The 57,671-nt window shown below is 71.2% G+C and carries 44 protein-coding genes (2 of these 44 running past the window's edge); 21 read left to right on the forward strand and 23 right to left on the reverse strand.

The window, feature by feature from the left end; all coding sequences use genetic code 11:
- The 3 genes from ABZ848_RS17715 to fdhA form a co-directional block, all read left to right on the forward strand.
- On the forward strand, positions 1-468 hold the 3' portion of the coding sequence (locus ABZ848_RS17715) for a glycerophosphodiester phosphodiesterase family protein (RefSeq protein WP_360832365.1). It extends 411 nt beyond the left edge of the window; the window shows 468 of its 879 coding nt (coding positions 412-879); its start codon lies beyond the left edge, outside the window; it ends in the stop codon at positions 466-468.
- A 45-nt stretch (positions 469-513) separates the two neighbouring features.
- A complete protein-coding gene (locus ABZ848_RS17720; protein WP_360832368.1) occupies positions 514-1,068 on the forward strand; it encodes a methylated-DNA--[protein]-cysteine S-methyltransferase in 555 nt (184 codons plus the stop codon).
- Between the two features lie 129 nt (positions 1,069-1,197).
- Complete coding sequence (gene fdhA / locus ABZ848_RS17725; RefSeq protein ID WP_360832370.1) at positions 1,198-2,424, forward strand: formaldehyde dehydrogenase, glutathione-independent; 1,227 nt, start codon at positions 1,198-1,200, stop codon at positions 2,422-2,424.
- Between the two features lie 77 nt (positions 2,425-2,501).
- On the opposite strand, the gene ABZ848_RS17730 is transcribed toward fdhA, so the two are convergent.
- Complete coding sequence (locus ABZ848_RS17730; RefSeq protein WP_360832373.1) at positions 2,502-2,930, reverse strand: VOC family protein; 429 nt, start codon at positions 2,928-2,930, stop codon at positions 2,502-2,504.
- Between the two features lie 99 nt (positions 2,931-3,029).
- On the opposite strand from ABZ848_RS17730, the gene ABZ848_RS17735 reads away from it, so the two are divergent.
- Positions 3,030-3,938: a pseudouridine-5'-phosphate glycosidase gene (locus tag ABZ848_RS17735; protein WP_360832376.1), complete on the forward strand. Its 909-nt coding sequence runs from the start codon at positions 3,030-3,032 to the stop codon at positions 3,936-3,938.
- Positions 3,939-4,246: 308 nt separating this feature from the next.
- Positions 4,247-5,137 (forward strand): sugar kinase, encoded by an 891-nt coding sequence (locus tag ABZ848_RS17740; protein WP_360832874.1) that lies wholly within the window; start codon positions 4,247-4,249, stop codon positions 5,135-5,137.
- A gap of 215 nt (positions 5,138-5,352) precedes the next feature.
- Here ABZ848_RS17740 and ABZ848_RS17745 read toward each other — a convergent pair whose 3' ends face one another.
- Positions 5,353-6,147, reverse strand: coding sequence for a methyltransferase (locus tag ABZ848_RS17745; RefSeq protein WP_360832379.1), 795 nt, complete (start codon positions 6,145-6,147; stop codon positions 5,353-5,355).
- A gap of 242 nt (positions 6,148-6,389) precedes the next feature.
- Between ABZ848_RS17745 and ABZ848_RS17750 the strand changes: the two genes are divergently transcribed.
- Positions 6,390-7,517 (forward strand): magnesium and cobalt transport protein CorA, encoded by a 1,128-nt coding sequence (locus ABZ848_RS17750; RefSeq protein WP_360832382.1) that lies wholly within the window; start codon positions 6,390-6,392, stop codon positions 7,515-7,517.
- 18 nt (positions 7,518-7,535) lie between these two features.
- On the opposite strand, the gene ABZ848_RS17755 is transcribed toward ABZ848_RS17750, so the two are convergent.
- The 4 genes from ABZ848_RS17755 to ABZ848_RS17770 form a co-directional block, all read right to left on the reverse strand.
- Complete coding sequence (locus ABZ848_RS17755; RefSeq protein ID WP_360832385.1) at positions 7,536-7,964, reverse strand: CBS domain-containing protein; 429 nt, start codon at positions 7,962-7,964, stop codon at positions 7,536-7,538.
- 156 nt (positions 7,965-8,120) lie between these two features.
- The gene (locus tag ABZ848_RS17760; protein WP_360832387.1) at positions 8,121-8,534 is read right to left on the reverse strand and encodes a PPOX class F420-dependent oxidoreductase; all 414 of its coding nucleotides are present in this window, start codon (positions 8,532-8,534) and stop codon (positions 8,121-8,123) included.
- Positions 8,535-8,624: 90 nt separating this feature from the next.
- Positions 8,625-9,266, reverse strand: coding sequence for a uridine kinase (locus ABZ848_RS17765; RefSeq protein WP_360832390.1), 642 nt, complete (start codon positions 9,264-9,266; stop codon positions 8,625-8,627).
- 121 nt (positions 9,267-9,387) lie between these two features.
- Positions 9,388-9,798 (reverse strand): helix-turn-helix domain-containing protein, encoded by a 411-nt coding sequence (locus tag ABZ848_RS17770; RefSeq protein ID WP_360832393.1) that lies wholly within the window; start codon positions 9,796-9,798, stop codon positions 9,388-9,390.
- A gap of 99 nt (positions 9,799-9,897) precedes the next feature.
- Between ABZ848_RS17770 and ABZ848_RS17775 the strand changes: the two genes are divergently transcribed.
- From ABZ848_RS17775 to ABZ848_RS17790, 4 genes are all read left to right on the forward strand, one after another.
- Positions 9,898-10,602 (forward strand): NAD(P)H-binding protein, encoded by a 705-nt coding sequence (locus ABZ848_RS17775; protein ID WP_360832396.1) that lies wholly within the window; start codon positions 9,898-9,900, stop codon positions 10,600-10,602.
- A gap of 84 nt (positions 10,603-10,686) precedes the next feature.
- Entirely contained in the window at positions 10,687-11,388 is a 702-nt protein-coding gene (locus ABZ848_RS17780; RefSeq protein ID WP_360832399.1) for a DUF2293 domain-containing protein, read from the forward strand.
- A gap of 281 nt (positions 11,389-11,669) precedes the next feature.
- Positions 11,670-12,149, forward strand: coding sequence for an anthrone oxygenase family protein (locus ABZ848_RS17785; RefSeq protein WP_360832402.1), 480 nt, complete (start codon positions 11,670-11,672; stop codon positions 12,147-12,149).
- Between the two features lie 256 nt (positions 12,150-12,405).
- Positions 12,406-13,893 carry a glutamate synthase subunit beta gene (locus ABZ848_RS17790; RefSeq protein WP_360832405.1) on the forward strand — a complete coding sequence of 496 codons (1,488 nt, stop codon included), beginning with the start codon at positions 12,406-12,408 and terminating at the stop codon, positions 13,891-13,893.
- A 55-nt stretch (positions 13,894-13,948) separates the two neighbouring features.
- Here the strand turns inward: ABZ848_RS17790 and ABZ848_RS17795 are convergent, their stop codons facing one another.
- Positions 13,949-14,443, reverse strand: a complete 495-nt coding sequence (locus tag ABZ848_RS17795; RefSeq protein WP_360832408.1) for a carboxymuconolactone decarboxylase family protein — start codon at positions 14,441-14,443, stop codon at positions 13,949-13,951.
- A 47-nt stretch (positions 14,444-14,490) separates the two neighbouring features.
- On the opposite strand from ABZ848_RS17795, the gene ABZ848_RS17800 reads away from it, so the two are divergent.
- The 4 genes from ABZ848_RS17800 (at position 14,491) to ABZ848_RS17815 (ending at position 20,929) form a co-directional block, all read left to right on the forward strand.
- A complete protein-coding gene (locus tag ABZ848_RS17800; protein WP_360832411.1) occupies positions 14,491-16,158 on the forward strand; it encodes an aminotransferase class I/II-fold pyridoxal phosphate-dependent enzyme in 1,668 nt (555 codons plus the stop codon).
- Between the two features lie 285 nt (positions 16,159-16,443).
- Positions 16,444-19,023 carry a PEP/pyruvate-binding domain-containing protein gene (locus ABZ848_RS17805; RefSeq protein WP_360832413.1) on the forward strand — a complete coding sequence of 860 codons (2,580 nt, stop codon included), beginning with the start codon at positions 16,444-16,446 and terminating at the stop codon, positions 19,021-19,023.
- Positions 19,020-19,988 carry a hypothetical protein gene (locus tag ABZ848_RS17810; RefSeq protein ID WP_360832416.1) on the forward strand — a complete coding sequence of 323 codons (969 nt, stop codon included), beginning with the start codon at positions 19,020-19,022 and terminating at the stop codon, positions 19,986-19,988. Before ABZ848_RS17805 ends, ABZ848_RS17810 begins: the two co-directional genes overlap by 4 nt.
- Before the next feature lie 302 nt (positions 19,989-20,290).
- Positions 20,291-20,929 (forward strand): dual specificity protein phosphatase family protein, encoded by a 639-nt coding sequence (locus tag ABZ848_RS17815; RefSeq protein ID WP_360832419.1) that lies wholly within the window; start codon positions 20,291-20,293, stop codon positions 20,927-20,929.
- Between the two features lie 124 nt (positions 20,930-21,053).
- Here the strand turns inward: ABZ848_RS17815 and ABZ848_RS17820 are convergent, their stop codons facing one another.
- Together ABZ848_RS17820 and ABZ848_RS17825 are read right to left on the reverse strand one after the other, a co-directional pair.
- Positions 21,054-21,308, reverse strand: coding sequence for a DUF397 domain-containing protein (locus ABZ848_RS17820; RefSeq protein WP_360832421.1), 255 nt, complete (start codon positions 21,306-21,308; stop codon positions 21,054-21,056).
- Positions 21,309-22,169, reverse strand: a complete 861-nt coding sequence (locus ABZ848_RS17825) for a helix-turn-helix transcriptional regulator (RefSeq protein WP_360832423.1) — start codon at positions 22,167-22,169, stop codon at positions 21,309-21,311. It lies immediately after the preceding gene.
- A 268-nt stretch (positions 22,170-22,437) separates the two neighbouring features.
- Between ABZ848_RS17825 and ABZ848_RS17830 the strand changes: the two genes are divergently transcribed.
- From ABZ848_RS17830 to ABZ848_RS17840, 3 genes are all read left to right on the forward strand, one after another.
- The gene (locus ABZ848_RS17830) at positions 22,438-23,118 is read left to right on the forward strand and encodes an ATP-binding protein (protein WP_360832425.1); all 681 of its coding nucleotides are present in this window, start codon (positions 22,438-22,440) and stop codon (positions 23,116-23,118) included.
- Positions 23,109-23,549, forward strand: coding sequence for a hypothetical protein (locus ABZ848_RS17835; RefSeq protein ID WP_360832428.1), 441 nt, complete (start codon positions 23,109-23,111; stop codon positions 23,547-23,549). The genes ABZ848_RS17830 and ABZ848_RS17835 overlap by 10 nt, the downstream gene beginning before the upstream one ends.
- 1,300 nt (positions 23,550-24,849) lie before the next feature.
- Positions 24,850-26,712: an ABC transporter ATP-binding protein gene (locus tag ABZ848_RS17840; RefSeq protein WP_360832877.1), complete on the forward strand. Its 1,863-nt coding sequence runs from the start codon at positions 24,850-24,852 to the stop codon at positions 26,710-26,712.
- Between the two features lie 24 nt (positions 26,713-26,736).
- On the opposite strand, the gene ABZ848_RS17845 is transcribed toward ABZ848_RS17840, so the two are convergent.
- From ABZ848_RS17845 to ABZ848_RS17870, 6 genes are all read right to left on the reverse strand, one after another.
- Entirely contained in the window at positions 26,737-26,919 is a 183-nt protein-coding gene (locus tag ABZ848_RS17845; RefSeq protein WP_360832880.1) for a hypothetical protein, read from the reverse strand.
- A 158-nt stretch (positions 26,920-27,077) separates the two neighbouring features.
- Positions 27,078-27,767 carry a DUF899 domain-containing protein gene (locus ABZ848_RS17850; RefSeq protein WP_360832431.1) on the reverse strand — a complete coding sequence of 230 codons (690 nt, stop codon included), beginning with the start codon at positions 27,765-27,767 and terminating at the stop codon, positions 27,078-27,080.
- A 65-nt stretch (positions 27,768-27,832) separates the two neighbouring features.
- On the reverse strand, positions 27,833-29,020 hold the full coding sequence (locus ABZ848_RS17855) for a cytochrome P450 (protein ID WP_360832434.1): 1,188 nt from the start codon (positions 29,018-29,020) through the stop codon (positions 27,833-27,835).
- 18 nt (positions 29,021-29,038) lie between these two features.
- Positions 29,039-29,257, reverse strand: coding sequence for a hypothetical protein (locus ABZ848_RS17860; RefSeq protein ID WP_360832437.1), 219 nt, complete (start codon positions 29,255-29,257; stop codon positions 29,039-29,041).
- A 119-nt stretch (positions 29,258-29,376) separates the two neighbouring features.
- On the reverse strand, positions 29,377-30,729 hold the full coding sequence (locus ABZ848_RS17865; RefSeq protein WP_360832440.1) for an amidohydrolase: 1,353 nt from the start codon (positions 30,727-30,729) through the stop codon (positions 29,377-29,379).
- Complete coding sequence (locus ABZ848_RS17870; RefSeq protein WP_360832442.1) at positions 30,726-31,541, reverse strand: class I SAM-dependent methyltransferase; 816 nt, start codon at positions 31,539-31,541, stop codon at positions 30,726-30,728. Before ABZ848_RS17870 ends, ABZ848_RS17865 begins: the two co-directional genes overlap by 4 nt.
- Positions 31,542-31,707: 166 nt before the next feature.
- Between ABZ848_RS17870 and ABZ848_RS17875 the strand changes: the two genes are divergently transcribed.
- Positions 31,708-32,904: a histidine kinase gene (locus ABZ848_RS17875; RefSeq protein WP_360832445.1), complete on the forward strand. Its 1,197-nt coding sequence runs from the start codon at positions 31,708-31,710 to the stop codon at positions 32,902-32,904.
- Positions 32,901-33,683, forward strand: coding sequence for a response regulator transcription factor (locus ABZ848_RS17880; protein ID WP_360832448.1), 783 nt, complete (start codon positions 32,901-32,903; stop codon positions 33,681-33,683). The genes ABZ848_RS17875 and ABZ848_RS17880 overlap by 4 nt, the downstream gene beginning before the upstream one ends.
- Before the next feature lie 26 nt (positions 33,684-33,709).
- On the opposite strand, the gene ABZ848_RS17885 is transcribed toward ABZ848_RS17880, so the two are convergent.
- The 6 genes from ABZ848_RS17885 to ABZ848_RS17910 form a co-directional block, all read right to left on the reverse strand.
- The gene (locus tag ABZ848_RS17885; protein WP_360832882.1) at positions 33,710-35,602 is read right to left on the reverse strand and encodes an FUSC family protein; all 1,893 of its coding nucleotides are present in this window, start codon (positions 35,600-35,602) and stop codon (positions 33,710-33,712) included.
- Positions 35,603-36,849: 1,247 nt separating this feature from the next.
- Positions 36,850-39,081 carry a UvrD-helicase domain-containing protein gene (locus ABZ848_RS17890; protein WP_360832451.1) on the reverse strand — a complete coding sequence of 744 codons (2,232 nt, stop codon included), beginning with the start codon at positions 39,079-39,081 and terminating at the stop codon, positions 36,850-36,852.
- The gene (locus ABZ848_RS17895; protein WP_360832454.1) at positions 39,078-45,788 is read right to left on the reverse strand and encodes a DEAD/DEAH box helicase; all 6,711 of its coding nucleotides are present in this window, start codon (positions 45,786-45,788) and stop codon (positions 39,078-39,080) included. Before ABZ848_RS17895 ends, ABZ848_RS17890 begins: the two co-directional genes overlap by 4 nt.
- An 86-nt stretch (positions 45,789-45,874) precedes the next feature.
- The gene (locus ABZ848_RS17900; protein ID WP_360832457.1) at positions 45,875-46,789 is read right to left on the reverse strand and encodes a hypothetical protein; all 915 of its coding nucleotides are present in this window, start codon (positions 46,787-46,789) and stop codon (positions 45,875-45,877) included.
- 32 nt (positions 46,790-46,821) lie between these two features.
- Positions 46,822-47,982 (reverse strand): DUF3696 domain-containing protein, encoded by a 1,161-nt coding sequence (locus tag ABZ848_RS17905; protein WP_360832459.1) that lies wholly within the window; start codon positions 47,980-47,982, stop codon positions 46,822-46,824.
- Entirely contained in the window at positions 47,975-49,168 is a 1,194-nt protein-coding gene (locus ABZ848_RS17910) for a DUF262 domain-containing protein (RefSeq protein WP_360832462.1), read from the reverse strand. The genes ABZ848_RS17905 and ABZ848_RS17910 overlap by 8 nt, the downstream gene beginning before the upstream one ends.
- Before the next feature lie 212 nt (positions 49,169-49,380).
- On the opposite strand from ABZ848_RS17910, the gene ABZ848_RS17915 reads away from it, so the two are divergent.
- The gene (locus ABZ848_RS17915) at positions 49,381-50,235 is read left to right on the forward strand and encodes a helix-turn-helix transcriptional regulator (protein ID WP_360832465.1); all 855 of its coding nucleotides are present in this window, start codon (positions 49,381-49,383) and stop codon (positions 50,233-50,235) included.
- A complete protein-coding gene (locus tag ABZ848_RS17920) occupies positions 50,232-50,423 on the forward strand; it encodes a DUF397 domain-containing protein (RefSeq protein ID WP_360832468.1) in 192 nt (63 codons plus the stop codon). Before ABZ848_RS17915 ends, ABZ848_RS17920 begins: the two co-directional genes overlap by 4 nt.
- Before the next feature lie 55 nt (positions 50,424-50,478).
- Here ABZ848_RS17920 and ABZ848_RS17925 read toward each other — a convergent pair whose 3' ends face one another.
- Both ABZ848_RS17925 and ABZ848_RS17930 read right to left on the reverse strand, forming a co-directional pair.
- Entirely contained in the window at positions 50,479-55,851 is a 5,373-nt protein-coding gene (locus ABZ848_RS17925; protein WP_360832471.1) for a DNA methyltransferase, read from the reverse strand.
- A 1-nt stretch (position 55,852) separates the two neighbouring features.
- Positions 55,853-57,671, reverse strand: partial view of an SNF2-related protein gene (locus tag ABZ848_RS17930; protein ID WP_360832474.1) — the 3' portion only. It continues 1,136 nt past the right edge of the window; only the last 1,819 of its 2,955 coding nucleotides appear in the window; its start codon lies beyond the right edge, outside the window — the gene reads right to left on this strand; it ends in the stop codon at positions 55,853-55,855.

Consider the following 57,671-nt stretch of genomic DNA (forward strand, 5'->3'; position numbering starts at 1 on the left):
ATGCGCCGGGTGGAGCACAACCATCAGAAGCTGCTCCTGGAGATCAAGAACCCCGAGCTGTACCCCGGCATCGAGCGGCAGACCCTGAAACTCCTCGCCAACGAGGGCTGGCTCGACCGGCAGCACGTGACCGGCCGCCTGATCGTGCAGAGCTTCAGCGCGGACAGTCTCAAGATCGTCCACGACCTGGAGCCCGCCGTCACGACGGGCTTCCTGGGCAGGCCACGCGTGTCGGACCTGCCCGCGTACGCGAGCTTCACCGACGGGATCAACCCCTCCTACAGCTCGATCTCCACGGGCTACGTGTCCGCCGTGCACGCGTTCAGCGGCCCGCACGACAGGCCGCTGGAGGTCTTCGCCTGGACCGTCAACGACGCGCCGACGGCCCGGCGGGTCGCCCGCTACGGCGTGGACGGCATCATCACCAACAAGCCGGACGTGGTGCGGGCGGCACTGCAGGCACCCTGAGTCCGAGGAGCGGCCGTTGTCAGTGGCGGGTCGTACGGTGGGCGCATGGACAGCCATGGGCAGTACGAGCAGCAGGTCGTGTGGGCTGTGGTCGACAGCGGCATCGGGCCGCTGCTGCTGGCCGCGACCCGCGACGGCCTGGTCAACGTCGTGTTCCACGCCACGGACGCGGTGCGGGACAGGGCGCTCAAGGGGCTTGCCTCCCGCTTGGGCGCCGAGCCCGTCGAGGCACCGGACTCGCCGCTGCTCGCCGAGGCGATACGACAGGTCGACGAGTACTTCGCGGGCAGTCGGCGCGACTTCGAGCTGCCGCTGGACTGGTCGCTGATCTCCGGCTTCAACCGGCAGGTGCTGCGCGAGCTGGCCGCCGGTGTGCCGTACGGCGCCGTGGTGGGCTACGGCGACCTGGCCGGGCGGGTGGGCCAGCCGGGCGCGGCCCAGGCGGTGGGGGCGGCGATGGGGTCCAATCCGCTGCCGGTCGTGGTGCCCTGCCACCGGGTGGTCGAGAGCGACGGGGGCATCGGCGGGTTCGGAGGCGGACTGGAGACGAAGCGGAAGCTGCTCGCCCTGGAGGGGGTGCTGCCCGAGCCGCTGTTCTGACGATCCGTCGGCCGGCTCCCACCCACCCGTACGCGGAGGGTGGCCGGAAGGCCGGGGCGGTAGCAGACTCCGCCATGCGCACAGCCACTGGCATCCGAGGGCTCGGAGCCGAAGGGACGGCGAATTCGCATGAGCGGAAACAGGGCAGTCGCGTATCTCAAGCCGGGCGCGGTGGAGGTCCGGACCATCGATCACCCGACGCTTGAACTGCAGGACGGGCCAGGGGTGGCACCGGCGAACGTCGGCCGCAAGTGCCGGCACGGTGTGATCCTCAAGGTGCTCGCCAGCAACATCTGTGGCAGCGACCAGCACATGGTGCGCGGGCGGACGACCGCGCCCGAGGGGCTGGTCCTCGGACACGAGATCACCGGGGAGGTCGTCGAACGGGGGCCGGACGTCGAGTTCATCGAGGTCGGCGACATCGTCTCCGTACCGTTCAACATCGCCTGCGGGCGGTGCCGCAACTGCAAGGAGCGCAAGACCGGCATCTGTCTGAACGTCAACCAGGCCCGCCCCGGGGCGGCGTACGGCTATGTCGACATGGGCGGCTGGGTCGGCGGCCAGGCCGAGTACGCCATGGTCCCGTACGCGGACTTCAACCTGCTGAAGTTCCCGGACCGGGACGAGGCGCGCGAGAAGCTGCTCGACCTGACCATGCTGTCGGACATCTTCCCGACCGGCTTCCACGGTGTGGTGAGCTCGGGCGCGGGCGTCGGTTCGACGGTGTACGTCGCCGGGGCGGGCCCGGTCGGTCTGGCGGCGGCCGCTTCGGCGCAGTTGCTGGGGGCCGCCGTGGTCATCGTCGGCGACCTCAACCCCGAACGCCTCGCACAGGCGCGGAGCTTCGGCTGCGAGACCGTCGACGTCTCGCAGGGCGACATCGAGGAGCAGATCGCGCAGATCACCGGGGAGCCGGAGGTGGACGCGGCGGTCGATGCCGTCGGCTTCGAGGCCCGGGCGCACGGCCCCGACGCCCCGGAGGCGCCCGCGACCGTCCTGAACTCGCTGATGGGCATCACGCGCGCGGGCGGCGCACTGGGCATTCCCGGGCTCTACGTCACGGACGACCCGGGCGGAGTCGACGAGGACGCGAAGTCCGGGACGCTGAAGGTGCGGCTCGGTCTCGGCTGGGCCAAGAGCCACCACTTCACGACCGGACAGTGCCCGGTGATGAAGTACCACCGGCCCTTGATGCAGGCGATCCGGCACGGGCGCGTGCACATCGCCAAGGCGGTGAACGCGACCGTCATCGGCATCGAGGACGCGCCCCGCGGCTACGCCGAGTTCGACCAGGGCGCCAGCCGCAAGTACGTGCTCAATCCGCATGGGGCGCTGGACGGCGTACGGCCCGTCTGAGCCCCTGAGGCAGGGGTGAGCCCCTGAGCAGGGGGTGGACACGCGTTCACGCGCGCGTGGCCGCCCCCTGCGCCCTGCTAGTCGTAGTGCCGGGCCTCGAAGACGTTCCCGTCCGGGTCGCGGAAGTAGAAGCTGCGGGTGGCGTTCCCGCGGGCGCCGAAGGAGTCGTAGGAGAACTCGGAGACGGGGACGGTGCGCTCCTGCAGGCGGCTGTGGAGGGTGTCGAAGTCGGCGCCGGGCAGGGCCAGGCAGATGTGGTTGACGGGGTGGCCGGCGCTCTCCGCGGCGCCGGGGAGCATCTTCATGTGCTCCGCGATGGAGTGGGGCATCAGGTCGAGGATGGTCTCGTCGTTGAGCCGTACGGAGGGGAACGGAGCCTCACCCGAGGTGAACTCGTGGACCCGGACGGGCCGCAGGCCGATCACCTTCTCGTAGAAGTCTGCCGAGGCGACCGGGTCGTGCACCCACAGGACTACGTGGTCGAGACGTGTCGTGTTGTCCGTCATGTTCCTCAGGCTGGTGTCGGCCGCCACAGGCCGCAAGTGTTTGACCGGGCGCGGTGCTCGCCAGACATGAGGGAAGAACGGACGACAGGAGGCAGGCGCGTGGTGCTGGTGGTGTCGGAGGAAGTACGCGAGGCGATCGACGCGCGTCGACCCGTGGTGGCCCTGGAGTCCACGATCATCGCGCACGGGCTGCCGCGACCGCGGAACCTGCAGGTGGCGCTGGAGCTGGAGGACGTCGTACGGCGGGAGGGCGCCGTTCCCGCGACGATCGCGGTGCTGGACGGGCGACCCCATGTCGGGCTGGACAAGGAGCAGTTGGAGCGGGTCGCGAACGAGGACGGCATCCGCAAGCTGGGCCACCGCGACCTGCCGCTCGCGGTGGCGTCCGAGGCCAGTGGGGCCACCACGGTGTCGGCGACGGCGCTGCTGGCGGCGCTCGCGGGCGTGCGGGTGTTCGCCACGGGCGGGCTCGGCGGGGTGCACCGGGAGTGGACCGTCACGCAGGACGAGTCGGCCGACCTCGGGCTGCTGGCGCGGACGCGGATCACCGTGGTGTGCGCGGGTGTGAAGTCGATCCTGGACGTTCCGGCGACCTTGCAGCGACTGGAGACGCTGGGCGTCGCCGTGGCCGGGTACGGCACGGACCGCTTCCCCGGCTTCTATCTGTCGGACTCGGGGCATCCCGTGGACTGGACGCTGGAGAGTCCCGCGCAGGTGGCCGACGTGATGCGGGCGCAGGACGCGCTCGACGGGCCCGCGTCGTCGCTGATCGTCGCCAATCCTGTGCCCGAGGACGAGCAGCTGGATCCTGAGCTGCACGCGCGCGTACTCGCGGACGCGCTGCACGCGTGCGAGGCGGAGGGCGTGACCGGGCAGGCCGTCACGCCGTTCCTGCTGGACTACCTGGTACGGCACACCGACGGGGCCTCGCTGGCGGCGAATCTGGCGGCGGTGCGCGGCAATGTACGGCTGGCGGCGAGGATCGCGGCGGCGTGGGCGGGGGCGTGATCGCGGGGGCGGGTGGCGAGGACGGGGGAACGGGTTCCGCGAGCCGCGCGGGAGCGGTGGCGGGGTCGCCGGGCGGGGCTTCGGGTGGCGAGGGCCAGGCGGCGGGCCGGCGGGGCGAGGGGAGCGGCAGCGAGCGCGGGAGAGCGGGTGCGGGCCGGCGGGGCGAAGGGTTCGGCGGCGAGCCCGCGAGAGCGGGTGCGGGTCGGCGGGGCGAGGGATACGGCGGCGAGTCCGGGAGAGAGGGTTCGGCGGGCGATGCGTCGCGCGGCGGTGGGGCGGCGGGTTCGCGCGGTTCACGGTCGGGGGCGCTGCTTGTCGTCGGGGATGTGGTCACCGATGTCGTCGCCCGGCATCGGGGGGCGCTTGCCGTGGGGACGGACACGGCTGCCGTCATTCGGAGGGTGCCGGGTGGGGCGGGGGCCAATGTGGCCTGCTGGGCGGCTCATTGGGGGTGGCCGGAGGTGCGGCTGCTCGGGCGGGTGGGAGTCGATGCGGCGGACTGGCACGAGCGGGAGCTGGCGGAGTGCGGAGTGCGGCCGCGGCTCGTCGTCGATCCGGAGGCGCCGACCGGGACCGTGATCTGTCTCGTCGCCACGGAGGACTCGGCCGAGCGGACGTTTCTGACCGACAGCGGGGCGTCGATGCGGCTGGATCCCGGGGACTGGTCGGAGTCGATGCTGGACGGTGTGGCCCGGCTGCATCTGTCGGGCTACCTGCTGTTCTCCGAGTCGAGCCGGGCGCTGGTGGCGGTGGCGCTGGAGTCGGCACGCGCGCGTGGCGTGCCGGTGAGTCTGGATCCCGCGTCGGCCGGTTTCTTGGCGGAACTGGGCGTCGACCAGTTCCTCAAGCTCATCGAAGGCGTGGACCTCCTGCTTCCCAGCCGGGACGAGGCGTGCCTCCTCACGGGGCTGCCCGACGCGGCGGACGCGGCGGCGAAACTGAGCCGGCACATCCCGCTGGTGGTCACGAAGCAGGGCGCGGACGGAGCGCTGGTGGCCCGCGCCGGCACAGTGCACGCGCGCGTGCCGGCCGCACCGGCGACCCCGACGGACACGACGGGCGCCGGAGACGCCTTCACGGGCGCGTTCCTGGCCACCTTGCTCACAGGCGCGGCCCCGGAGGAGGCGGCACGGGACGGCTGCCGGGCGGGGGCGATGGCCGTGGAGCGGGTCGGAGGGCGACCGCCGGGGCGGGGGTGAGGAGCGAGGCCGAGGGGCGGGAGCGGGGGCGGGGTGAGGAGCTGAGGCGGGGACGAGGAACTCCGGCGAGGCTGAGTAGCGGGGGCAGAGACGAGGAGCTCCGGCGGCGGTGAGTAGCGAAGGTGAGGATGCGGAGCTGAGGCGAGGATGAGGAGCGGGGTGGAGTTGTCCGTGCCCGCTCCCCCGCCGTCCTGCGCCTTCCCCCCCCACGCGTCCTACGCCTTCCTCCCCCACGCCGAAATCATCGGCGCCGTCGCCAGGTCCATGCCTCCGGCCTCGACGTTCGCCAGGTGGCGGTCGATGTCCTCCGTCGTGGCGATGCCCGCGTCGAGGAGTTGAGGACGGATCTGGCGGATGGTCGCGGATTCGAGGGCCGCGCAGGACTGGGAGGTGAGGGGGAAGTACGCGTCGGCCTCCACTCGGCGCAGGCCGTGTTCGCGGAGCAGGCGCGGGAGTTGACGGCCGTACGAGAGGTCCGCGCCGCGGTCGGCGAGGAGTTGGCGGAAGCCCTGGCGGAGGCGGTTGGCGAGGCGCTGTTCCGGGCCGTGTTCGTCGGGGCAGGCCAGCGGCTGGAGGGCCGGGTCGGCGTCCTCGAGCAGGAGGCGGCCGCCGGGGCGCAGGGCCTTGATCATGGAGCGCAAGGCCCGCTCGCGGTCGGGGACATGGACCAGGACGAGCCGGGCGTGCACGAGGTCGAAGCCCTCCCCCGGCGGCTCCTCGGCGGCCACGTCGTGGACGCGGACGTCCACCGGCGGCCGGGCGGCGGCCGCGAGCCGCGAGGTGTCGATGTCGGTGGCGACGACCTTTCCGGTCGGGCCGACCTTCTTGGCCAGCCAGGACACCACCGACGTACCGCCCGCGCCGACCTCCCAGCAGCGCCAGCCGGGGCCGATGCCGAATCCTTCGAGGTGCCGGAAGGTCGTGGGGTCGAAGAGGGTGGCGAAGGCGTCGAAGCGCTCGCCCGCCTCGGACTGCCGGTTGTCGAGGAGATACCCGTCGGATCGCGTCATGCCGCGATCATCCCAGTTGCCCGGCTTGTCGGGAGCGGTCGACGCGGCGCTACGGCGAGATGTCCGGCGTCCGCCGAGGCGCCGCCGTTCGTCCACAGGCGGGAACCAACCGGAACCTTCTGTTCCCACAGGCTCACCTGCCGCTTACGCAGACCTGGCAAACTGGCTCGCCAGAGCGCAGGACACGGCACATCCGCCGGGCCTTGCGTCGAGCCCGAGGAGATCCACGCAAGGAGATCCAGATGTCCATGGCAGGGAATCTGCGGAAGGTCACGAGCCTCGGCAGGGTCGGAGGCCTTCGCAAGGTGGCACGGCTGGCCCGGCGGCGCCCCCGCGTCGACCTGAGCCACCCGGCCAGGTCCCCGCTGGGCTCCTCGGTGGTCAACTGCGTGACCTACCGGGAGGGAGTGCGGGTGCCCGGCGGCAGCGACCTGGTCGACACGGTGGAGAAGGTGCGCAAGAGCAGGGACGGTTTCGTGTGGCTCGGTCTGCACGAGCCGACGGACCAGGAGTTCGCGGGCATCGCCGAGCTCTTCGACCTGCATCCGCTGGCGGTCGAGGACGCCGTCGAGGCCCATCAGCGCCCGAAGCTGGAGCGGTACGGCGACACGCTGTTCGCCGTGTTCAAGACGGTCTGCTACGTCGAGCACGAGCAGTTGACCGCGACCAGCGAGGTGGTGAACACCGGCGAGATCATGGTGTTCGTCGGCGAGGAGTTCGTGATCACGGTACGGCACGGGATGCACGGCTCGCTGGGCCCGCTGCGCGAGGAGCTGGAATCCGACTCCCGGCAGCTGGCGAAGGGGCCGGCGGCGGTGCTGCACGCGATCGCGGACCATGTGGTGGACGACTATCTGCACGTCACCGACCAGGTCCAGGCGGACATCGACCAGGTGGAGACGGACGTGTTCGCGGAGAACGGCGCGCGGGCCGACCCCGGCCGGATCTACCAGATGAAGCGTGAACTCCTGGAGCTGAAGCGGGCCGTGGCACCCCTGGCCGGCCCGCTCGACGACCTGGCCACCAGGCCGAGCCGGGTGGTCGGCCCGGAGATACAGGCGTACTTCAGGGACGTCCTCGACCACCTCATGCGGGCGAAGGAGCAGATCGCCTCGTTCGACGAACTGCTCAACTCGATCCTGCAGGCCCACCTCGCGCAGGTCACCGTGGCCCAGAACGAGGACATGCGCAAGATCACGGCCTGGGCCGCGGTGATCGCCGTGCCGACGATGGTCTGCGGTGTGTACGGCATGAACTTCGATCACATGCCGGAGCTGCACTGGAGGTTCGGGTACCCCCTGGTCATAGGCGTGATATCCGTGGCCTGCCTGGTGCTGTACAGGGGCTTCAGGCGCAACGGCTGGCTGTGACGGGCGCCGCCCGCGAGGTCAGGACTTCGTGCTCCTGGCGTAGACGCTGTGGGCGAAGTCGGCGATCTGGTCCTCCGTCAGGTGCTGGGCCAGGTCGGCCTCGCTGATCATGCCGACCAGCCGCTTGTTCTCGATGACGGGGAGCCGGCGGATCTGGTGGTCCTGCATCTCCCGGAGCACGTCGCTCACGTCGGCGTCCGCCTCGATCCAGCGCGGGGTGCCCTGGGCCATCTCGCCGGCGGTGACCTTGGCCGGGTCGTGGCCCATGGCCACGCAGCCGACGACGATGTCCCGGTCGGTGAGGATGCCGCAGAGCCGCTCGTTCTGGTCGCTGATGGGCAGGGCTCCGACGTTCAGCTCGCGCATCAGCTGGGCCGCGCGGTCCAGGGTCTCGTGGGCGGGGATCCACTGGGCGCCCCGGTGCATGATGTCTGAGGCGGTGGTCATGGAGTACCTCCCGGTGCCGGACGGCCGGTGCGGCGCGGGGAGGCACCGCTGGTCCCGGAGTCCCGGCGCCCTACATTCTCGCCTCGCGGCAGGGCGGGCGCACGCGGAACTCCGCGGTAACCGCAGCCCGGAGGACAGGGCCGGACGACCCCCGGTTCAGGCCGAGAAGCCAAGGATCTTCCGCGGTACGACGCGGATGATCACGCGGACCTCGTCGTCCTTCTCGCCGGGCGGGTCGATGCCGAGGTACTTGTGCGAGAGCTCGTGCGGGAGGCGCTTGTCGTCGTCGGGGAGGATCTCGGCGGTGCCGCGGATCTCGACCGAGGTGTAGGGGTTGGTGAGGTCGAAGACCGTGAGGCTGATGCGGGGGTCGCGGCGGAGGTTGCGCACCTTCTGTCGGCCGTCGGTGGAGGAGAAGAGGACGGTGTCGCCCTCGCGTTTGATCCAGACGACGGAGTTCTGCGGGGCGCCGTCGGGGCCGAGGGTGGCGACGCTGGCGAAGTTCTTGCCGTCGAGGAGGGCGCGGACGGGGTCGGCGAAGGAGAGGGAAGGCGTGGCGGAGATCGTCATGGGACCAGGGTAATTAGATGCATGTGCATTGAAAAGCGGTTTCGGTGGATCGAACGAGGGCTCGGGGTGATCCGCGTCAGCCGTTCCATGTCAGCCGTTCCATGCCGGGTGGCGCGGGTCGTCGGCGCGGACCAGTACGTCGGCGGTGCCGGCGGGGTCGGTCTCGGCCTCGTAGCGCTCGTAGGCCGGGAGGGTCCAGTGGTCGGCCTCGGGGGTGCGGCGGCGCAGGGCGCCGGGTGAGAGGAGGACGTGGACGGTCAGGTCGAAGGGAAACCAGTGCCGTAGGAGGAGGGGGCCGTGCAGCAACAGGAAGCCACCGGGCGGGAGTTGGACGTAGGGGCTGCGGGTGGCTCGGTCGGCGACCGGGTCCCAGAGGTCGGGCAGGACGCGTCCGTCGCCGCCGGGTTCGAGGGGGCCGAAGACCTCGCGCCACAGGGCGCGGGTGTCGAACCAGCCGTCGTAGTAGGCGTCCACGTCCTGGTGGCCGTACTCCAGGCGGAGAGACGCGGGGCGCAGGAAGCCCTCCGTGCCGACGGTCAGCGAGGGGCGGCCGTGTATGCGCAGGGCTTCGGCGACACGTGCGGCGAGGTCTCCGGGGCGGGCCGCCGGGGCGCCGTCGAAGGCGATACGGGGCCAGGGGCTGCCGTCGGCCGGTTTCAGGTCGAGCAGACGCTCGGCGAGGAGGTCGCCGAGCCGGTCCCAGGTGATCGCTTCGAGTCGCACACGGCCCATGATGCGTCAGGGGGTGGTCGGGGTGCGTCGCGCGGGGGCGGTCCGACGGCTCGGGGCGCCACTTCACCACTTCACTGTCGGCATTACCGGCAGTACCGGCAGCGCGGGCAGGCCCCTCGGTTCAGGACGCTTCTTGTTCGTGGGCGGTGCGGGCTGCGAGGAGGAGTGGTAGGTGGGTTCGGCTCCAGGCGCGGGCTGCGTCGAGGAGGGGGAGGAGGGATCGGCCGAGGGGGGTGAGGGTGTATTCGACTCGGGGCGGGTTCTCGTCGTACGAGGTGCGGGTGAGCAGACCGTCGCGTTCCATCGCGCGCAGGGTTTCGCTGAGGACCTTGGGGGTGACGGCCCTGAGCGGGGCGCGGAGTTCGGTGAAGCGGCGCGGGCCGTGTTCGAGGCAGCGGATGACCATGCCGGTCCATTTGTCGCCGACGCGGAAGGGCATCGCGGAGGAAGGGCAGAGGGGGTCGAACATGTCGGGGTCCAGCGGGGCGCGGGCGGGGGCGGGGTCCCGGGTGCCGGACGAGGCGTCGGTCATCGGTCGAGGTTAGCGCCGATACCGTTGAAGTAACCGGGGTCTGCGCTTCTAACGTCCAGGTCAGGTGGCCAAGTGGGCTGCCGGGCAAGGAGGTTGGGCATGGGCGGGATCGGCGGGATCGTGGTCTTCGGGGCCGGTGGGCGGGCCGGGCGGGCGGTGACGGCCGAGGCGCGACGGCGTGGGGTGGCGGTTACGGCCGTGGTACGGGAGCCGGCTCGGTATCCGGATCTCGGGGCGGAGGGGGTCGTGGTCGCGAAGGGTGATGTGACCGATCCCCTGTCGGTCGGTGGTGTCGCGGGCGGCGGGCATGTGGCGGCCGTTCATGCCGTTTCGCCGTTCAGTGGGCCGGAGCAGGGGTTCGGGTCGTTGGATCCGGACTTCTTCGTCAGGGCGGCGGATGCCTTGCTGGATGGGCTCGGTGCGGCGGGGGTGGGGCGGCTGGTCGCCATCGGCCTGTTCGCGAATCTGCTCGGGGTGGACGGGCGGCCGGTGATGGACGACGCGGGGGTGTTCCCGCCGGAGATACGGCCGTTCGCGCTGGCGCACACGGCGGGGTTGTCTCGGCTGCGGTCGCGGGGCGACGAGGGTGCCGTGGACTGGGTGATGCTCACGCCGGGCGGCGGGCTGGAGGAGGGTGCGGCGCGGACCGGGCGGTACCGGCTGGGGGGTGAGCGGGTTCCCGAGGGTGGCTCGGTGTTGTCGTACGCGGATCTCGCCGTGGCCGTGCTCGACGAGATCGAGACGCCTATGCGGCATCGGGTTCGGGTGTCGGTGACGGGTGATTCGGTGATTGATGGACCGTGATCGGTGATCGGTGATCGGTGATCGGTGACGGGAGTGTGGGTGGATCGGAGTAGGGCCGGGGCGTGTGCTGGGAAGGAAACATGTATGGCGCGTCTTGCAACTCCTTCGTCCCGTACCGGACTTCTCGTCATCCAGCCGCTCAAGCGGCGGTATTGCGGGGAGTGCCATGCGGGGGCCTTGTCGATGCTGGTGTTGGAGGAGGGGGCGCCGCGGTGTCTGGACTGTGCGGATCTCGGGCATCTGGTGTTTCTGGCACGCGGTGACACGGCGCTCACTCGGCGGTCTCGGGAGGAGAGTTCGCTGTCGGCGGTGGTCGTGCGGTTCAACCGGCGCAAGGGGCGGTACGAGCGGCAGGGCGTGCTGGTCGAGGAGGCGGGGCTGGCCCGGGCCGAGGAGCGGTGCCTGGCGGACGCGGAGGCTCGGCTGCGGCGCCGGATGCGGGACGCGCGGCGGCGGACCGCGGAGGACGTGCGGTTCGCCGAGGCGTTCGCGGCGGAGATACGGCGGTTGTTTCCCGGGTGTCCGGAGGAGCGGGCGCGGGCGATCGCCGGGCATGCGTCGGTGCGGGGCAGTGGGCGGGTGGGGCGGAGTGCGGCGGGGCGGGCGCTGTCGGAGGGGGCGGTGGTGTCGGCGGTGGTGGCGTCCGTACGGCATGTGGAGACGCCGTACGACCAGTTGCTGATGAGCGGGGTTCCGCGGCATGAGGCTCGGCGACGGATCAGGGCGGGGGTGGAGACGGTGCTGCGGGGGTGGCAGGCCGACGGGGCTGGGGTGGAGGTCGGCTGAGGGGGCGGGGTGCGGGTGGCTGGTTCGAGGCTGGCGGCCGATTCGAGAGCGCCCGAGAGAAGGGGCCGGCAAGGAGAGGCGGGTGGCCGGTGCGGGAGCCGACGGTGCCGAGGGGGCGGTAGGAGGAGGGCGAGGGTGGGGGATCGGGTGGTTGGGGGCTGGACGTTTGCGTATGGGTTCGCGCGTATTGGTCACGGGATTTGTGGGGTTGGGGGAATTGACTTGTGGTGATGGGGGGTGCCGGGGAGGATCTCGGGTCTATACGGGGAGTTGACGTTGTCGTGATCGATGGACCGTACTTCTGGCTGACCGTGCTGGGTGTGCTCGGGACCGGGCTGGTGGCCGGGGTTTTCTGCGGGTTCTCCACGTTCGTCATGCGGGGGCTGGCCGCGTTGCCGCCCGCGCAGGGCGTCGCCGCCATGAACGCGATCAACGTGACGGCGGTGATGCCGGCGTTCATGCTCGTGTTCGTGGGGTCGGCCGTGCTGTGCGCGGTGATCGGCGTGGTGACCTTCGTGCTGTGGCCGGACGACGGGCGCGTGGAGCTGCTGGTCGGCAGCGCGCTGTACCTGTTCGGCAGCTTCGGCGTGACCATGGTCGCGAACGTGCCGCGCAACGACGCGCTGCTCAAGCTGGACCCGGGCACCCCGGAAGCTGCCGCGTACTGGCCGTCGTACGTGCGCGAGTGGACCATGTGGAACCACGTGCGGATGGTGGCCTCGGCCGGTTCGGCGGTGGCGTACGTGCTGGCGCTCACCTGAAACCGGCCCGCCTGGCGCTCACCTCAAACCGGTCCGCCCGACGCTCACCTCAAACCGGTCCGCCTGACGCTCGCCTGAAGACGCGCTGGGCGTGTGCTGAGAAGTTCCCGGTGGGAAACGCGGGGAAGCCTGAGGAACCTGGGCGGAAAGCGCTGTCCGTCCCCTCTGCGCCCGTGGCCGACACGTCGTATCGTGGCCGAAAGAGTGCCGTCCGATGTCGCATGGCCTGTCGTACGCGGACGCGAGGAAGAGCGCCATGGCCGATCCCAAGGGTTTCATGACCACGCCGCGCCAGGACTGGCCCCGTCGGCCGGTCGGGGAGCGGGTGCGGGACTGGGACGAGGTGTACGTCCCCGGTGCGCTGCTGCCCATCATCAGCAAGCAGGCCGACCGGTGCATGGACTGCGGCATACCGTTCTGCCACGAGGCGTGTCCGCTCGGGAATCTGATCCCCGAGTGGAACGACCTCGTCAGCCGGGACGACTGGCGGGCCGCGGCGGACCGGCTGCACGCCACGAACAACTTCCCCGAGTTCACCGGGCGGTTGTGTCCCGCGCCGTGCGAGTCGGGGTGTGTGCTCGCCATCAACCAGCCTGCCGTCACCATCAAGAACGTCGAGGTCGCCATCGCCGACCGGGCGTGGGAGCTGGGGTTCGCGCCGCCGCGGGCACCGGACCGGCTGTCCGGGCGGACGGTGGCCGTGGTCGGGTCGGGGCCGACGGGGCTGGCGGCGGCGCAGCAGCTGACGCGGGCCGGGCACACGGTCGCGGTCTATGAGAAGGACGACCGGCTCGGCGGGCTGATGCGGTACGGAATCCCCGAGTTCAAGATGGAGAAGCGGCATCTGGAGCGGCGGATCGAGCAGATGCGGGCCGAGGGGACGAAGTTCCGTACGTCGACCGCGGTCGGGCGGGACGTGGGGGCGGCGGAGTTGCGGGCCCGGTACGACGCGGTGGTGATCGCGACCGGGGCGACGGCCTGGCGTGAACTGCCCGTACCGGGGCGGGAGTTGACCGGGATACAGCAGGCGATGGAGTATCTGCCGCTGGCCAACCGGGTGTGTGAGGGGGATCTGGAGAGCTCGCCCATGTCCGCCGCCCGCAAGCATGTCGTCATCGTGGGCGGCGGGGACACCGGGGCGGACTGTCTGGGGACGGCGGTGCGGGAAGGGGCCGCGTCGGTGACCCAGTTGGACATCTACGCGCAGCCCGGTGCCGAGCGGGACGAGGACGCGGAGCCGTGGCCGACGTATCCGAAGATCTACCGGTTGTCCGCGGCGCACGAGGAGGCGGGGGAACTGGGGACGGCGCCCGCGGCGGATGCGGACGCGCGGTTGTTCGCGGCGTCGACGCTACGGTTCGTGGGGGACGCGGACGGGCATGTGCGGTCGTTGCATCTGGTCGAGGTGGATGCGGGACGGAAGCCGGTCGCGGGGACGGGGCGGAGCCTGCCGGCCGATCTCGTGCTGCTCGCGCTGGGGTTCTCCGGGCCCGACCGGGAGGACGGGCTGATCGGGCAGTTGGGTCTGGCGATGGAGGCGCGCGGGACGATCACCCGGGACGCGGGGTTCGCGACGAGTGTGCCGGGGGTGTTCGCGGCCGGGGACGCGGCTCGGGGGCAGTCGCTGATCGTGTGGGCGATCGCGGAGGGGCGGGCCGTGGCGGCGGCCGTGGACCGGTATCTGACGGGGAGTTCGCGGCTGCCGGCGCCCATCGGGCCCTATGACCGGCCCATGACCGTGTAGGACCCGAAGGCTCGCATTCCCGTAGGCGCAGAAGCCAACGGCTCGGAAAGGGGCATCAGCGGCGGCGTTCGTCCGTGCCCGCCACCTTCGCCGTCGACAGGGCCACCCTGTTCCACGTGTTGATCGTGAGGATCAGGGACAGGACGTGGGCCAGTTCCTGGTCGTCGAAGTGGGCGGCGGCCTCCTCGTAGACGTCCGCCGGGACGCCCTTGTCGGCCACCAGGGTCACCGCCTCCGTCAGGGCCAGGGCCGCCTGTTCCCTCGGCGTGAAGAAGTGGCTGGCCTCCCTCCAGACCGGGACCATGTGCAGGCGGTCCTCGGTCTCGCCGGCCTTGCGGGCGTCGTTGGTGTGCATGTGCAGGCAGTACGCGCAGTGGTTGAGGTGCGAGGCGCGGATCTGGATCAGCTCGACGAGGGCGGGGTCGAGGCCTTCGCGGGCGGCGGCGTCGAAGCCGACGAGGGCGCGGAAGACCTTCGGGGCGGACTTGGCGAAGTCGATGCGAGCGGTGGTGGTGGTCGTGGTCGTGGTCGCGCTGGTGTTCGTCGTCATGTCATTCAAACTACGGGGGTGAAAGACCCACTGTAGGGTGCATTCCCATGGCGAAATCGTGGGTCAATTCCGCTGAGCGGGTCGGGGCCGATCTGCATCTGGAGGTGGCCGCCACGGGTGGGCGGCGGGCCGCCGTCGCGGCGGCGTTGCGGGAGGCCGTGCGGAGTGGGCGGCTCGCTCCCGGTACCCGGCTGCCGCCGTACCGCTCCCTGGCCGCGGACCTCGGCGTCGCCCGCAACACCGTCGCCGACGCCTACGCCGAGCTGGTCGCGGAGGGGTGGCTCACGGCCCGGCAGGGCTCGGGCACGCGGGTCGCGGAACGGGCGGAGCCGCTGCGGCGCGGGGAGCGGGGAGCCGTAAACGCGCCTGCACGCGCGCGTGACGAAGGCGGGCCTGCGCACGCGCGCGACGGAAGCGGGCCTGCACACGCGCGTGACGAAAACCGGCCTCCACGCGCGCGTGACGAAAACCGGCCCGCATACGGGCGTGAGGAAAACCTGCCACCACGCGCGCGTGGGCCCGAGGTCCCGCCACGCGCGCGTGGGTCCGCGTCGCCGCCACACGCGCGTGCCCGGCGGACACCGCTCCCGCTTCCGCCCCCTCCCCCACACCGCCCCCTCCACGACCTCCGCCAGGGCACCCCGGACGCGTCGTCGTTCCCTCGCAGGGACTGGATCGCTTCCTACCGGCGGGCTGTTCTCGGCGCGGCCAGCGAGGTGTTCGGGCCCGGGGATCCTGCCGGGCGGGTGGAGTTGCGGGAGGCGCTCGCGGAGTATCTGGCGCGTACTCGGGGGGTGCGGACCGAGCCGGGGCGGATCGTGGTGTGTTCCGGGTTCGCGCACGGGCTGCGGCTGCTGTTCGGTGGCGGGGTGCTGCGCGGGCCGCTCGCCGTGGAGGCGTATGGCCTGCCCTTCCACCGGGAGTTGCTCGCGGGCGCGGGCGTGCGCACCGTACCGCTGCCGTTGGACGAACACGGCGCGCTCGTGGACCGGTTGGGGCGTGAGCGGGCCGTGCTGCTCACGCCCGCGCACCAGTTCCCGACCGGTGGGCCGCTGCACGCCGAGCGGCGCGCGGCCGTGGTCGACTGGGCACGCGCGCGTGGCGGGGTGGTGCTGGAGGACGACTACGACGGGGAGTTCCGGTACGACCGCAAGCCCGTCGGCGCCGTGCAGGGGCTCGATCCGGAGCGGGTGATCCTGCTCGGCTCGGTCAGCAAGAGCCTGTCGCCGGCCGTGCGGCTGGGCTGGATGGTGCTTCCGGAGCGGTACGTCGACGGGGTGCTCGCGGCCAAGGGCGAGCGGGAGGCCTGGGCGAGCGTCCTCGACCAGCTGAGCCTCGCCGACTTCATCTCCAGTGGGTCGTACGACCGTCACGTGCGGCGGATGCGGCAGCGGTACCGGCGCCGGCGCGACCGGCTCGTGGCGGCGCTCGCCGAGCACGCGCCGCACATCGAGGTCACCGGGGTCGCGGCGGGCCTGCACGCGGTGCTGCGGCTGCCGCCCGGCACCGAGCGGTCCGCCGTCAAGGCCGCGGTCTGGAACGGCGTCGCGCTCGACGGGCTGGCCGGATACCGGCACCCGGACGCGGAGGCGGAGACCGAGGCGGCCGACGGGCTGGTCGTGGGGTACGCGACACCCTCGGAGCACGCGTACGGGGCGGCGCTGGAGGCGTTGCTCCGGGTGCTGCCGCCGGGGGCGCCGGATACGGCGGTGTGAGTCGAGCGGGACAGGCCCTCGCACCTGCGGAGGATGCCGTGCGTACTACCCCCGGACGAGGCCGTGTCGGCGGTCTCCTCCCGGCTCACGAAATCGGGGCGGAGCGGACAGGAAAGCGACGTCCAACCGACCTGTGGGGCAACGGCGGTGGGACCATGGGTGAGGAGCGTGTCATGGCCGTGTCCCGTGCGGAGCGGCCGCGGCCCGCCCATCCTTCGTTCCGCCGTCAGGCGCTGGGCCACCCCGCGCGTCCCCCCTGTTGGCGGTCGGTCCTGGAGGGTGTTGATGACGACGCTCGACGAACGTCGGGGAGACGGCCGCATCGCGGCGCGGGGTCCGGCGGGGGCGTACGGCCCGGCCGCCGTCCCGCTGGACGAACCCACCGCCGTGCTCCCCCGCAGCGCCGGTTCCAAGGCGGCGAACCTCGCGCGGGCCGCCCGGGCCGGGCTGCCGGTGCTTCCCGGTTTCGTGATCCCCGACGGTGCGGGCGACGACACGATCGCCCTGCGGCGGGCCTGGGACGAGTTGTCCGAGGGCGGTGCCAGGCCCCTGGTCGTACGGTCGTCCTCGCCGCAGGAGGACACCCAGGAGTCGTCGCTGGCGGGGCAGTTCGCGTCCGTGCTGGATGTGCGGGGGTGGCGGGACTTCCGTACGGCGGTACGGGCGGTGCTCGACTCGGCGCGGCGGCCCGACGCGGGGACGGCCCCGATGGCGGTGCTGGTGCAGCCGATGCTGGCGGCCCGGGTCGGCGGGGTGATGTTCGGGGCGGATCCCGTGGAGGGGCGGGCCGACCGGATGCTGGTGAGTGCGGTGCGGGGTGGGCCGGACAGTCTGGTCAGCGGTGAACAGGCGGGAACCAACTACTGGTTGAGCCGGTCGGGACGGCTGCTGCGCACCGAGCCGCGGGCGGCGGAGGCGGTGCTCACCCGTGGCGAGCTGTTCCGGCTGGCGCGGCTCGCGCGGCGGGCCCGGCGGGTGTTCGGGGGGCCGCAGGACATCGAGTTCGGGTTCGACGGGGACGGGCGGCTGTGGCTGTTCCAGAGCCGGCCGATCACGGCGATGGCGGCACGGCCCGCGCGCGGGGCGCGGCTGCTGGGGCCCGGGCCGGTGGCGGAGACGCTGCCCGAGCAACTCCTGCCGCTGGAGGAGGACTTGTGGGTGGCGCCGATGGCCCGCGGGCTCGCCGCCGCGCTGGACATCGGGGGCACTGCGCCACGGCGGCTGCTGCGCCGGGTGCCGGTGGTGACGACGGTCGGGGGGCGGGCGGCAGCGGATCTGCGGCTGCTGGGGGCGGCGCCGCCGCGGCACCGGTGGCTGGCGCTGCTGAACCCGGCGCCGGGTGCGCGGCGGCTGGGCGCGGCCTGGCGGGTCGGACGCCTCACGGCAGCGCTGCCCGGCCTGGCGACGGACCTCGTCGCCGACGTCGACCACCACCTCGCCGGGGTCCCGGCACCGGCCGACCTCACGACCACCGACCTGACCGCCGAACTCCGCTGGACCCGAAGGGTGTTGGTCTCGCTCCACGCCCAGGAGGCCCTGGCGGGGGCGCTGTTGCGGGAACCACCGAGGAGCCGTACGGCGGCGGGGGCGGCCCTGAGTGCGCTGGCAGAGGCGCGGGCGCGAGGGGTGCCGGACGAGCGGGTGGCGGCCGAGGAACCGTTGGTACTGGCGCTTACGGCGCCGAGTCTGCGGGGGCGGGGGCGGTTGCCGGAGGGGGTGGTGGCAGGGGCGGGTGGTGACGGGGGTCGGGGAGAGACTGCGGCTGCGGCTGCGGGCGGCGGCGAGGCGTGGCACGAGGCGCCGGTTGCGGGCGACGGCGGGGTACGGCAAGAGGCGCCGGCTGCGGGCAACAGCGGGGTGCGGCAACAGAAATCGGCCGCGGGCAACAGCGGGGCACGGCAAGAGACACCGGCTCCAGGCAACAGCGAGGCGCAGCAAGAGACACCGGCAGCAGGCAGCGCCGTGGCGCGACGCGAGGTGTCGGCTGCGACTGGGGGCGGCGGCTCGGGGCAGGGCGCGCCAACCCGCCGACCGGGCTCGGGAGTTGTGGGCAACGGCGTCGGGCGGAACTCGGCGCACGACGCCATGGGCAGCATCCCCGGCCAGGACTCGGCGCACGACGCGATGAGCAGGGCCGTCGGGCAGTACTCGGCGTCCGACGCGATGGCCATGGTCCCCGGGCAGAACTCGGTGTCCGGCGCCGTGGCCCCCGTAACCCCGGTGACCACCGCGACATCCGTAACCCCCATGACCCCCGCAGCCGTACGCCACACCCCCCACCGCTCCCCCGCACTCCCCCCACGCGAAGCCCTCCGTCTCCGTGTCCGCTGGGTGCAGGAGCTTCAGGTGCGGCTTGTTCGGGAAGGTGGGCGGCGGCTGGGGCTCGGGCCTGAGCGCGTCGGGATGCTTCGTTGGCGGGAGTTGGGCGCCGTACTGGAGGACGGGGTTTCGTTGCCCGGGGATTTGGGTGGCCGGGTGCCGCCAGGGACGTCGGCTCCGTTGCCGGACGCGTTCCGGCTCGCGGACGGGAAGGTCGTCGCCGAGCGGCACGGTGAGGCGGACGGCGGCCGGGGCGTGTCCGGTGGGCGCGTTGTCGGGACGGTGTGGGACGGGCGCGGGCCCCGGCCACCGGACCCCGTGCTCGTCGTACGTACCCTCGATCCCGCCCTCGCCCCGCTGCTGCCCGAACTCACCGGCCTGATCGCCCAGACCGGCAGCCCGTTGTCCCATCTCGCCGTGCTGGCACGGGAGTTCGGCCTGCCGGCGGTGGTGGGGGCGACGGACGCGGTACGGCGTTTTCCGCCGGGGTCGCGTGTGGCGATGGACGGGGACACGGGTGGCGTGCACGCCGAGGAGCCCCGATGAGGCGGGTCGCCTATCTCTTCGGTGGGCTCGCCGCGGCCGGGACCGGTACCTATCTCGTCGTCTACCTGTACCGGTGGCAGTGGCAGCGGGCCATTCTCTGCGGGATCCTGCTGCTGGTCGTCGAGGTCATGCTGCTCGGCATCGTGATGCTGGGACGGCTGGGCCGGATCGAGGAGCGGCTGCGGGACGGTGACGCCCGGCAGCGGGAGTTGGCGGTACGTCAGGAGGACGTGCTGGCGCGCTTGCGGGCGGCGCCGGAGAGCGGGCGGAACGAGGGGCCGCGGTTCCGTTGGCTGGAGGAGAGCGGCGAGCGTACGTACGTCTTCGTGCCCGTCCTCATGGTCACCGGTGTGCTGCTGTCCGGGATCGCGTGGGTGGTGCAGCGGATCGCGTCGGCGACCGCCAAGCCTGCCGAGCGGAGGCTCGCCGGGCGGCTGGCCATACTCGCCGCGCCCTCCGAGTCCGCCGGTGCGGGCGTCGGTGCAGGTGCCGGCCGCGACACCGTCCCCGGCGCTGACCGCGACCTGGAGGACCTGCCCCTGCTGGGCCCTCGCCTCAAGGGCCGGGCCGCGAGGGTCACCGCGGTCACCGTCGTCGGCGCCGCACTGCTCGCCGCGCTGGTCGTCGGACTCGCCGACCTCACCCAGACCCGGGAGGAGCACGAGAACGACAACGAGGCGACCTCGGTGCTGGTCCAGGTCGACATGCGGGGCTCCGGGATGACCGCGGAGCGGCGTCGGCTCGCCGCCCAGCAGGTCTGGGAGCGGTGCCGGGACTCCACCTCCGTGCCGCTCAGCCACGCGACCCTCGGCGACCTGGGCGACGGAGTGTTCGCCGGTGTCGTACGCCCCGCGCTCACCGAACACGACCGCATGCGGCTGCGCGGCTGCCTGGAGGACACGACCCTCGACCGCGCCCACCTCACGGTGGTCGGCATCGGCGACGCGGATGCGGACGACGACTGAAGGGGGGCCTGGGAGGGGCGACTTGACGACGGTCGGCCTGGAGGCGACAGCGAGTGAGCCGGAGATGACGACGGCCGCCCCCGAGATCACGCCCCGGAGCCGGAGGCCCGCGCAGCCGCCTCGGAGATGACGATGACCGCGCCGCAGGCCCCAGCCACCGCCGACCCGCCCCCACTCCCCACCTGCCGGGTTACGATGCGCATCGCGCCCCCGTCCCCGAGCCTTCCGGGTCGCCCATGGCTGTCGTTCTCGCTCCACTGCCTCGGCCCCTCCTGCCCAGGGGCCGGTTGTCGCGTCGTGCGGTGCGGGTCGTCGTGACGGTGGTCGTCGGTTATCTCGCGCTGTGGGCCGCCGGTTCGCTGGGCGTGCTCGCGCTCTCCTACTGGGCCCGGGAAGGGACACCTCCGCCCGCCGGCACCCGTACCGTCCAGGGCATCCATCACTTCCAACCCGTGGACGCCAAGGGCCGGTTGTGGCGCGGCGCCGCGCCCTCACCGGCCGGATACCGCGAACTGGCCCGGCTCGGCTTCACCACGGTCGTCGACCTGCGCGCCGAGGACCTCACCCCGGCCCAGCTCGCCGAACCGGTCAAGGCCGGGCTGACCGCCGTACGACTGCCCATCCGGGACGGGCAGACGCCGAGGCCCGAGCAGGTGCGGAGGTTCCTGGAGACCGTCGCCGCCGCGCCCGGGCCCGTGTTCGTGCACTGCGGGGCCGGGGTGGGGCGGACCGGCACGATGGCGGCGGCCTATCTCGTGCAGACCGGGGAGCAGACGTCCGCGACGGCGGTCCGGCGCAATCTCGCCGTCGGACCGCCGTCGATCGAGCAGATCTACTACGGGCTGAGCCTCGGGCCAGGGCGGGTGGCGCAACCACCGCTTCCGGTGGTTGCGATCAGCCGTCTGGTGGACGCACCCCGACGCATGTGGTCCTGGCTCTAGGCTCTAGATGTATCCCCCGCGGGGGGCTTGCCGGTGCCGGTCTCAACCATTGATCGATTAACCATCAGTTCATCAGTTCACAATCAGGAAAGGGGAGTTGAGTGAGCGTCGGGACCAATTCGCGTCACGACAGCAGGAAGTCGGCCTCCCCCGCCTTGGCACCCTCGATGAACGCGGTCATCTCGTCCGTGGTGTAGATCAGTGCCGGGCCGTCCGGGTCGGTGGACTGCCGGACGGCGATCCGGCCGTCGGCGAGCTTCATCGCCTCCAGGCAGTTGCCGCCGTTGCCACCGCTCCAGGGCTTGTGCCAGCCCTCACTGCCCAACTCCCGCGCGGGCATGCCGTTGTAGACGCCTTTGCGCGACTTGATGCGATCCATTCACAGCTCCTTGCGGAGATCCCGGAGAATCTCCTTCGTGCGATGTGCCGTAGCGGCCTGCGCCGCCATGCGGTCCATGACCTCGAGGTGGGTCGCCACCTCGGCACGCGCGTCCAGATAGACGGCGCCGGTCAGGTACTCGCTGTAGACCATGTCCGGAAGCTCCGGCATGGCGAATCGGAACAGCACGAAGGGCCCGTACGTGCCGGGGTGCGGCCCGTTCAGGAACGGTGCGACCTGCAGCGTCACGTTGGGCAGCTTCGCGGCTTCGAGCAGCCTGTCGATCTGGGCACGCATCACCTCCGGACCGCCGACGGGGCGGCGCAGCGCGGTCTCGTCCATGACGGCCCAGAAGCGGGGCGCTCCGGGACGGGTGAGCAGATCCTGGCGTTGTATGCGCAGCGCGACATGGCGCTCGATGTCCTCGGGCCGGGTCTGGCCGATCGCGCCCGACAGCAGGACCCCACGCGCGTAGTCCTCGGTCTGGAGCAGGCCGGGCACGAAGTGCGGGTCGTAGGAGCGGATGAGGGAGGCCGCGCCCTCCAGGCTGACGTACATGGAGAACCAGCCCGGCAGGATGTCGTGGAACCGCTGCCACCAGCCGGGACGGTTGGCCTCCTCGGCGAGCTGCACGAAGGTGTCGGCCTCGTCGTCCGAGACGCCGTACGACTTCAGCAGCAGCTGGAGGTACGGGATCTTGAGGGCGACCTCGGCCATCTCCATGCGGCGGACCGTGGCGGGGGCGACGCGGAGGACGCGGGCGGCCTCCTCGCGCTTGAGGCCGGCGCGTTCCCGCAGGTCCAGCAGACGCCGACCGAGGACCACCTGGCCGACGGTCGGCGCGGACCGCGGTTCGCTCACGCTCCACCTCCACTGATCGCCGGCCCACCGGCTCGCCGGTTTCCCGAAATTCCCGAAGTCCCTGGCAGGACGGCCGCGAGGGTGCGGTCCGACCTCAAACTGCATGCTGACAGCCATACGGCGCCATTCGAAGACCTATTCGAAGATCTGTACGGTTTTGTACGGATCTACGTTGATCTCAACTGGCGCCGTTCGACGTGCTGTTGTCGTCAGTGTGCCACGGCCTTCCAGAGAGTCACACCGCACTCTGCAATTTTCAGAGTGACACTTGCCAAGTGTTCACGGCGGGGCGATAGTGGCAAGCGTGATTCCGTCCGCGCCCTTAGGAACAGACGCCGCCACGGGCCGCCGCCACGGCCTTGGTGCCGCTGCGGAAGCAGGCCCCGGCGGGGCCCCTGCCGAGCGCCGGTTCCGTTTCGAGCTGGCCGCACATCCGGGGTCCCCGGCGCAGGCGAGACGCCTGACCAGGGCCCGGCTGAACGGCTGGTCGGTGTGCGAGGACACCTGCGACACGGCGGCCCTGGTCATCACGGAGCTGGTCACCAACGCCCTCGTGCACACGGCGAGCAGCCTCATAGTCTGCGAGCTGCACGACGGCGAGGACCTGGTGCGCATAGCCGTGCGTGACGAGGGTTGTGCGCCGGGTGTACCCCACCCGTCACGGGCGCTTCCCGAGGAGGAGCACGGGAGGGGATTGCTTCTCATCGACGCGATGTGCCACGCCTGGGGGGCGCACGAGCAGGGTCCGGGGCTGCGGGTCTGGGCGGAACTGCCGCGCAAGGCCGACGATCCCGGGCACGGCTGCGGGCCCTGCAACGACCTCGGGTGGGGAGCCCGCCCCAAGCCGGGGCCGGCCGGTGGTTCGGGCGACGAGGGCGAACCGGAAGCGCACCACGGAACGGGCACTGGGCCGGGCATGGGCACGGGGACGGGGTTCACATGGGGGTGAGGGCCGCGTCCGGCGGCCGGGCGCTGAGCCTGGACACGCTGGTCCGCCTCGAGCGGGGGCTGAAGGCGTCGGGCACGACCCGGCGGCTGCCCGTACCGGACGGGATGACGGCGCCCCTGGGGTGCGACGCGGTGGCGGTGCCGGCCCGTTTCGGCCCACTGGTACTGCCCCGGCTGCCACGAGTGGGGTGCGTCTACGCCGATGAGGCGCACTGGTGGTGGCTCGTCCCGTCCGACTCGGACTACGCCCTGGAGTGGCCGGCGCCCGCCCATTACGCCGCCGGGGCGGTTGTTCCGGACGCCCCGGCGGTCCCCGGCCTCATCCACAAGCCGGACGGCACGCTCCCGTACACCCCGCCGATCCCGCTGTACCTCGCCCTGTGCAGGGTGACGGGGACGACCCCGACCTGGTCACGACCGGTGATCGCGTAGCCGGGCTGCCTGGCATGGTTGCGTAAACATCAGGCTCCGGGCGGCGGAACTTCTGAGGCGCGGCTGCGGGGTCCGGGTCGGTGCCGGGTGATCGCGGAGCTTCTGGGGCGTGACGGCTGGGTCGGTGCCGGGTGATCGCAAGGCTTCTGGCACGCGGCTGCAGGCCCCCTGCCGTCTGACCACCGAACTTCTGGCGCGTGACTGCGGGGGCCGTGCCGGGTGATCGCGGAGCTTCTGGAGCGTGGCTGCGGCGTCAGTGCCACACGATCGCCGAGCATCTGGCACGCTACTGCGGGCCCCGTGCCGTCTGATCACCGAACTCCTCGCGCGTGACTTGTGGAACCACTACCCCGCGGCTGCCGGGCCTCTGGCGCGCGGCCGCCGGACCGCTAACGCGCGGGCGCTGGCCTTCAGGCTCGCGGCTGCTAGACCACTGCCGCGTGGCCACCGGGCCCAGGTCGCGTGGCCAGCGAGCCTCGGTCGGGTGACCGTCGGACTCGGTCGAGTGACCGCCGAGCCCCGGCCACGTAGTCACCGAACCTCAGTCGGGTGACCGCCAGACCCGGCCGCGTGACCGCCAAGCCCCGGCCGAGCAGCCACCGAACCTCGACCAGCCGACCGCCGGCCCCGGCCGAGCAAGCACCGAGCCCCCGGCCGCGCAACCACCGAGCCTCGGCCGACTGACCACCAGACTCGGCCGCGCAACCACCGAGCCTCGGCCGACTGACCACCAGACTCGGCCGCGCAGCCACCAAACCTCGACCAACCGACCACCGGACCCCGGCCCGCGTGACCGCCGGGCCGCCGGACCACCGGGCCGCCGGACCACCCAGCCACCCAGCCACCCAGCCACCCAGCCACCCAGCCACCACAGGGCGTACGCCCGCGCACCCGTTCTTCTCTCACCTGCGCCCTGCCACCAGTCTCGGCCCCCCGCAATAGTGGCCGTCCGTCAAGGTGAAGGGGGAAGCCGGCGGTGGCGAGGACGCGGGGCTCGGACGGGCGGGGGAAGGCGCAGGACCCGGACGGGCAGGAGAAGGCGCGGAGGTCGGACGAGCAAGAGAAAACACTGCGCTCGGACGGGCGAGGGAAAACGCTGAGGCCGGACGGACCAGAGAAACCACTGGGGCCGGACAAGCGAGGGAAGACATCGCGGCCGGGCGGGCCGGAGAAGACAGTGCCGTCGGACGAGCAACGGAAGAAGCCACGCCCGGGTCCGCGGCGGAAGCGAGCCCGTGGTGCGGAGCCCGAGGTGTCCGAGTCGGAGCAGCTGCTCTTCGGGGGGCCGCTGCGCTACGACATGGGGTGGAACCAGCACACCGACGCGTTCCTGGAGCTGAACTTCCGGGCGATGGTGACCCGGCTGCCCGCCCTGCTGGGCGCGAGCTGCCGCCTGGCCTGGCAGGCCGACCGGCGCGCCGCGCGGGTCGTGCTGGCGGCCGAGGCGGGTCGCGGCGTCGCGCAGGCGGTGAGTCTGCTCGCCATGAACAGCGTGCTGGGCCGACTGATCGCCGGCGGCGCGATCGAGGACCGGTTGCGCGGTGCCGTACCGGTGCTCACCGCCCTGGCCGCCGTATCCCTCGTAGGGGCGCTGCTGCGAGCCGCGTCCACCTGGGCGACCGGGCGCCTGGAACCCAAGGTGGAGCGCGTGGCCACCGAGCTGTACCTGGAGCGCGCGGCGGCCGTGGAGCTCGCCGCGATCGAGGACCACGCCTTCCACAAGCTGCTGGACACCGCGCAGTACGGCGCCGGATCCGCGCGGCGGATGATCTCGTACGCCACCCGCGTGGTGAGCGCGCTGATCTCACTGATCGCGGCGGCGAGCGTACTGACCGTGCTGCACCCGATACTGCTCCCGCTGCTCGCGACGATGACACTCCCGACCGCGTGGAGCGCGCTGACGAACGCCCGGCGGCGCTACGAGTCCTGGCACAACTGGGTGCAGCACGTCCGGGCGAGCCATCTGATCAGCGGTCTGCTCACCGAACCGGACGCGGCTCCCGAGATCCGGGTGCACGGCGTCGGCCCCTTCCTCCTGCGGCACTACCGCGCCATGGCGGAGACCGCGGAGACCGAGCAGGCACGGCTGGCCGGCCTCGCGGCGCGCACCGGCGTGATCGCCTCGGCCTGGACGGGCCTGGCGACCGTGGCGACGTACGCGACGCTCGCCGGACTGCTGCTGGTCGGCGCGATGGCCCTGTCGGTGGCGGGTACGGCGGTCATCGCGATCCGGACGGGCTCGTCGAGCCTGGACAACCTGGTCGTGGCGGTCAACTCGCTGCACGAGGACGCACTGTTCGTGGGCGACCTGCAGCGGCTGTACGCCGAGGCGGCCGAGCGGGCGATCCCGACCGGCGGCGATCCCCTGCCGGAGGACCCGCGCGAGATCCGCTTCGAGAACGTCACCTTCCGCTACCCCGGCGAGTCGGCGCGCCCCGCCCTCGACGACGTCACCCTCACCATCCCCCTCGGCCGGATCGTGGCGCTGGTCGGCGAGAACGGCTCCGGCAAGACCACCCTGGTCAAGCTGCTCGCGGGCCTCTACAAGCCGGACGGGGGCCGCATCCTGTGGGACGACGTGGACGCGGCGACGGCCGACCGGTACCAGCTGGCCGAGCGGGTCGCGATGGTGGCCCAGGACTTCAAGCGCTGGCCGTTCACGGCGCGGGTGAATGTGGCCATCGGGCGTTCCTCCGCGCCCCTCACCGAGGAGCGGATGACCGCCTCGCTCGCCGAGGCCGGTGCCGGGGACGTGGTGGCCGACCTGCCGCACGGCCTGGACACGCTGCTGGCCCGCCAGTTCAGCGGCGGGCACGAGATGTCCGGCGGTCAGTGGCAGCGGCTGGGCATCGCGCGGGCGGCCTACCGGCGCGGCCGGATCCTGGTCGTGGACGAGCCGACGGCGGCGCTGGACGCACGGGCCGAGCTGGAGGTCTTCGAGAAGATCAGGGCCCTGGCCTCGACGGGCCAGACCGTCATCCTGATCACCCACCGGCTGGCGTCGGTGCGCCACGCGGACCTCGTCCACGTGCTCGACCAGGGCCGTCTCGCGGAGACCGGCACCCCGGACGAGCTGCTGGCCCGGGGTGGCATCTACGCGGAGCTGTACTCGCTCCAGGCGGAACAGTTCACGGCGCCGGTGCCCGCCCCGGAGGCGGGCTGACGCACACCTGGCCGGACGCCCGGCTCAGGCGACCACGTCCACGGCCTTGTCGCTGCGGACGATCACCAGGAACGTGTCCGTGGCGATGTCCATGACGACCTCGGCGGGCAGCCCTTCCAGCCGCCGCGCATGCGCGAACTCCTCCGCCGGCCACGAGCCTCGCGGCCCACCTGCGGGAAAGCGTTCGAGCACGGTTCGCCCGTTCACCATCTCGCTACCTCCAGAATGCGTTGTGCTTGTAGGAGTTAACGCCTTCCGGGGGCCGAAAGCCTCGCTGAGTTGCGTTACTGAGACGTAGTTGACACTCGTTCAACGCGGACCGTGAGGGTCCGGTCACATTACGACGACTTCGATCACCTTCCGTATCAGTCCTCGTACTCATCGTGATAACGAATGCGCACACTGCCCGCGGGCGCCCCGAGCACGGACGCCCGACCCGCCGGCTTCTCCCACTCCTCCTGCCGTCCGAGCGCGGTCAGATCGAGGAAGCTCGTCGTGGAACCCAGCCCGTCAAGGCCGCGCTCGTGCGTCGAGTACGTATGGAAGACCCGCTCCCCGTCCCGCAGGAAGCAGCTGACGCCGGGCCGCTCGGCGAGCTCCTCGTCGAGCTCGAAGGTGACCTCGAAGTCACGGTTGAAGTCGCTGCCGTACGACGAGTACCAGGGCACCGTCCACCCCATCCGCGCCTTGAACGGCAGGATTTTCGTATACGGCGCCCGGGAGACGGCCGCGAAGGTCGTGCCGCGCGCCTTCAGGTGCGCCAGATGCCCGATCTGGTCGAGGAAGGCCGAGCAGCTGCGGCAGCCCGCGTCCCACTCGGGCGCGAACATGAAGTGGTAGACGACCAGTTGGGCCCGCCCCTCGAACAGCTCGGGCAGCGTGGCCTTTCCGTCGCCGCCCTCGAAGACGTACTCCTTGTCGATCTCGACCATGGGCAGGCGCCGCCGAGCGGCGTTCAGCGCGTCACGCGCGCGGGTGGCCGCCTTCTCCTCGGCGAGCAACTCCGCGCGCGCCGCCCGCCATTGCTCGCGCGAGACGATCTCCGGTAGCGACATGGCTCCTCCTGTGCAGCGGTCCGTTCTTGATGTGACTGCCGCGAGGGACGGAACTCATCGCCGCTTCAGAATTCTTTTCTTCGGGCGTACGACACCTGCAGCTCGACCAGGCCGCGGGCGCGCAGGGAGCGGCGCCGGCGCAGCTTCCCGTCCGCGAGGGCGAGTTCGTCGAACCGTTCCAGGAGGGCGCCCACGGCGATCTCGGTCTCGGCGCGGGCCAGGGGCGCGCCGAGGCAGTAGTGGATGCCGTGGCCCAGGGAGAGGTGGCCGGAGGCGTCGCGGGCGAGGTCGAGGCGGTCCGGATCGGGGAAGCGGGAAGGGTCGCGGTTGGCGGCGGACGGAGACACCCAGACCGTCTCGCCGGCGGGGATCGTGACCCCGCCGATGGTCACGTCCTCGACCGGGAAGCGCCGGATGGCGAACAGGGCGGGACCTTCGTAGCGCGCGAACTCCTCGACGGCGGACGGGAGTCGGGACGGATCAGCGCGCAAGGCGGCCAGCTGGTCCGGGTGTTGGAGCAGGGCGAGCACGGCGTTGCCGATGAGCTGGACGGTGTTCTCGTACCCGGCGAAGAGGATGAGGAAGGCGAGGGACATCAGCTCGTCCTCGCTGAGCCGGTCGCCCTCGTCGCGCACGGCGATCAGGTCGGAGAGCAGGTCGTCGGCGGGCTGCCGGCGCTTGTCCGCGAGGAGCCGGGTCAGATACCCGAGCATGGCCACGACCGCCTCCTTGGCGGCCCCGGGCGGCGCGGAGGGGGCCGGCGCGACGAGGGTGTCGGTCCAGACGCGGAAGTCCATGCGGTGCTCGTCGGGGATGCCGAGCAGGTCGCAGATGACGGTGATGGGGAGGGGCGCGGCGTAGGAGGCGACGAGATCGGCGGTGCCGTGCGGCCCGAGCGCGTCGAGGAGTCCGTCGGCGGTACGGCGGATCGGCTCGCGCAACTGCTGGATCCTGCGCGGGGTGAAGGCCCGGCCGACCAGCCGGCGGATGCGGGTGTGGTCCGGCGGGTCCATGTTCAGCAGGTTGGCGTCCAGCGCCGGCGGCAACGAGAAACCCTTGTAAGTACCCGCCGTGGCATGCCGCTTGTCGAGCGAGAGCCGCGGATCGGCGAGCGCCGCCCGGACGTCCTCGTACCGGGTCACGAGCCAGGCGGGCGTGCCGTCGGGCCCGGCGATGCGGTGCACGGGCGCGCTGTCGCGCAGCCGCCGGTAGACGTCGTACGGGTGGTCGAGAAGGCCGTCGGCGGGATCCATGGGCCCCACCCTAGAAGATCACGGACTGGCCGACCGGGTTACTCCCTGGGCGAGTTCACTCATGAAGTCGAAGACTCCCTGCCCGAAGGCGGTGGGCGCGATCAGCACGCCGAAGGCCAGCGCGAGGAACACCGTCAGCCACTGGTCGGTACGGCTGCGGGCCTGCACCTTACGGTGACGTATGCGCACGAAGATGATGACGGCGAGCAGCACCGCAACGTCGATCGTCAGCTCCACCGGACCGGCCCTCCCCCTCGGACGAGTACGCCCCGGCTTTCCTGTGTAGCGTGAAACCACTTCCCGTGACGGCCCGGTCACCGGCGGTTGGCGACAAATTGCTTCTCCACGACCGGATTTCAGGTCTTGTAATCCTGAATACGGCGGCCGTGCCCCCGGTCGACCAGCGCGGGCATCCGCTCCCCCAACTCCCGTACCACGGAAGGGACATCGAGGGTCAGGAGCTGCCGGTCGCGCATCAGGACGTGGCCGTCGACGATCGTCGTGCGGACGTCGGAGGAGCGGGCGCTGTGCACGAGGGTGGCGGCGAGGTCGTGGACGGGCTGGGTGTGCGGGCCGGTGATGTCGACGAGGACGATGTCGGCGCGGCGGCCCGGGGCGATGCTCCCGATCACGTCCCCGAGGCCGATTGCCCGCGCGCTCTGGAGGCTTGCGTGGTGCAGGGCTTGACGGGACGTCAGCCAGCGGGGGTCGCCGGTCGTGGACTTCTGGATGAGGGCGGTGAGCGCCATCGACTCCCAGACGTCGAGGGAGTTGTTGGAGGCGGCGCCGTCCGTGGCGAGCCCGACGGGGATGCCGATGTCGTGCAGGGCGCGCACCGGAGTCGTGGTGGGCCAGGCGAACTTGAGGTACCCGCGGGGCGCGGTCGCGACGGCGACCCGGCCACCGGCGGCTTCGAGCAACGGCAGGTCGCGGTCGAGGATCCCGGTGCCGTGGGCGATGAGGACATCGGTGTCGAGGATGCCGGTGCGCCGCAGGATCTCGATGGGCGTGACGCCGTACTGGTTCAGGCTGACGTCGGTCTGGTCCCGGTTCTCGGCGGCGTGGATGTGCACCGGCAGCCCGTGCTCGCGGGCGAGTTCGGCGGTGGCGGCGAGGTCGGCGTCGTCGACGGTATAAGGCGCGTGCGGGGCAAGGGCGGTGGTGATACGGCCGCCGGCGCCACCCCGGTGCCGTAGCGCGAACTCCACCGACTTCTCCCGGCCTTGGGGTCCCAGCGAGGAGAAGTAGGCCTCCCCCAGATGCGCCCGCATCCCGCACTCCTCCACCACCGCGGCCACCGCGTCCATGGCGAAGTAGTGGTCCGCGAAACAGGTGACCCCCGCCCGGATCATCTCCGCGCAGGCGAGCCGCGCGCCCAACTCCACGTCCTTCTCCGTGAGGTTGGACTCGATCGGCCACACGACGTCGTTGAACCACTCGTCGGTCGGCAAGTCCTCGGCGACGCCGCGCAGCGCGACCATCGGCGCGTGCGTGTGGCAGTTGATCAGGCCGGGCAGGGCGACCTGCCCTCGGGCGTCGATGCGCTCGCGGGCGGCGACGCCCTCGACGGCCGCCGCGCCGGTGACGGACTCGACGACACCGTCCCGTACGACGATCGCCGCGTCCTCCTCGAACCCGATCCGTTCTCGGTCGTCGTGCACGAGGACGGTGCATCCGGTGATGATGAGATCGGCGGGAGTCTCGGTCATTGCGCCAACGTATGCCCTGAAGGCTCCGGGAAGGAGCCCGCCGCCGCACTGACCCGGATCTTCGACTGCCCGTGCGGCAGCGCCTCCCAGTCATCCATGAACCGCGCCCGCAGCCCGTACTTCCCGGCCAGCGACACGAGCGTCTCGGTCCGGTAGTAGAAGTCCTCCCGCAGCACCTGGTGCTCCTCCCCCTCCGTCCGGTCGAAGGTGAAGTCGAACCACCCGCCCGGCGCCAGCACCCGCCCAACGTTCGCCAGACACTCCTCGATCACGGGCAACGGCGAGTGCGAGAAGACACTGTGCGCGTGTACGACGTCGAAGTGCGCGTCGGGCAGGAACCGCAGCGTCAGATCCCGTACCGGGGTCAGCGTCGGCAGCCGCTTCGCCAGTCCCATCTCCACGATCGTGTCCTGCGCGGCGAGCAGGATGTCCGGCGAGATGTCGATGCCGTAGTAGTGCCCGGGCTCCAGATGCCGGATGAACCGCCAGCCGCCGCGCAGGTTCCCGCAGCCGATCTCCAGCATCCGGTGCCCGGGCCGCAGCCCGTGCCCGACGAGATAGTCGAACTGCATCGCCCCGAGCGCCAGCCACCGCTCCCGGCTGCGGCTGCCGACGGCCGCGTCGGGGTCGTTGCGGGTGTCGGAGCGCATCACGGCCCGGTAGTAGGAGACGTGGTCGGGGTGGCGCCTGGCCAGCCACAAGTCCCGGGCGGCGCGGGCGAGATGGCGGGGGACGCGGTCGGGGTGGCTCAGGGCGTAGCCGATGCGGTGGCCGAGGGCGGCGCGGTTGGCGGTGAGGTTCTTGGCGGGCATGAGGAACGGGCCTTCCGGGCGGTGGGGATGTCGGTCATGCCAGCCTCGCGGCGTACAGCGAGCAGGCGGCTCGGCCGACAGGAGCCTCCCGGCGGACACTTCGGGCGATCGCGATGTCAGCCGATCGGTTGATGCGACGCGCCGCCGACCGCGTTAGACACGGGGTATGGAGAACACCACCGATCCGGACGAGCGCCGGCTGACCGCGGTCGTGCACGCCGCGTTCCTCCTGCTGCTGTGCTCGTCGTTCGCGCGCTTCCTCTCCCGCGACCAGGGAGGGACCCATGCGGCCTGGGTCGTCGCGCTGTTCACGGCGTTCTTCCTGCTCTACGCCCTCGGACACGTCCTGGCCCCGCCCCCGCCCGCCGGAACCCCGCCCACCAGGCGCCACTTGACCTGGCTGGCCTCGGTCTCCGCGGTCTGGGCGGCCCTGCTGGCCCTCGCCCCGAGCGCCACCTGGTGTGCGATGCCGCTGCTGTTCGCCGGCCTGTACGCGCTGCCGCCGAGGATCGCGGTGCCGCTGACCGCCGTACTCACCACGCTGGTGGTGATCTCCGAAGTGCGGGTGGCGGACGGCCCGTTGAACCCCAACATGGTCGTCGCGCCGCCCGCCATTGCCGCGGTCGCCACCGCCGTCTTCGTCCATCTGCAACGCCAGGCGGCGAGACAACGCGCCCTCATCGACGACCTGGTCCGCACCCGCCGCGACCTGGCGGCGACGGAACGCCGGGCGGGCGTACTGGCGGAACGGCAGCGGCTGTCGGCGGAGATCCACGACACGCTCGCGCAGGGCCTGTCGAGCCAGCGGATGCTGCTGCAGGCCGCCGAGCGGGTCTGGCGGACGGACCCGGACGCGGCCCGCGCCCACCTCCGCGAGGCGGCCGGCATCACCGCCCGCAGCCTCACCGAGGCCCGCCGTTTCGTCCACGACCTGGCCCCGGCCGACCTCGCGGAGCACACCCTCCCCGCGGCGCTGGCCGCGCTGGCCGAGCGGGAGAGCGGACCCGGCCTGGCGGTCGGCTTCCGCCTCGACGGCACGCCGGGCCCACTGCCGGAACGCACCGAGGCCGCCCTCCTCCGCATCGCCCAGGGCGCGCTGGCCAACGTCCGCGAACACGCCGCCGCGACCCGGGCCGCGCTCACCCTGACCTGCCTGGACGACCAGATCGCCCTGGACGTGGCCGACAACGGCCGCGGCTTCGAACCGACCGCCCTCCCGACGGAGCCGAACCGCACGCGCGGCCACGGCCTCCCGGCGATGCGCATCCGCGCCCACCAGTCGGGCGGCACGCTCATGGTGGAGTCGACACCGGGCGAGGGCACGGTCGTATCGGCGTCGATTCCGCTGGTGACGGCTTCATGAGCGCGCCGGTGGGCGGGGCGTCGGGGGCGTCGGGGCGGGGTTTCTCGGCGAGGGGCGCGCCGGTGAGCGGCGCCTCGGCCGACGACACGACGGCCAGTCGTACGTCGGCCGGCGGTGCCCCGGTCAGCGGCGCGCCGGTCGCCCCGCCGGGCACTGCCGTCCGTCTGCTCCTCTGCGACGATCACGCCGTCGTCCGCGCCGGTCTGCGCGCGCTGCTGGCCAGTGCCGAGGGGATCGAGGTGGTCGGCGAGGCGGGCAGCGGGGAGGAGGCACTGGCGATGGCCGCGAGCCTCCGCCCGGACGTCGTCCTGATGGACCTTCAGCTCGGCGAGGGCATGGACGGAGTGACGGCGACACAACGCCTCACGACCGCCACCGAACTCCCGCCGCGCGTCCTGGTGTTGACGATGTTCGACACGGACGCGGACATCACCAGGGCCATCGAGGCGGGCGCCACGGGCTACCTGCTGAAGGCGGAACGCCCCGAGGAACTCTTCGCGGCGATCCACAGCGCCGCGTCCGGCCGTACGGCGCTGTCCGCGCCGGTCGCCGACCGCCTGCTGGCCCAGATGCGCAGCCCGCGCCCCACCCTCTCCGAGCGCGAGCAAGAGATCCTCGGCCAGTTGGCCCGCGGCCTGGGCAACCGCGAGATCGCCCGCGCGCTGTTCATCAGCGAGGCGACGGTGAAGACCCATCTGGGCCGGATCTACGGCAAGTTGGGGGTGGACACGCGGGCCGGCGCGGTGGCGGTGGCGAAGGAGCGGCGGTTGCTGCGCTGAGGGGCTGAGGGGTTCAGGGCTGAGGGCTACACGGCGAGGGGCAACTCGGGCAGTCGCAGCCGAGTACGAGCCTGATCCTTCTCCAACTCTCCCAGCAGCTCGGTGATTTGCTCGCGGTCCCCGGCCGACAGGTGCCCCGAGTCGTCGAGGTGGACGGCGCAGGCAGTGGTGGCGTCGACGAGCCGTTCGAGGCTGACGACGACGTCGTCCGCGCCCTCCGAGTGCCGGGCGAGCGGCGGGAGTTCGGCGGCGGCGAGGGCTATGGCGGTACGGGCCTCGGCGAGCGTGCGATAGGCCTCGCGCCGGAGGGTCCAGCGGGCGGCACGGTGGGACTCGGAGGGGGCGCGGTGGGAATCGGAGGCGGCGCGGTGGGACTCGGAGGGGGCGCGGCTCTCCTCCAGCACGTGACCGAGGTACGCGTACGCAGCCGAGCCCGCCGCCGCGACCCGCGCCCGTACTCCCCCGCCCCGCTGCCCCGGCATCGGCACATGCCCGACGACGAGCACGATCGCGCAGGCCAGCAGCGTCTCGCCGATCCGGCTGACGGAGGCCTGCGGTTCCCCGCCCACCATCACCAGGGCCAGCACGAGAACCGTCACGACGGCGGTCTGCGCGGCGAAGTGCCGGGTGGAGACGGGTATGAGCGCACCGCTGACGGCGACGAGCACGATGAGCCCCTCGGGCCGCGGCAGCACGGCGGCGAACCCGGCGAAGACGAGGGCACCCAGCACGGTCCCGGCGGCCCGGCACAGCACCCGGGAGACGAGCGGTCCGAGATCGGGCTTGACCAGAAAGACGGCGGTGGCGGGCAGCCAGTACCAGTGCTCGTGCTGCCCGTACCAACGGGCGTGGTGCAGGGCTTGCGCCACGGCGACGGCGGCCCCGAAACAGAGGCCGACCCGAAGCCCGTACTCCCGCCCACCGGCTCCGAACACGAGCCGCACCACACGCCTCCAGCTCCGCCTCCGACGGTGCAGTTCCCTGCTCCCCTCGCCCTGGTCGAAGGCCTCGGCGGCGCGCAGCAAGGCGTCGTCGAGGGCGCGGAGCGCGGGCCCGGACCGATGGGGCGCGGGCAACGGCCCGGTGGGCGTGTTCTCGCGTACGGCGCCGGCGAGCCGCCGGGGCCCCTCGGAGGCCCGCCCGCCGACGGCCTCCCCGGCCCAGGCGAGCGCGGTCGCGGCCTCGGCGAGCGGCAGGGCGGCGGCGTACTGCGCGTGCAGCCGCCGCTCGGCGCCGGAACTGGCGTACCGCCGCAGCCGGGGCCCGGCGAGGGCGTCCTGCGCATGATCGAGAGCGGCGGTGAGCGCGGCCCGCCGGGCGAGGGCGTCCGCTCCCCCAACGGCATCGAGCAGTTCGGCGACGGCGTCGTACACGGCGGCGACGGCTTCCCGCTCCCCGTCGAACCGGAAATCCCCGGCGATGGCCCCCGGCGTAGGCAGCACAAGCCGAAGCAGCACCAGCCACCCGGCCCCGGCAAGAAAGGCCAGCACCCGCTCCCACCCGGCCTCGGGCACGGGCATCCCGGCCCCGATGGCGGAGGCGACGAGCAGCTGCGTCCCGGCACCGGAGGCGACGGGCCCGACGGCACTGATCCCACCGGCGACGAGCCCGACGCAGGTCAGAACCAGGGTCAGCACGACGGGGTCCGCGTGCGCCCCCGCATACGTCCCCACCAGCAACCCCCCGGCCCCCGCGAGCGCGGGCACCCCGAGCCGCCGGACGGAGGCCCGCCGACTCCCGGGCCGGTCGTTGATCCCGGCAAGCATGGCGGCGATGGCGGCGACGACACCGAGGGAGGTGCGCTGAACGAGTACGGCGGCGAGCAGCAGCGGCCCGGCAGCAAGAGCCCCACGCACAACAGCACTCCAGGGCACGGGCCCACGCTGGGCCCGGAGAGCATGCGCCAGCCAGGGCGGCAGCGCGGGCGTGCCGGGACGTAGGCGGGTGTCGTTGCGCTTACGGATATGGATACGGGTCCTGATGCCGGTGCGGGCGGCGGAGCGGGACACGGGGAGCGGGCTCCTGTCGTCGTGACGAGGGCGGAGGTGAGCCTTCGGGCGACGGTGGCCGGGCTGCGGCGTGCGGTTCCCACGGTAGATCGCGGGGTTGTGGGGATTGGGACGGTCGTATTACTGCGATGTGACGATGCTTGGAATGACCACGTTCTTTATGAACGCAATTGCGGCGAGCACGGGGAGCCTCCGACCTTGCCGGTCTCGATCTGCCTGTCGTTCCGCCCGAACCCACATATGGTGACGCCACGTTCACGCTGTCGACGACTGGACTGCAAGAACTCCGCGGCAGCTCGACAGTCTTGCGGGCGCTGTCGAGCGGCTCTGACAGTGATGAGCAGCGGGTCGAGCTCGGGATCGCGAGGGGCCGCTCTCATGTGTGAGCGGATCGAAAGTATCGACGAGCCGCTACAGAACCGTCTGCTGATCATGGTCGATGACCGGTCCGCGATCGAAGTGCCCCGGCGGGCGACACGGGTCAGGCGGGCGCCCTCAGGGCTGTCATCAGCCAGGCGACTCTACTGCGCCGCATGGACACAGTCGTCCTGGTGCCGTGCAGCCGGCGATGGCTACGAGGGCCCCTCACCACTCTCTGTTCCGGCTCGCGAAGCTCACGCGGTCCTGCCGGCATGAGGCGAATCCGGAACTGAGGTCTGAGCACGGCGGCACTTCGGCACGGTGTGGTGCCGTGCCCGGGCGGTGGTGACGGAGGCCATCGTCCACTCCCGATGATCTTGCTACGGCGCCTGCTGCGTTACGTCCGAGCGTCAACCCTGCAGGACTGGTTCGCCTATGTGGATCCGTGGACCTGCGACTGTCCAGTGTGTGCCAGCCCCGCCATTGATCGCTTCGGCTGGTGACGCCAGAAGCTGGAGGACGGTACTGGCGCCGCCCAAGTCCATTGCCCTTTCCCCTGAATGGGCATCACCGAAGTCAGGTCCAGTGCCCGGACGCCGCGGGCAATAGGGGGGTGGGTTTGAGGAACCGGCCGAGCCCTTGGGGAACTGCCTTCTTGTGCTGCAACGAGTGACTGAGGTCGACAGCATCTCCTCAAGTTCTTGTCGATCGAGGCATGTTTACCTCTGTTGTCTATCAGCCCCCTACAGATCAGGTATGTTCGGCTGTCAATCACCCCCCTTGACGCGCCGAACCTCCTACCCTGTAGCCGGACGATCCAGGTGAGCCCCGTTTTCCCCTGTCAAGGGTCCCAGAAAGCGGCTGGGCTCCCCGTGCCAGAAGATCGCCAGTGTGTCCCGGGCCCTCGTCGCCGCGACGAAGAGGAGTGAGCGGGCACGCTGGAGTTCACGCTGGTGACGCAGCCGGTCGGTGCGCTCCCAGGCGTCCACGGACGAGCGGGGGACGAGTCCTTCGGACACTCCGGCGATGATCATGCCCTGGTATTCGAGCCCCTTGAAGCGGTACATCGTGCCGATGTGCACGCCTTCGTTGCGTGGCAGGCCGTCCCGGGTGATCACGGTGGATGTGATGCCGTGCCGGGCGAGCCGGTGCTCCACGTCGGAGGCCATCTCGTTGGTCGGCACGCAGACGGCGACGGACTCGCGGGGGATGCCGTGCCATGCCCTCAACTGCTCGGTGATCGCGTCCAGTTCCTCGTCCCAGCTGGCCGTGCCACGGAGCACCGGCCGTCCGCCGTGGAGCACCGAGCGGTAGCCCTCCAGGCTGTCCTTGTCGCCGTCGAGGTCGTCGTACTGCGCACCCTCCAGGACCCGTGTCGCGTCACGGAGGATCTCCCGGGTGGTGCGATAGCTCAGGGTCAGCCGGGAGGAGCGGCCCCTGATGTTGATGCCGAGGCTGCCCAGGGTGACCTGGTTGTCGTAGATCCGCTGGTGGGTGTCGCCGGCGAGGAAGAGGTCGTCAGGGCCGACCGGGACCATCGCACGGAGCATCTTCCAGTGGGCGGCGCTGAGGTCCTGGGCCTCGTCGACGACGATGTGCCGGTAGCGGTAGCGCAGGAAGGCCCCGGAGCCCGACTCGACGTGGACATTGGCCAGTCCACCGCGTTCGTCCGTCTCCCTCTGTCGCTTGTCGATCTTCTCCTTGCGGTCCATCTCCAGCCGGGCGGCCCGCTCGGCGACCTGTCGGTGGGTCTCCAGGCCCTTGAGTTCGAGGCGCTGGGTGAAACGCTCGGTCAGCTGCCAGACCTGGGCTCGCTCGGCCCGGTTGAGGGTGCGACCGCGGCCGGCTCGACGCACCTGGAAGTAGTCGGCGCGGCTGTGCACGGCCTGCCCGAGGATCACTTGGTTCCACTCGTCGCTGAGGAACTCGGCGCTCCAGCGGTGCTCACCGGCCTCCATCAGCAGCGCACGCCACTCCTTCAGTGCCTGGGCGTCCTCGATGCGCCGCTTGGTGTTGCCCGGGTCGGACTCTCTGACCAGGCGGGTGGCCAGTTGGTCGACGTGCACGATGTCGACGCGGGCCACGGTCTCCGGTCCGCCGAGGGACAGCAGGCGGGCGCGGAGGTCGGCGGCGAGGTTCCTGTTGAAGGTGGTGAGCAGGACCGGCTTGGTGTGGCCGGGGCGGAGCCGGTCGACCAGGTGCTTGACCCGATGCAGCGCCACGACCGTCTTGCCGGTGCCGGGGCCACCGCTGACCCGGACCGCGCCGGAGTACTTCCTTGCGACCAGCTTCTGCTGGGTGGGATGCAGGAAGACCTTCCAGCGCCCGAACTTGCCTTCCTCGATGATGCTCTGCAGGGACTCGTCGTCGGTGACGACGACGGCCCGGGTACGGCCGACGGCCGACTGCCAGTCCTCGGTGTCCAGCTTCTCCGGCTCGACCTCGACCGGCTTGGTGACCTGTTCCCTGACCTTGTCGTACGAGAGACCGTCACGCAGCCGCAGCAGCACCTCGCGGGTGTGCCCCGGGGCGACGTCGGCGAGAGCCCGCACCTCGTCGTCCGTGGTGAGCTTGAGGACGATCGGAATGAGGGGTTCGGCGACACCGAGTTCTGCCAGCTTCTTCTCGCCCAGCTCGGCGAACAGCGGCGTATCGGCGCCCGGCCGGGCGGCCTCGACGGCGTCCGCCTCGCGCAGGTCGACGTACTCGATGGCTCCGGTGATCTGGTTGATGCCGTAGGCCAGCCGGTCGGCGTACTGCCGTACCTCGTCCTGATGTCTGACCGAGATCAACAGCCAGTCGTGCTGGGCGATCCGCAGCATCACCGCCCGGTGATCCGACTCCCGTGAAAGTGCCACGGCCCACAGGCGGCCGTCGCCGGGGAGTTGCTCCCGGGGGAACAAGCCCTCGTGCGGGTTGCGCCGGAAGTCGCGCTGGAACCGGTAGACCTCCTCCAGGGTCCTCGGGTCCAACGCCTCGATATCCCGCCCGGCCTTGTCGAACAGCCGCAGCGTGGCGCCCCCGGTCATACGTCGTGCTCCTCGTCCTCGTTCGGTCCGCGGCCGTCTTCACCGTCGTCGAGGAGCAGCGCGGCGAGCTCCCCGGTGTCCCATGCGACGGCGGTGCGGACCTGCCAGCCGGCCTTCGTATAGGCCTCGTCGCGCCGCAGCGCCTCGACGTCCTCGGTCTCACCGACGGGCGGCCGATGGGCGAGCACCACCCCGATGCGCCGGTCGGGCCAGGCGAGTTCGGCGGCCCACAGACCGTCGCCGAGTTCATAGCCCTGTTCGGGAGCCGGCACCCCTCGGTCGGCGAGCGCGACGGCGAGGTCGTTCAGACCCGGTTCCTCGGCGAGGTACTCGATGACCTCCGCCCAGGCGGGATCGCGTACGGCCCCGGTGCCGTGCTCCTCCTCCGAGGCCCCGGCCGCCCGTCGTTGCGAGCTCAGCCATCCCGTGCCGCCGGTGACCGCCAGCTCCGCCACGTCGAACTGCGACAGCGTGCTCGTCACGAGCTGTGCTCCGTCGCCGTCTCCCTCGTTGAGGAACTGCAGCAGGTTCGTCCAGTACAGCCACGCCTGCCAGCGTCGCCGGTGCGCGGCGTCGTCGGCCATGGCCTCCGGGCTGTCGTCGAGCACGGTGGCCGCCGACCAGACCGCGCCCGCCTGGCCCCGGCGCAGATCCAGGACCACGGTCAGCGGACAGCCACTCGCGTCCCGGGTGGCCATCACCTGTACAGCCCCCTTGCCGCCGGTCAGCCGCTCCCCGCGCAGGGCTTCGTCGATCCGCTCGCCGATGGCGGGACCATCGGCGAGGGCGCGGCTGGTCGCGGCCACGGCGGCGAACCCGGCGAGGGCGCTCTGAGTGCGGCGGCGCCACAACTCGGCGTCAGGACGCGCCAGATACCCGATCAGTGTGTCCACCGGATTGGCCCACACGAAGCGCGGCAGGTCCCGTGTGTCCCCGCTGTGCAGACGCCGGTGGATGTCGAGGGCTGTCCGCTGCGCGGTGTTCTGGTACGGCGTCCAGACCGGGTCGGCGGGCGGTTTGCGGCGCCCGGTCCACATCTGTACGTCGTCCCAGGTGAGTTGGAACACCTGCCAGCCCAGCGCCCGCAACCTGGTGCGCCGGGCCGCGTCGTCGGCGACCCGGTTGCAGGCCGGACTCGCGTGGTAGCGGTAGCCGTCGAGGTAGACGGCGACACGCGGCCCGTTCTGGTCCAGGCGCGTGAACACGACGTCGGGGACGGTGAAGTCGCAGTCGACCTGTGTCTCCATCTGCCAGCGGGTGACGGCTCCGTCAGGGGCGGTCAGACGCAGTTCGGTACTGCGTTCGCCGTCCGCGCTCACCGCGGTACGGACGCTCGCCTCGTCCACGTCGTCCCGGCCCGCCCAGGCCAGCAGACCGCGCCGGAACAGCGCCTCCAGCTCACTCTCCAGCTGGGGAACCAGGGTGATGTCCTGGGCGGTGGCCACCCGCCTGGCGCCCCACCGGCCCCCGTCCGGCCCGAAGAGTTCGCCGAGCATGTCGAGCGCCTCTTCACGGGAGGCCAGCTCGTACTCGCCGTCCTCGACATGCCGCAGCAGACAGCGATGGCAGGCGGGCCGTCCCTCATCCCGGCACACACACGTCTCGATGGCCTCGCGGGCGAGCGCCAATACGTCGCGCAGCCCGTCCCCTCCGGCGAGACGGTGCAGATAGCCGGTGCCTCCCGGCAGCGTGTCGTAGAGGACCAGGAAGTGCCGGCGCACGTCCGGGTCGCCGCCGTCCGGTTCGGGCATGGAGTCGGTGACGACGGCCAGGTGGTCCGGGTCGCCGCCGTAGGAGCGGGCGATGCCCGCGAGAAGTGCCGCCTTGAAGGAGACGAGCCGCTCCTGGGTATGGGCGGTGACGGCGGGGATGAGGATGCGCAGGGCCTCGGTGCGCAGTTCGTGTGCGAGCAGCAGCCGGACGCCCTCCCGCTGGGAGCGGCTGTCCGTCACTCCGGCGCGCAGCCTGGGGCACCACGGGCGGTGGTACCGGGCGGCCCTGGCCGGAATCAGCGCGTCCTCCTGCGCCGGTCCGCCGTCCGGGTCAGCGTGGCCGCAGGAGTCGCACACCCAGAAGGGGTTGAGCCGTACCGGACGCCCGGCGAAGGAGTCCTCGGTGCCGCCGTCCACGCGCAGTGCGCCGACGTTGATGTGCCGGATGACCGCGTCCCGGGTGAACTCCCAGCCGAAGGTGACCTTCTCGTCCGCGTGCTTGTACGCCTCGACCACGCTGTCCCGCGGAATGTCCACGGCCGGTACGACGGTGTAGTTGCGCCGTTCCCGCTCGTCGGTGTCGTCGCGGACCCGGGCGTCGTCGCGCTGGTCCCGGGACAGGACGCGGTGCGGTACGAGCACCTTGTGCAGGCAGCCGACGTCACCGATGGCCGCCGACCGGCAACGCGGGCAGGCGGACGGGTCCAGCTCCGCCTGATGGGTGCGGACATGGCCGCACTCGGGGCAGATCCGCCACCACAGCCAGGCGGGCCGTTTCGGGCTGCCGATGTCGAGACCGGTGATGCGGTGCTTGTAGCCCTGTACGTAGTAGTGGTTACCGGGGGCGAAGTCCTTCAGCGCGAAGCGGGCCGTGCGGTCGTAGCGGAGCACCTTGCTCTTGTGGCGGGTCTCGCCGTTCTCCTCCTCCTTCCACAGGAGTGTGGCCTCCAGCTCGGTGGTGGAGTCGACGAGGCTGTAGTTGGGCAGCAGACCGAGGTCGACCAGGGCCGAATGAGCGGTGCTGGTGCCGACGGCCCGGCCACGCTTGCCGACCGCCCGCAGTTCGGCGCGCAACTCCCGCCCCTGCCGCTCGTGTTCGGGATCGCCGACCACAAGCTCTTCCATGGCCTTGCGGATCGCGTCACTGCGATGCTGGAGATCGTCGCGCCGCAGGTTCCACTGCCGACGCGCACGGTCGAGGGCGTCCTTCAGCTTCCCGGTCGCGAACTCCTCCACGGCACGGGCGGCTTCGGCGCTCAACCCGGTCCCGCGCTTCTCGTCGTACGGCGGGAAGAGCGCGAGGAACCGCTTCACGAGCCGTTCCCCGTCGGCCAGTGCGGCCTGCTGGAACTCCGTCAACCAGCCCGAGTCGTCGAAGAGTTCGTCGGCACGGCGGGGCATGGGGCGCAGTGGCAGGCGGTCGCCGTCGGGGGACGGCAGCTGTCCGGCCGCGACGACGTCCAGCAGATGGGCGAGGTACTGGCGGCACAGGATCTCCACGGCCGAGAGGTAGCAGCCCGGGGGCTGGATCTCACCGGCGATCATCTGCTGGGGATCTTCCAGGTAGTACCGGTCGCGCGGCCCCCGGTCGACCATGGTGAGCAGATAGGCGTTGCCGGTCGTACGGCCCGCGCGGCCCACCCGCTGGACGTAGTTCGCCGGGCCCTTGGGCAGGGAGGCGAGCACGACGGCTGACAGGTCGCCGATGTCGATGCCGAGTTCCAGGGTCGGCGTACAGGACAGCACCTGCGGGTTGGCGTAGTGTCCCTTCGGCCCTGTGGTGCCCTCGCGGAAGGCCCTCTCCACGGCCTCCCGCTTACGGCGGTCCAGCGTGCCCGTGTGCTCGGCGGTGTTGATGGTGAACACACCGGCGTCCCGGTACATGCGCCGGTAGAAGTCGTCGGTGAAGTCCCTTTGCCTGAGCGCTCCTTCACCCGACCGCAGCCTGCCTCCGCACTGGTATCGGGGACACGCCTGCCCGTGCCAGAGACCGATCAGTTCGGGGTGGAGGGTCCGCTGCCAGGAGCAGCGGTCGCAGTGGACACCGGCGTCGGCGACGACCTCGTCGGCAAGTTTGCGGACCCGGACATGGCCGGGCTGGAGGCCGTAGATCCGTGTGCTTCCGTCCTTGGCGGTGCGCACGGACAGAACCTGCGCCTCGGTGAGCGCGGGCAGCAGACGGACGAGGAAGTCGCTCGCGGCATCCCGGTCGCGCAGGCCCAGGGCCCGCATCGTCCAGTCCTGGTACCAGCCCAGCCGGCCGGTGAGCACGTCGAAATCGTCGCTGCCCTTCTTCGGACCGCCGAGCAGGAAGGAGGGTGCCGAGATGCCGCGCGGGAAGGCGGGCATGCCCGGCGGCCTGTCTCCGGTGATCTGCCAGCGCCGTACGCCCGCCTCGGCGAGCCAGGGATCGAGCCACGCGTGCCGGATGGCGCCCCGGGTGCGCAGCCGTTCGAGCAGCCCGCGCACGAACCCCACGAAGTCGTCGGGCCCCGGTACCGACCCGTCCGGCAGCGCGATGTCCCCGGGGGTGGTGTGCAACAACTCCCTCACGATCTCCGCCACACCGTCCGGATCGGCCAACGGGACGTCCGCGGCCACGGTCCGGGTCAGCTCCAGGGTGCGGCCCTGCCGGGACCTCAGCCCGAACTCCAGGACGGCGGCGAACGCCAGCCGCTCGGCGATGAGCCGCCAGGTGCGCTGCGAACCCCGGCTGCGCCCGGCGAGGAGGGTGTCGACGCCCGGGACCACGTGCAGATCCGGCGGTACGACGGCGACCTGCACCTTCTTGCTGTCGACGACCTCCTCGACGATGTCCGCCGCCAGATCGTTCACCGTGATCCAGTCGTCCTCGGCGATCCGGCGGGCGAGCAGGGAGCGGAAGGAGAAGGTGTAGGACCGGCTGGCGACGAATCCGGCACGGTGGGCGGCGTCCTGGACTGAGTCGTTGAAGAGAAGCGTCTTGTTCTCCCCGAGGTTCTCGTCCAGCTCGCCCCCGGTGAACAGCTGGGTGATGGAGGCCGCCGCGAGGGCCGCGAGCCCGGTACCGAGGTAGCGGATGGTGTTGAAGGTACGGCAGAAGGGGCACTGGTCGGTCTCGGCGGCCCGGTCACCGGCGAGGTCCACCCACACGAAAGCGGCGTTGTGGAGCGCCTTGGCGACCCGCGGCCCCGCCCCCTCCTGCGGGGGCTCGAAGTCGGTCTCCGGCGCCAGGGGCCGCAGCCGCCCCTCGGCGCCCTCCAGCACCATGACGGTGGACCCGCTGCGGGGCTTCTCCTTGACGAAGGCCACCTCGTACGCCTCGGCCTCGTAGGCCGCGATCATGTTCCGTACCCGGCGCTTCTCCCTGCTCATCGAGGCCTGACGGATCTTGCTCGCGTGCAGGTCGAGGTCGGCCGCGTCGGCCTCCGGCGACAGCGCCGCCCAGCCGGAGCGTCCGCACTCGCGGCAGAAGACAGCGGGCAGGAACACCTCGGCCGGCCGGGGTGCGCTGTCGTCGGCGGGGAGGGGCGCCGCGTCGTCGGGGGCCGATCCGCTCGCCGAGTCGGCCGGCTCCTCGGGCTCGTGGCGCGCCAGCTTCCCCTTGGCGGTGACGCGCTCGTCGTCCCACCGGAACTCGGCCCGCGCTGGTGTGATCCCGCGCAGGACGCGGGAGACGGACCGCACCCACTGGTGGACCTCGATGGACAGCAGGGGCAACGCCGGGTCCTCGGGGCGGCGGGCGAGGGACAACAGCGCCACATAGCGGGCGAGGGCCTGGGCGGCGGTCTGGGGATGCTGCCGTACGGCCATGCCCCAGTGGGGCGCGACCCTGGGCAGGAACTCCATGATCTCGGTGTAGGTGCGCGGCCTGCCGTCCAGGATCTCCAGCACGATCGCGGTCAGCCGGTGCCGCCGCAGCCGCTCCCCGAGCTCGGCCGGGGACAGCCCGGACCCGCCGGTGAAGCAGGCGATCAGCTCGTCCAGGGCGTGCTGGTCGCGCGTGGGATCACCGATCGCGGCCACGTCCTGCGGCGTGGGGAAGGGCAGCGAGAAGTCGGTCTCCCCCACGAACTCCTCGACGCTGTACCGGGATTCGCCCACCACGGCTTCGGGCGGGAACGGCACCCCGAAGACCTGCTCGGCGACGTCCAGCATGGTCTCGCCGACCGTGCCGGACTCGCCGAGCGTGGCCGAGGTGGCGACGGGGCACACGGGCCCGAGCGGCCGCCCGTCCTCGGCGAGCCCGGTCACCGCGCCGAGCCTGCGCAGCAGCATCGCCACGTCGGTGCCCTGGGCGCCGTCGTAGGTGTGGAACTCGTCGAGGACGACGTAGGCCAGCGACCGGCCCTCCCACAGTCGCCGGTCCTCGGGACGCTGGAGGAGCAGGTCGAGCATCTTGTAGTTGGTGATGAGGATGTCGGGCCGCGTGCTGCGGATCTCGTCGCGTTCGACGGCGATCTTCGGCGCGGACTCCTTGAAGGTGCGTGAGGGCTTGTCGCCGATGTAGAGGCCGGCGCGCACACCGGCGGCGGCCAGCCTCGGATCGCCCTCGATGCGGTCGTTGATGCGCTGGGCCTGGTCGGTGGCGAGCGCGTTCATGGGATAGAGGAGGAGCGCCTTGACACCTCCCTGCCCGGTCTCCCGCGCACGCCGGCAGTGGTCGAGAAGCGGGATGAGGAAGGACTCGGTCTTGCCGGATCCGGTGCCGGTGGTGACGAGCGTGGGTTCGGCGGGTCCACGGAGCGTGGACAGCCGCTCCCAGGCCAGCGCCTGGTGCCGGTGCGGGCGGAAACCGTCCGGGCTCCACTCCAGGTGCTCCCGCCAGCCCTCGTCCACGGCGGTCCGGAAGGGGGTGCGGATGCGCAGGTACGGCCCCCGGAAGATGCCGTCGTCGGCGTCGCCGAGGAACTCCTGGAGGGCCCGCCGCGTGGACTCGTCCGCCAGTGCGTACGTGGTCGCCAGGTACTGGCTCAGACTGGCGCGCACCTGCTCGGCGGCGAGTGTGGGTCGCACGCGCGGTCCCCCTTCAGCGCTGGATCATGATGTGCACACCCACCGTAAAGGACGCCTAAGTGCTCCGGCCCCTCGCGTCGGCCGCTTCAGACCCCGCGCTTGCGTCCGATGTGGGCGATGCGGACGGTTCCCTCCTCCTTCACGATCCGGAAGTAGATCCGCCCGGGCTTCGGCGGGAAGTCGGTGTGCCAGGCGAACTCCCGCATCACACCGTCGCGGTCCCGGAACTCACTGTCCCGCCGACGCGTCTGGAACTCTCCCCGCACGTCTCCGCGCCACCGCGGACGCTGCTGCGTGTCCGGGTCCCACTCGGCGACTGCCTCCTCCAGTTCGAGGAGCCGCCTGCGGACGACGGCCACGGAGACCGCCTGGAGGCCGCGCACCTGCTCCTCCACCTCGTCCAGGAACTGGAGGCTGGGGCAGATCCTGTCGATCTTCTCCCACAGCTGGTCGCCGGTCGTGGCGGCGGTGTCCATGGACGCCTTGATCCACGCGAGGTGAGCGTCGATGTGCGTCTCGGCCGACACGTGCCGGATGTCGACGGAGTCACTGACCTGGCCGATCTCGTCGCCCTCGACCAGTCGCTCCCGGTCCAGGGTGAGCTGCGTCGCGTCCCAGCGGGGCTCGACGAGGAGGGAGATACCGAGGCCGCCGGTCAGATGGGCACCGCCGAGCCCGTCCGCGACGACCCCGTCGTACCGGTACTCGACTCCGTGGACGTCCATGTCCTCGGTGTACACCGCCTTGAACGGCGCTTTCGTCTGCATCCGCTTCAGCCGCAGCCACGGGTCCCGGTTGCGCGGGTCCCCGATCCACTTGACGACCGGATAGCCCGCGGCGATCTCCACCTCCAGCAGCGGCACCTTGCAGACCAGGGCTGTGGCGCCGTCGAGTTTCCCGACGGCTACGGCGGTCTTCGCGAACCCCGTCATCGCGAGACCCGCGCGTCGCGGCTCGCAGTCGGTCGCGCAGGAGATGTCGTTCAGGAACAGCAGCGGCACGGATCCCCCCGTGGACGAATGGTGAGCGGGCCTCAGTCGATGAGCTGGTCCAGCACGTGGTCCATCTCGTCGAAGAACCCCTCCGGCCACTGGTCGAGCAGCCCGTCCTTGTCGACCCGCGGGCTGATCACCTCCGCGCCGGAGCCGTCGCCGGCGCTGCGGAAGTAGTGGATGAGAGCCTGCGACGGTTCGAGGTGCCCGCGCTTCACGGCGAGCCGCATCCCGTTGAGGACATGGTCGCTGTGCGTCTCGATGACGAGCTGCGCGCCCTGCGCGGCGGCCGCCGCGGCGAGTTCGGCCATCCTGGTCTGGCCGCGCGGGTGCAGGTGCGCTTCGGGATTTTCGAGGAGTACGAGGGCGCCGGGCGCCGCGGTCAGGCAGGCGACGACGATCGGCAGGGCGTACGTCAGCCCGAAGCCGACGTTGGTGGGGCGGTGGCGGTGCCGCGTCGCACCGGCCCCCTCCCCGAAGCCGTAGGACAGCCTTACGGCGTCCATGCCCTCGATGACGTCCGTCGCGATGTTCACGCCGGGGCACAACTCCCGCATCCACGCGACGGCTTGGTCCAGCAGGCGGGAGGACGCCGCACGCGGGTGCCGTAGCGCGCCGTCGGGGACGTTGTCGCGGGCGTGGTGACGGAGGAAGTTGACGCTGTGCTCGCCCCGGGTGCCGAGGAAGCCGCGGCTGATGGCGACCTGGTGGTCGCGGGGGTGGCCCTCGGAGGGGGTGATGCGGTCCGCGTGAAGGTACTGGAAGGCGGAGGTGAAGTAGCCGGGGCGGAGTGCGGCGTCGCCCTCCGGAGTGTCCCTGCCCTCTCCCGTACTCGGCACGATGGTGCCCACCAGCGGCAGCAGGTTCTGCTCGGGCTCGTAGCGGACTGTCCACTCGTAGAGGTACGGCCCCTCGCTCACTCCGAGTGTCACCATCGGGAAGTCCCCGGCGAAGTCCTCGTGCAGGACGTCCTGACCCGTGCCGAGGTTGACCAGCTCGCCGTTGAGCAGCAGGCCGCTCTCACTGAGCCCCTTGAGGGGCACCAGGTCTCCTGACTCGTGCGACTGGCGGAGCAACGCGAGCGCCTGCAACACGGAACTCTTGCCCGAGGAGTTGAGGCCGGTCAGCAGGGTGAGCGGGGCCAGTGGGATGTCCGCCTGCTGGAACGCCTTGAAGTTGGTCAGCGTCAGCCGGTCAATCACCGCTCAGTACCCCCCGGAACAGTCGTGCCACCACCTCGAACCTCATTCTCACGTGCGCGGGGTCCCCCGGCGACACGGTGAGAGCGCGTTCGAACGCGAAGTCCGTGGTGAGCAGCTTGTACAGCCCGTCGCGGACTTCGTCACGCGAAGTTACCAGCCGGGCACGCTCGTCGTCGTCCAGGGCTGCGAGATTCACGGCAATGGCTTCGAACAGCGCTTTATTGACCGGAAGTTTGCGACGGTGCCCCAGTGACCTGCGGAACGCCTGCTGCCCGAACAGAGCCTGAGCTGTCTCCATGGCCCGGAAGAACCCCACCAGCATCTGAACGATTTCGTCCTCCGGCAGTGCACCGAGTCGGCTCATCGCTGCGGTCAGGAACTGCTCGAAGTGAGACCCCTGGTAATCGGCGGGCGGGTACATGCGGAAGGCGAGGTACCGAAGAACCAACTCCCGGTCGGCCATCCGCTCGTTAGACACGCTGAACCCGGTGGCCTCGCCAAAGGACGGCTGCTCCGCCAGCCCTGCGAGCAGCTCACGCACCCCACTCGGGATCATCGCGTGCCGGATCTCCTGAGCCGTCAGATGCGGGCCGCTCGCGCTGACCCGGCAGAAGACATTGAACTTCACGTCGTCCGGGGTGGTGTGCCGGACTACGTGCACGACGGCCTGGGTCTCGAACAGCCGCAGCCGCAGCCGCCCCGGCAGCTCCGTGGCGATCAGCCCCTCGTAACGCGGCAGGTACTCCAGCCCCGTCAGCCGCAGCATCGTCAGCCCGTCCGGTGCCATGCCCAAGAACCGCGTGAAGGCGGTCAGTTCCTGCTGGCCCACGACGACGGACCACGTGTCGTCGGCATGTTGCGCCACGTACAACGGCGGATGCGGGATACCGAGCAACAGCGACTCCACGAACCGGCTCTGCTGTACGTCACTCCACATTCCGGTACGCCGATGGAAGTCGGGCGCGAGGTCCAGACCCCTGTCGTCGAGCCGCTCCAGCAAGTCCCCCAGCCGGACTGTCTGGGTCTCGATGCCGATGTCGGCAGGGCTGAGGAACTCCTCCACCCCTACGGGCTCGTCCGGCGGCAGCTCCAGTTCCACACCGGTGGGCCGCCCGTTCGCACCCACCTCCACGGGGCGGTCGAAGAGCAGCCCGCGGGGGTCGGCCTCATCCTCGTGCCCGGCCATGTGGTGGTCGTCTCCTCTTGCCAACGCGACGTCGTAAGGTCCGCTGCCCGCACCTTACGAGAAGTAGCCCTCGACACGCTCGAACAGCGCGGCCTTCGTACCGCGTACGCCGCCGCGGCGTACGCGGTCACGCACTGGACAGTACTGACCACTTTCCGTGACCATGAGTGCGCTCGAAGTGTGCGGCGGGGCGGGTGCGCGGGAGGTTTCCGATGGTGGCGGAGAGTACGGCGGGGGCGGGCAGGGGCGGCGAGCCGGAGGCCTCGGACAGCCTGCGGACGTTCGGGGCGGTGCTCCAGGCGCTCCGTGAACACGCCGGGCTGAGCAGGCAGGAGCTGGGCGACCGGGTCGGCTTCTCCAAACACACCATCGCCTCCGTGGAGTTGGGGCGCCGCATGCCGGACCCGGTCCTGGTGGAGGGCTCGGAGGAGGCGACGGGCAACACGGGTGCGCTGCGGAAGGCGGGCGAGTGCCTGGCACGTCAACCGGGGCTGGCGGCGTGGTTCCGGCAGTGGGCGCGGCTGGAGGCGACGGCGATCAGCCTGTACACGTACGAGTGCCGGGTGGTGCCGGGGTTGTTGCAGACCGAGGCGTACATGAAGGCGGTGTCGCTGAGTGTGCCGCCGATCCCGGACGAGGAGGAGCTGGCCGAGCGGGTCGCTGCGCGGCTTCAGCGGCAGGAGTTGCTGTCGGTGGGGCGGAAGCCGGCGTGTGCGTTCAGTTTCATCGTGGAGGAGGCGGTGTTGGGGCGGGGGACGGGTGGGAAGGAGGTGATGCGGGCACAGCTGGACCACCTGCTGGACGTGATCGACCGGCACTGGAACGTGGAGATGCAGGTCATGCCGTTGTGGCAGCCGGACCATCCAGGGCTGGACGGACCGATGCAGCTTCTGGAGACGCCGGACAACCAGTGGTTCGCATACTCGGAGGGGCAGGAGAACGGCCGTTTCATCGCAGACCGGAAATCGATCAGCCTCCTCCAGCACCGGTATGCAAAACTGCGCTCGCAGGCTCTCACCCCAGCGGATTCCAGGAGCCTGCTGGAGCGAATGCGAGGAGCGCTATGAGCAGCAGCACGTCCGAACTGGCCTGGTTCAAGAGCAGTTACAGCGGCTCGCAGGGTGACAGTTGCATTGAGGTCGCGCTGACGCCCGCCGCGATCCACGTGCGGGACTCCAAGGACGAGCAGAGCCCGCAGCTTGCTCTCTCTCCCGCGACCTGGACCGACTTCGTCTCGTACGCCGCCCAGGGCTGACGCCACACAGAATCGTGCCCCGCACCGGATCAACTCCGGTGCGGGGCACGGTCGTTCAGTCGGCCTTCTTGAGCAGTGCCGTGAAGTGGGCGTGCGCTGCGCGCATCTCGTCTTCGCGCTCAGCCTTGTAGAAGGGCGCGGTGTAGCCCTGGGGAGGCTCCTTACGCTCCTTCTCCTCGAACGCCGTGAAGTGCTCGAAGTGCTCCTTGGTCTGGCCGTGCCCGAACGCGTAGGGGTCCTTCGCCAGCTGTCGCCCCGCCGAGTCGAACCACATCTCCGACTCCCGGTCCGCAAGGATCGCGTACCGGGCCTTGAGGACGGCGACCAGTTCGTCCGCGCCCATCCCCAGCCATACGGCGACCAGGGCGTCCAACTCGACCAGCGCGGCCCGGCGTTCGTACTCGGTCCGGAGCGGGGTGTCGTACGCCCAGTCGGAGGTGAGGTGTCCGGTCAGTGGAGCAAGACGGGGCCACTCCACGGCCCAGTCCTCGGTCTCCGTCCAGGTCTCGTCGTAGAGCTCCTTCCAGAGGGGGGCGTAGGCGGTGGTCAGGCAGTTGAGGCGGAGGGTGCGGAGGAGGAGGGGGGTGGCGAGGGGGTGGGTGGGGTCGGCGTAGGGCATTTTCTTGGCTTCGGCGACACGAAGATGCGTACGGCCAGTAATGCGCAGCAGGTAGTCAAAAGGAAGCGACGCCCAGAATCCTGCGTTGAGAGCTGTCTCCCGGTTGGATGACAGCGCCATGGAAGCAACGGCATCGACATGTGCCGGTCCCGGTGGGAGGAGGGCCGCAAACAGGCTGCGTTCCGTGTTGAAGGGAATCATGACCCGCCAGGCAAGCCTGTAGAACCGGGTGTATGACCGGAAGAGCCACAGCCGTTGGCGCAGCAGGTCCTCCTGCTCGTCCTCGGTGAGCTCCTGCTCCTCCTCGGTCAGTACCTGCGCACGGTTCTCCCACTCCTCAGGACCGGGTTCCCAGTCGACCCTCAACCGCGTGTGATCCAGCCAAGCGCTCTGCTCGCCCTCGTACCGCCGCAACGAACAGCTCGCGGGCCGCGCGTAGTTCGTGCGCGGTACGACGTCGGCGGGCAGGTCGGTCAGGTCGTAGCTCGTCCAGTCGTGGTTGCCCCGGCACGGCACCTTCGGGTGCTTGCTGAAGGGGGTGGCGATGCCGAAGTGGGGGCCCTGGAGGACCAGTTCGGAGAGGGTGGCGGGCTGGGTGGCCTGCCAGCTGATGAGGCCGTCCTTCTTGCCATTGGTCTCGTTGTAGCCCTGGCTGATCCGCGGGCGTTCGCCCAGGCGGTCGGTCACGGCGGACAGCGCCTCGATGGCTCCCTGCTCTGCGGTGGTCGTCGGCTGTAGCAAAGCCGCCTGCTGGGAAGGGACTTCCGTCTCACCGGTCAGCCGACGCCACTCGGCCAGCGTGGCCTCGTCGACCTCGATCACGCGTGCCCGGTGGGCGCGGAGATCCCAGCCCCCGGCGTACCGCATCCCCGGAACCTCGCCCTCGCCGTCGTGGTCCAGTGAAGCCGCGAGAGGCTCGACCCCGTAGAGGCGGCTGAGGTTGTCGAAGCGGATGGCGTCCCGCGCACGGCCGTAGATGTGCACGCCGAACTCAGTGTTCCGGCTGGCTTCGAAGGCCCAGTTCCCGACGTTGATGAAGCCCGCGTGCAGCCGCAGGTGCCGGTAGGCGGCCCCACGCAGTCGTCCTTCCTTCACGCCGCCGAAGTGGGTGTCCGGATGAATGAGACCGGCGATGCCCTCGCCCCCGGCGTTGCCCCACGCCCGGCACATGAAGGCCCGGTACAGGTCGGGGCGGGTGCCCGCCAGCACCGGAAAGGCGACCGGCGACCCCAGCATCGCCGAGATCCCGCTCACCCCGGCCAGTTCACCCAGGTAGTACCCCCGTGCGTCCGGGTCCCCCAGCAACTCGTCCTTCCGCCGCTGCCGGACGTCCGCCGCCGGTTTCTCCGTGAGCATGAACCACGGGTCCAGTTCGGCGAGGACTTGATTCTCCACCCACTCGGGCCGCACCCACGGCGGATTCCCCACCTGGAGGTCGAACCCACCCCCTGGCCCCCGGAACACATGCGCGAAGTGCAGCTCCCAGTGGAAGAACCCCTGCCCGTCCTCGGCCTGTATCTCCTTCTCCGTGGGCCCGGCGATCTCCGCCACCGCCCCCAGCCACGGGAACCGGAACGGAATCTCGGCGGGCCGGTCCATGCCCATCTGCGTGTGGATGTCCCGCTCGTACGTCTTCAACTCGGCGAGCGCCTCATCGACGGGCAGCTTGTCCAGACCGTCCAGGAACGTGTTCTCGCCGACATCCTCCGTCCCGAGCAGACACTCCAGGAAGATGATCCAGTCGTCCAGCGTCCTGAGTGGAACGCACTGCGGCCAACGGCCCTCCGCGATCCGGTACTTGCGCCCCTTCGCCTGCCGCTTGCGCCCGTCATCCAGTCCGGCCGCCAGGTCCGCGACCCCCAACGCCTCCTGCTCCCCGTCCGGATCGTCGAAGAGCCCCGCCGCCTCCCAGGCGAGATCCCCGGGGGCGGGCCCTTCGGACGGCTCAGGAGCCGCACCCTCGCTCTCCGTCACGAACACGCCCAGCCGACCCAGATCGCTCTCCCCGACGAGCGCGCCCCCGGTCTCGTACACCCGCTCCGTGCCGTCCAGCCACCCCACCTTGTCCAGCGGCCAGAACCACAGCGCGCACCACGTGTCCATGACCGTCTTCAGTCGCCAGTACGGCGTCCCCGTGGCCGTCAGGTCGTCGAGGATCTGCTGCCGGTCGAGCGCCTCCACCGGCCGCTCCTTCAGCCAGTCCGCCTCCCAGACGTCGATCCGTCGCGCGACCTTCCGCTCGGAGAGTTCGAGCCGCTTGGCGACCAGGCCCCACAGGAACTCGGCCCGGCGGGCGAACCCTTGCAGCTTGCGCAGGTCGGTCTTCTTCTTCGGTGCCTTCTGGATGCCTCTGCGCCAGCGTGCCAGAGCGGAAGCCTCGGCCTCCGCGAGCTTCTTGGCCTCCGGCTCGGACGCCACCGCGCCCCACCCGACCGCCGGCAGCAGGAACTGGTGGACCGCCCCCTCGGGCAACTCCCCGTCCCGGAACGGCAGATCGCGCGGCGCGAGTGGATCCTTCTTCGCGAGCCACGCCCCCTGGGGCAGATCCTCCGCCGCGTACACCTTGCGGCTCGCCCCGATCAGCGAGTTGCCGCGCCGCAGGTGCAGGCCGAACCAGGGCGCCTGCATACCGGGATGCATGGTGTTGAGCCACAGGGACACCTCGGCCAGTTCCACGGCGGTGGCGTTGAGGTCGACGCCGTAGGCGTTGTGCAGGGCGATGTAGGCCTTGGCCTTCTGCAGCTCGACCGGCCGCTGCTCGGGATCGACGCGCCGGCCCACCTCCGCTTCCCGGCGCCGCAGATACTCCTCCGCGAGCTGGTCGATCGCCTCGTTGAGGAACGCGCCGGAGCCGAGGGCGGGTTCGCAGACCTTCCAGCTCAGCAGATCCCGGGCCGTCGTCTCCGCTGTGATGCGATGTTTCAGCGCCAGCTCGACGGTGACCTTGGTGAGGGACGGCGGGGTGTAGTACGACGCCGAGGTCTGCCGGTCACGGCCCGCGAGGCGGTAGACGAACGTACCCCGGGGATACGAGGCCCGCCGCAGCACCCCCGTCTCCTTGTCCTCGCGCTGCACGAACACGTCGTCCGGGTAGTTCTGCACCTTGGACGCGGGGATCATCCAGCTGCCGCCGGACGGATCCCCGCCCTTGGCCACCTCGTACAGGTCCTCCTCGGCGATGAAGCCGGTGTAGGACATCAATCCCTCGTAGACCGCGCCGAGTTGGTTGATGCCGAGTTGGGCGTAGGAGATGAAGCCGCCGCGCTCCCGCCCCTTGCCCTTGGTCAGCATCAGGGCGCGCAGCACACGGTGGAGGGTCTCGTTGCGCAGCCGGGTGTCGTGACGGCCCCGCCCGATGAGGTCGACCGAGCCGTCCCTGAAGAGTTCCGAGCGCAGCGGTTCGAAGCGCAGCCCCACGTCCGCGCTCAGCTCGGCGGCGCGCCGGTGCCGGGCGGCCTCCCGCGCCCGCTCGTCGTGCTCCCGGCGGGAGATGGCGCCCTCGGCGAGCAGATGGGCGGCCTCCTCCTCGGCCTCGATCGCCTCGCGGTCGGCCACCTCGGCGGCCCGGTCCGCCGGCTCGCTGCCGCGCTCACGGTGGCCCTCCTGCACCTTGCGGAAGAGCAGGTCGAGGGACTCGTACAAGTGGAAACCCTGCCGGGAGCGCTCCCCGATCAGGTCGCGTACGACGAGGTCGCCGAGGCGCTGGAGACCGTATCCCTGGTTGTACTCGGGGTAGGCCGACGGCAGGATGCCGAGCGTCGGCTGGGCCTCGGCGTAGAGGAGGAACAGGATCCGGTAGAGGTAGCGCAGCGACTCGCGGCCCAGGCGTTTGGCGAGGCGGGCCGGGTCGTCCAACTGGTCCGGGGTGACGCCCTGTTCGCGCAGTCTCGCGAGCACCTCGTTGGCGATCCACTCCACCGACTGCCGTAGCCCCTCGCGGAGTTCGGTGGAGACACCGACCGCGTGCTTGCCGGACCTGTCGACGAAGTCCGCCAGGGGCGCCGTGCCGCCTTCCGTCGGCGGGCGCATCGAGTCGGCGCCGAACAGGGCGGCGACGGTGTCGAGTTCGCCGCCCGTGCGGTCGTCGCGTCGGTCGAGCGCGACGTCGAGGCTGACGGCGAGGTAGCGGCCGTCGTGCCAGGACATCCGGTCGGCCATGACCACCACACCGCCCACCAACAGCAGGACGTAGCGCGGGGGTTCGTCGCATTCGAGGAGGAAGTCGGTGAGCGCCTTGCCGTCCGTGATGCGGGCCGACGCCTCCAGCTGGACGGGGTGGAGCAGACGGCCGGGGCCGTCCGGGTCCAGGGCCGCGTCCGGGGCGGTGGCCCAGCCGCAGGAGACCGCGGTGACCAGTCCAGGCTCGTGATGCAGGACCTGGACCGGGTACTCGCGGCCCGAGCGGTGCACGGTGATCGTCTGTTCGTGGGCCTGGGCGAAGCCGAGGGAGTGCAGGGTGGCGAGCTGGAGGTCGGTGAGCCGCTTCGCCCAGTTGACCGGGACGAGCGCGTCCGGGTCGGCGGTCGACGGGGCGTCCTGCGCCAGCGCGGCCCGATGGGCGAAGTACGGGCCGTGCAGGGCGCGCAGGCCCTCGCGGGGCGTGCGCGCACGAGGCGGGACCGTCGCCGGGTCCTCGCCCACGCGCTCGGCGTCCGCGACGGCGTCCTTGTACCGGCGGCGCTCGGCCTCCTCCGCCGCCGCCCAGCGGGCCAGCAGGCCGTCCTTGGCCTTGAGGTCCTTGGGCAGGACCTCGGCGAGGTAGTGCGCCGAGAGGTAGTCGCCGTGGTTGACCAGCGAGTCGTACGTCACGTCAGTTCTCCGCGTGGGTCGCCGGACGGGCCGGTTTGTCGAGGACGGCCAGGACCCGCAGCAGAGGCCGGCCGGTCGTCTGCAGCTGGCTGAGGAGATCCGACTGTTTCCTCGCGGTCTCCTCGATCTGCCGCCGCCGGCGGCCGCTGACTCCCGGGAGAGAGTCCTGGTGCCACACGGTCAGCTGCTTGCGGTACTCGGCGAGCGGCTCCTCGATGAGGTCGTCCCACGCCTTCCGGGATCGCTCCAGATGATCGCGGGCCACCGAAACCGCTGCGGGAACAAGGGAGTTGAGGCCCTCTATGTCCCTGGGTCCGCCTGTCACCGCGAGCCGGGGGCCGACTCTGGCCGCCTCCAGAGCGGCGGACAGGGAGCCGACCAGAGGGGTGCTGGGCAGTCCGGTCACCGCCATCCACCGCACCACCGTGGGGCGGCCGAGGGCGTTGGAGTAGATGCCCTGCACGAGGAACGTGGGATGACGGACGTACGGGGAGGCGATGACCGGCGCCTCCTGCCGGCCGAACTGCACGAGCACCTTGTCGGTCAGCCACTCCACCATCGGATGGATGTCGGTGAGGAAGGAGACCTCCGGCCAGTTGGTGTCCCGGCTGTTCTGGGCGTCCTTCAGCTTCCGCCGGGCGAGGGCGCGGTCGAAGGTGACCAGCATCCGCTCGGCCACGCCCTGCTCCTTGAGGTATGAGGGCGGCAGCGCCTTGAGGCGATGCAGCAGATCGGGGGCCTTGGCCGGGGACAGGGCGAGGTACTCGCCACCCCGCTCGGTCTTGAGGTCCTTGGCACGGGACAGGCCGATCAGGTCCTCGGCACGGTCCTCGTACAACTCGGACAGTGCCGCGTCCACGAACTTCGCCGTGTCGCCGCCGAAGAGGCTCGGCACCTCGGCGCGCGCGGGCACCTCGTGCTCGGTGACGGCGTCCACCTGACCGAAGAGGTCCGCGAGGAAGCCGTCGTCCTCGGCGCCCGGAGCCGTGTCGAGGAAGTTCTCGACCGTCCCGCCCTCGACGAGTTCACGGATCAGCCTGCGCTCCTCCTCCTCGGCCCGGTAGTAGCCGGTCTCCGCCTCGGCGGTGCCGTTGAGCTTGTGGGCCTCCTCCTCGCGCTGGAGCAGCTTCTCGGCAACCGTACGGTCGTCCTTGGCGCCGGGGGTGGCGGAGGTGAGGATCAGGGCGCGGAAGCGGGGCTCGTGGTGCTGGCCGTAGCGGTCGATGCGGCCGTTGCGCTGCTCGATGCGGATCAGCGACCAGGGGATGTCGTAGTGGACCAGGTCGTGGCACTGGCTGTGCAGGTTGACGCCCTCGGAGGCGACGTCGCCCGTGAACAGCAGCCGTACCGGGTTCTCCGCGAGGCCGAAGGCGATGATGACCTTCTGCTGCTCGTCGTCGCTCAGACCGCCGTGCATGAGACGGACGGCCGTCGCCTTCTCCGTGGCCTCCTGCGGCGGGAAGCCGAGGCGGGGCGGGACGACCTTCGCGAGCCACTTGAGGGTCTGGACGCGCTCGGAGAAGACGACCGCCCGCTTGTCGCTGCCGGGGCCGACACCGATCTCCTTCAGCTGTTCCACCAGTTTGTCCAGCTTGGCGGAGTCGCCGGGAGCACCGCCGTCGCCGATCGACTCGGTCAGCGCACGCAGCCGTGCGAGGGCCTGCCGCTCGCGCACGACGGCCGGGTCTTCGCCGTCCCGCTTGGCGAGGGTCTTCTCCCTGGTGACGATGGTCTCCTTGAGGGCCACGTGGGAGGACAGGAAGGTCTTCAGCAGGTTGAAGGAGAAGAGCCGGTCGGTGCTGACGGAACGCCTCTCCTGG

It is taken from the genome of Streptomyces sp. NPDC047081 (assembly GCF_040643775.1).
Classification (GTDB): domain Bacteria; phylum Actinomycetota; class Actinomycetes; order Streptomycetales; family Streptomycetaceae; genus Streptomyces.

Coding starts and splice junctions, on each gene's coding strand:
- ABZ848_RS17770 (WP_360832393.1), bottom strand. CDS start 9,798: ATGACCGACGCCTCGTCCGGCACCCGGGACCCCGCCCCCGCCCGCGCC.
- ABZ848_RS17915 (WP_360832465.1), top strand. CDS start 49,381: ATGGTGGCGGAGAGTACGGCGGGGGCGGGCAGGGGCGGCGAGCCGGAG.
- ABZ848_RS17865 (WP_360832440.1), bottom strand. CDS start 30,729: ATGACCGAGACTCCCGCCGATCTCATCATCACCGGATGCACCGTCCTC.
- ABZ848_RS17805 (WP_360832413.1), top strand. CDS start 16,444: ATGACGACGCTCGACGAACGTCGGGGAGACGGCCGCATCGCGGCGCGG.
- ABZ848_RS17840 (WP_360832877.1), top strand. CDS start 24,850: ATGGGGTGGAACCAGCACACCGACGCGTTCCTGGAGCTGAACTTCCGG.
- ABZ848_RS17850 (WP_360832431.1), bottom strand. CDS start 27,767: ATGTCGCTACCGGAGATCGTCTCGCGCGAGCAATGGCGGGCGGCGCGC.
- ABZ848_RS17810 (WP_360832416.1), top strand. CDS start 19,020: ATGAGGCGGGTCGCCTATCTCTTCGGTGGGCTCGCCGCGGCCGGGACC.
- ABZ848_RS17890 (WP_360832451.1), bottom strand. CDS start 39,081: ATGACCGGGGGCGCCACGCTGCGGCTGTTCGACAAGGCCGGGCGGGAT.
- ABZ848_RS17720 (WP_360832368.1), top strand. CDS start 514: ATGGACAGCCATGGGCAGTACGAGCAGCAGGTCGTGTGGGCTGTGGTC.
- ABZ848_RS17880 (WP_360832448.1), top strand. CDS start 32,901: ATGAGCGCGCCGGTGGGCGGGGCGTCGGGGGCGTCGGGGCGGGGTTTC.
- ABZ848_RS17775 (WP_360832396.1), top strand. CDS start 9,898: ATGGGCGGGATCGGCGGGATCGTGGTCTTCGGGGCCGGTGGGCGGGCC.
- ABZ848_RS17745 (WP_360832379.1), bottom strand. CDS start 6,147: ATGACGCGATCCGACGGGTATCTCCTCGACAACCGGCAGTCCGAGGCG.
- ABZ848_RS17780 (WP_360832399.1), top strand. CDS start 10,687: ATGGCGCGTCTTGCAACTCCTTCGTCCCGTACCGGACTTCTCGTCATC.
- ABZ848_RS17755 (WP_360832385.1), bottom strand. CDS start 7,964: ATGACCACCGCCTCAGACATCATGCACCGGGGCGCCCAGTGGATCCCC.
- ABZ848_RS17795 (WP_360832408.1), bottom strand. CDS start 14,443: ATGACGACGAACACCAGCGCGACCACGACCACGACCACCACCACCGCT.
- ABZ848_RS17790 (WP_360832405.1), top strand. CDS start 12,406: ATGGCCGATCCCAAGGGTTTCATGACCACGCCGCGCCAGGACTGGCCC.
- ABZ848_RS17920 (WP_360832468.1), top strand. CDS start 50,232: ATGAGCAGCAGCACGTCCGAACTGGCCTGGTTCAAGAGCAGTTACAGC.
- ABZ848_RS17870 (WP_360832442.1), bottom strand. CDS start 31,541: ATGCCCGCCAAGAACCTCACCGCCAACCGCGCCGCCCTCGGCCACCGC.
- ABZ848_RS17760 (WP_360832387.1), bottom strand. CDS start 8,534: ATGACGATCTCCGCCACGCCTTCCCTCTCCTTCGCCGACCCCGTCCGC.
- ABZ848_RS17835 (WP_360832428.1), top strand. CDS start 23,109: ATGGGGGTGAGGGCCGCGTCCGGCGGCCGGGCGCTGAGCCTGGACACG.
- ABZ848_RS17875 (WP_360832445.1), top strand. CDS start 31,708: ATGGAGAACACCACCGATCCGGACGAGCGCCGGCTGACCGCGGTCGTG.
- ABZ848_RS17820 (WP_360832421.1), bottom strand. CDS start 21,308: ATGGATCGCATCAAGTCGCGCAAAGGCGTCTACAACGGCATGCCCGCG.
- ABZ848_RS17800 (WP_360832411.1), top strand. CDS start 14,491: ATGGCGAAATCGTGGGTCAATTCCGCTGAGCGGGTCGGGGCCGATCTG.
- ABZ848_RS17855 (WP_360832434.1), bottom strand. CDS start 29,020: ATGGATCCCGCCGACGGCCTTCTCGACCACCCGTACGACGTCTACCGG.
- fdhA (WP_360832370.1), top strand. CDS start 1,198: ATGAGCGGAAACAGGGCAGTCGCGTATCTCAAGCCGGGCGCGGTGGAG.
- ABZ848_RS17910 (WP_360832462.1), bottom strand. CDS start 49,168: ATGGCCGGGCACGAGGATGAGGCCGACCCCCGCGGGCTGCTCTTCGAC.
- ABZ848_RS17765 (WP_360832390.1), bottom strand. CDS start 9,266: ATGGGCCGTGTGCGACTCGAAGCGATCACCTGGGACCGGCTCGGCGAC.
- ABZ848_RS17750 (WP_360832382.1), top strand. CDS start 6,390: ATGTCCATGGCAGGGAATCTGCGGAAGGTCACGAGCCTCGGCAGGGTC.
- ABZ848_RS17730 (WP_360832373.1), bottom strand. CDS start 2,930: ATGACGGACAACACGACACGTCTCGACCACGTAGTCCTGTGGGTGCAC.